Annotated in this window: 53 protein-coding genes, 1 tRNA gene and 1 pseudogene (2 of these 55 only partly in view); 33 read left to right on the plus strand and 22 right to left on the minus strand. The window is 38.4% G+C overall.

Translation table 11 applies throughout. The annotated features are described in order from the left end of the window. The 6 genes from Q2T41_RS06540 to Q2T41_RS06565 form a co-directional block, all read right to left on the minus strand. Nucleotides 1–367, minus strand: the beginning of a protein-coding gene (locus Q2T41_RS06540; protein ID WP_304435415.1) for a TonB-dependent receptor. Its footprint begins 2012 nt before the window's first position; only the first 367 of its 2379 coding nucleotides appear in the window; it begins with the start codon at nt 365–367; its stop codon lies beyond the left edge, outside the window. A gap of 20 nt (nt 368–387) precedes the next feature. Further along, entirely contained in the window at nt 388–2880 is a 2493-nt protein-coding gene (locus tag Q2T41_RS06545; protein ID WP_304435416.1) for a heavy metal translocating P-type ATPase, read from the minus strand. 60 nt (nt 2881–2940) lie between these two features. Beyond that, entirely contained in the window at nt 2941–3690 is a 750-nt protein-coding gene (locus Q2T41_RS06550) for an NHL repeat-containing protein (RefSeq protein ID WP_304435417.1), read from the minus strand. Between the two features lie 83 nt (nt 3691–3773). After that, nucleotides 3774–4364, minus strand: a complete 591-nt coding sequence (locus Q2T41_RS06555) for a heavy-metal-associated domain-containing protein (protein WP_304435418.1) — start codon at nt 4362–4364, stop codon at nt 3774–3776. A 63-nt stretch (nt 4365–4427) separates the two neighbouring features. Beyond that, nucleotides 4428–5198: a hypothetical protein gene (locus tag Q2T41_RS06560; RefSeq protein WP_304435419.1), complete on the minus strand. Its 771-nt coding sequence runs from the start codon at nt 5196–5198 to the stop codon at nt 4428–4430. Between the two features lie 63 nt (nt 5199–5261). Next, on the minus strand, nt 5262–5666 hold the full coding sequence (locus Q2T41_RS06565; protein WP_304435420.1) for an HYC_CC_PP family protein: 405 nt from the start codon (nt 5664–5666) through the stop codon (nt 5262–5264). Between the two features lie 222 nt (nt 5667–5888). Between Q2T41_RS06565 and Q2T41_RS06570 the strand changes: the two genes are divergently transcribed. From Q2T41_RS06570 to rodA, 8 genes are all read left to right on the plus strand, one after another. Continuing rightward, nucleotides 5889–6983 (plus strand): hypothetical protein, encoded by a 1095-nt coding sequence (locus Q2T41_RS06570; protein ID WP_144802423.1) that lies wholly within the window; start codon nt 5889–5891, stop codon nt 6981–6983. Nucleotides 6984–7095: 112 nt separating this feature from the next. Next, on the plus strand, nt 7096–7545 hold the full coding sequence (locus Q2T41_RS06575) for a GAF domain-containing protein (protein ID WP_304435421.1): 450 nt from the start codon (nt 7096–7098) through the stop codon (nt 7543–7545). Nucleotides 7546–7637: 92 nt separating this feature from the next. After that, nucleotides 7638–9170, plus strand: coding sequence for a bifunctional phosphoribosylaminoimidazolecarboxamide formyltransferase/IMP cyclohydrolase (gene purH / locus Q2T41_RS06580; RefSeq protein WP_304435422.1), 1533 nt, complete (start codon nt 7638–7640; stop codon nt 9168–9170). Nucleotides 9171–9226: 56 nt separating this feature from the next. Then, a complete protein-coding gene (locus Q2T41_RS06585; RefSeq protein WP_027066022.1) occupies nt 9227–10255 on the plus strand; it encodes a rod shape-determining protein in 1029 nt (342 codons plus the stop codon). Nucleotides 10256–10399: 144 nt separating this feature from the next. After that, the gene (mreC, locus tag Q2T41_RS06590) at nt 10400–11224 is read left to right on the plus strand and encodes a rod shape-determining protein MreC (protein WP_304435423.1); all 825 of its coding nucleotides are present in this window, start codon (nt 10400–10402) and stop codon (nt 11222–11224) included. Continuing rightward, nucleotides 11214–11723, plus strand: coding sequence for a rod shape-determining protein MreD (gene mreD, locus Q2T41_RS06595; protein ID WP_304435424.1), 510 nt, complete (start codon nt 11214–11216; stop codon nt 11721–11723). Before mreC ends, mreD begins: the two co-directional genes overlap by 11 nt. Further along, nucleotides 11720–13588 carry a penicillin-binding protein 2 gene (gene mrdA / locus Q2T41_RS06600; RefSeq protein WP_304435425.1) on the plus strand — a complete coding sequence of 623 codons (1869 nt, stop codon included), beginning with the start codon at nt 11720–11722 and terminating at the stop codon, nt 13586–13588. The genes mreD and mrdA overlap by 4 nt, the downstream gene beginning before the upstream one ends. Next, nucleotides 13536–14861: a rod shape-determining protein RodA gene (gene rodA, locus Q2T41_RS06605; RefSeq protein ID WP_379921135.1), complete on the plus strand. Its 1326-nt coding sequence runs from the start codon at nt 13536–13538 to the stop codon at nt 14859–14861. Before mrdA ends, rodA begins: the two co-directional genes overlap by 53 nt. On the opposite strand, the gene Q2T41_RS06610 is transcribed toward rodA, so the two are convergent. Next, nucleotides 14858–15670 (minus strand): DNA/RNA non-specific endonuclease, encoded by an 813-nt coding sequence (locus Q2T41_RS06610; RefSeq protein WP_304435426.1) that lies wholly within the window; start codon nt 15668–15670, stop codon nt 14858–14860. The two genes, rodA and Q2T41_RS06610, sit on opposite strands and share 4 nt — an antisense overlap. A 91-nt stretch (nt 15671–15761) precedes the next feature. On the opposite strand from Q2T41_RS06610, the gene msrB reads away from it, so the two are divergent. The 3 genes from msrB to Q2T41_RS06625 all read left to right on the plus strand — a co-directional run bounded on the left by msrB (nt 15762) and on the right by Q2T41_RS06625 (nt 17279). Next, nucleotides 15762–16220 (plus strand): peptide-methionine (R)-S-oxide reductase MsrB, encoded by a 459-nt coding sequence (msrB, locus tag Q2T41_RS06615; protein WP_304437413.1) that lies wholly within the window; start codon nt 15762–15764, stop codon nt 16218–16220. After that, a complete protein-coding gene (msrA, locus tag Q2T41_RS06620) occupies nt 16213–16752 on the plus strand; it encodes a peptide-methionine (S)-S-oxide reductase MsrA (RefSeq protein ID WP_304435427.1) in 540 nt (179 codons plus the stop codon). Before msrB ends, msrA begins: the two co-directional genes overlap by 8 nt. A 131-nt stretch (nt 16753–16883) precedes the next feature. Then, nucleotides 16884–17279, plus strand: a complete 396-nt coding sequence (locus Q2T41_RS06625; protein ID WP_304435428.1) for a DoxX family protein — start codon at nt 16884–16886, stop codon at nt 17277–17279. A 60-nt stretch (nt 17280–17339) separates the two neighbouring features. Here the strand turns inward: Q2T41_RS06625 and Q2T41_RS06630 are convergent, their stop codons facing one another. Beyond that, the gene (locus Q2T41_RS06630) at nt 17340–19529 is read right to left on the minus strand and encodes a carboxy terminal-processing peptidase (protein ID WP_304435429.1); all 2190 of its coding nucleotides are present in this window, start codon (nt 19527–19529) and stop codon (nt 17340–17342) included. Between the two features lie 188 nt (nt 19530–19717). On the opposite strand from Q2T41_RS06630, the gene surE reads away from it, so the two are divergent. The 5 genes from surE to Q2T41_RS06655 all read left to right on the plus strand — a co-directional run bounded on the left by surE (nt 19718) and on the right by Q2T41_RS06655 (nt 24591). Then, entirely contained in the window at nt 19718–20491 is a 774-nt protein-coding gene (gene surE / locus Q2T41_RS06635) for a 5'/3'-nucleotidase SurE (protein ID WP_304435430.1), read from the plus strand. A 51-nt stretch (nt 20492–20542) separates the two neighbouring features. Beyond that, the gene (locus Q2T41_RS06640; protein ID WP_089260683.1) at nt 20543–20827 is read left to right on the plus strand and encodes a hypothetical protein; all 285 of its coding nucleotides are present in this window, start codon (nt 20543–20545) and stop codon (nt 20825–20827) included. A 1-nt stretch (nt 20828) separates the two neighbouring features. Then, nucleotides 20829–21950, plus strand: coding sequence for a lipid-A-disaccharide synthase (gene lpxB, locus Q2T41_RS06645; protein WP_304435431.1), 1122 nt, complete (start codon nt 20829–20831; stop codon nt 21948–21950). 69 nt (nt 21951–22019) lie between these two features. Further along, nucleotides 22020–22583, plus strand: a complete 564-nt coding sequence (locus tag Q2T41_RS06650) for a C40 family peptidase (protein WP_304435432.1) — start codon at nt 22020–22022, stop codon at nt 22581–22583. 1 nt (nt 22584) lies between these two features. Beyond that, on the plus strand, nt 22585–24591 hold the full coding sequence (locus Q2T41_RS06655; RefSeq protein WP_304435433.1) for a ComEC/Rec2 family competence protein: 2007 nt from the start codon (nt 22585–22587) through the stop codon (nt 24589–24591). Between the two features lie 7 nt (nt 24592–24598). On the opposite strand, the gene Q2T41_RS06660 is transcribed toward Q2T41_RS06655, so the two are convergent. Next, a complete protein-coding gene (locus tag Q2T41_RS06660) occupies nt 24599–26131 on the minus strand; it encodes a peptide MFS transporter (protein ID WP_304435434.1) in 1533 nt (510 codons plus the stop codon). Between the two features lie 16 nt (nt 26132–26147). Next, a complete protein-coding gene (locus tag Q2T41_RS06665; protein ID WP_304435435.1) occupies nt 26148–28313 on the minus strand; it encodes a S9 family peptidase in 2166 nt (721 codons plus the stop codon). Between the two features lie 211 nt (nt 28314–28524). On the opposite strand from Q2T41_RS06665, the gene Q2T41_RS06670 reads away from it, so the two are divergent. Beyond that, nucleotides 28525–29841 (plus strand): hydroxymethylglutaryl-CoA reductase, degradative, encoded by a 1317-nt coding sequence (locus Q2T41_RS06670; protein WP_304435436.1) that lies wholly within the window; start codon nt 28525–28527, stop codon nt 29839–29841. 8 nt (nt 29842–29849) lie between these two features. Further along, nucleotides 29850–30761, plus strand: coding sequence for a GYDIA family GHMP kinase (locus Q2T41_RS06675; protein ID WP_304435437.1), 912 nt, complete (start codon nt 29850–29852; stop codon nt 30759–30761). Nucleotides 30762–30817: 56 nt separating this feature from the next. On the opposite strand, the gene Q2T41_RS06680 is transcribed toward Q2T41_RS06675, so the two are convergent. The 7 genes from Q2T41_RS06680 to Q2T41_RS06710 form a co-directional block, all read right to left on the minus strand. After that, nucleotides 30818–32935 carry a peptidylprolyl isomerase gene (locus Q2T41_RS06680; RefSeq protein ID WP_304435438.1) on the minus strand — a complete coding sequence of 706 codons (2118 nt, stop codon included), beginning with the start codon at nt 32933–32935 and terminating at the stop codon, nt 30818–30820. A 110-nt stretch (nt 32936–33045) separates the two neighbouring features. Next, the gene (locus Q2T41_RS06685) at nt 33046–34272 is read right to left on the minus strand and encodes a hemolysin family protein (RefSeq protein ID WP_379921142.1); all 1227 of its coding nucleotides are present in this window, start codon (nt 34270–34272) and stop codon (nt 33046–33048) included. 59 nt (nt 34273–34331) lie between these two features. Next, a complete protein-coding gene (locus tag Q2T41_RS06690) occupies nt 34332–34541 on the minus strand; it encodes a hypothetical protein (protein ID WP_304435440.1) in 210 nt (69 codons plus the stop codon). After that, on the minus strand, nt 34534–35145 hold the full coding sequence (gene lptC, locus Q2T41_RS06695) for an LPS export ABC transporter periplasmic protein LptC (RefSeq protein WP_304435441.1): 612 nt from the start codon (nt 35143–35145) through the stop codon (nt 34534–34536). Before lptC ends, Q2T41_RS06690 begins: the two co-directional genes overlap by 8 nt. A 5-nt stretch (nt 35146–35150) precedes the next feature. Next, nucleotides 35151–36524 (minus strand): hypothetical protein, encoded by a 1374-nt coding sequence (locus tag Q2T41_RS06700; protein ID WP_304435442.1) that lies wholly within the window; start codon nt 36522–36524, stop codon nt 35151–35153. Between the two features lie 40 nt (nt 36525–36564). Next, on the minus strand, nt 36565–37851 hold the full coding sequence (gene bamG / locus Q2T41_RS06705; RefSeq protein WP_304435443.1) for a BamG family beta-barrel-assembly machinery protein: 1287 nt from the start codon (nt 37849–37851) through the stop codon (nt 36565–36567). Continuing rightward, a complete protein-coding gene (locus Q2T41_RS06710) occupies nt 37852–38580 on the minus strand; it encodes a type III pantothenate kinase (RefSeq protein WP_304435444.1) in 729 nt (242 codons plus the stop codon). 100 nt (nt 38581–38680) lie between these two features. Here Q2T41_RS06710 and Q2T41_RS06715 point away from each other — a divergent pair. Further along, nucleotides 38681–38753: transfer RNA gene (locus Q2T41_RS06715), tRNA-Phe, on the plus strand. Nucleotides 38754–38878: 125 nt separating this feature from the next. On the opposite strand, the gene Q2T41_RS06720 is transcribed toward Q2T41_RS06715, so the two are convergent. Beyond that, on the minus strand, nt 38879–40462 hold the full coding sequence (locus tag Q2T41_RS06720; RefSeq protein ID WP_304435445.1) for a glycoside hydrolase family 32 protein: 1584 nt from the start codon (nt 40460–40462) through the stop codon (nt 38879–38881). A gap of 55 nt (nt 40463–40517) precedes the next feature. On the opposite strand from Q2T41_RS06720, the gene Q2T41_RS06725 reads away from it, so the two are divergent. From Q2T41_RS06725 to Q2T41_RS06740, 4 genes are read left to right on the plus strand one after another with little or no spacing between them, the layout of a single operon-like run. After that, entirely contained in the window at nt 40518–41024 is a 507-nt protein-coding gene (locus Q2T41_RS06725) for a rhodanese-like domain-containing protein (RefSeq protein WP_304435446.1), read from the plus strand. A 30-nt stretch (nt 41025–41054) separates the two neighbouring features. Next, nucleotides 41055–41732, plus strand: a complete 678-nt coding sequence (locus Q2T41_RS06730; protein ID WP_379921145.1) for a TIGR04282 family arsenosugar biosynthesis glycosyltransferase — start codon at nt 41055–41057, stop codon at nt 41730–41732. Next, nucleotides 41729–42544, plus strand: coding sequence for a purine-nucleoside phosphorylase (locus tag Q2T41_RS06735; protein WP_089260698.1), 816 nt, complete (start codon nt 41729–41731; stop codon nt 42542–42544). Before Q2T41_RS06730 ends, Q2T41_RS06735 begins: the two co-directional genes overlap by 4 nt. A gap of 44 nt (nt 42545–42588) precedes the next feature. Next, a complete protein-coding gene (locus tag Q2T41_RS06740; protein ID WP_304435447.1) occupies nt 42589–43293 on the plus strand; it encodes a TIGR04283 family arsenosugar biosynthesis glycosyltransferase in 705 nt (234 codons plus the stop codon). 4 nt (nt 43294–43297) lie between these two features. Here the strand turns inward: Q2T41_RS06740 and Q2T41_RS06745 are convergent, their stop codons facing one another. The 3 genes from Q2T41_RS06745 to Q2T41_RS06755 form a co-directional block, all read right to left on the minus strand. Beyond that, the gene (locus tag Q2T41_RS06745; RefSeq protein ID WP_367186834.1) at nt 43298–44413 is read right to left on the minus strand and encodes an N-acetylmuramoyl-L-alanine amidase family protein; all 1116 of its coding nucleotides are present in this window, start codon (nt 44411–44413) and stop codon (nt 43298–43300) included. Next, nucleotides 44385–45392: a glycoside hydrolase family 113 gene (locus tag Q2T41_RS06750; protein WP_304435448.1), complete on the minus strand. Its 1008-nt coding sequence runs from the start codon at nt 45390–45392 to the stop codon at nt 44385–44387. The genes Q2T41_RS06745 and Q2T41_RS06750 overlap by 29 nt, the downstream gene beginning before the upstream one ends. 123 nt (nt 45393–45515) lie before the next feature. After that, a complete protein-coding gene (locus tag Q2T41_RS06755; protein WP_304435449.1) occupies nt 45516–46223 on the minus strand; it encodes a DUF547 domain-containing protein in 708 nt (235 codons plus the stop codon). A gap of 218 nt (nt 46224–46441) precedes the next feature. Between Q2T41_RS06755 and Q2T41_RS06760 the strand changes: the two are divergent. From Q2T41_RS06760 to Q2T41_RS06780, 5 genes and pseudogenes are all read left to right on the plus strand, one after another. Continuing rightward, nucleotides 46442–47787 (plus strand): annotated as a pseudogene (locus tag Q2T41_RS06760) (NAD(P)/FAD-dependent oxidoreductase). A 10-nt stretch (nt 47788–47797) separates the two neighbouring features. Continuing rightward, nucleotides 47798–49378, plus strand: coding sequence for a 4Fe-4S binding protein (locus Q2T41_RS06765; RefSeq protein ID WP_304435450.1), 1581 nt, complete (start codon nt 47798–47800; stop codon nt 49376–49378). Between the two features lie 247 nt (nt 49379–49625). Beyond that, the gene (locus Q2T41_RS06770; RefSeq protein WP_304435451.1) at nt 49626–50135 is read left to right on the plus strand and encodes a toxin-antitoxin system YwqK family antitoxin; all 510 of its coding nucleotides are present in this window, start codon (nt 49626–49628) and stop codon (nt 50133–50135) included. Further along, complete coding sequence (locus Q2T41_RS06775; protein WP_089260706.1) at nt 50135–50824, plus strand: glycosyltransferase family 2 protein; 690 nt, start codon at nt 50135–50137, stop codon at nt 50822–50824. Before Q2T41_RS06770 ends, Q2T41_RS06775 begins: the two co-directional genes overlap by 1 nt. Nucleotide 50825: 1 nt before the next feature. Next, nucleotides 50826–52310: a cellulose synthase family protein gene (locus tag Q2T41_RS06780; RefSeq protein WP_089260707.1), complete on the plus strand. Its 1485-nt coding sequence runs from the start codon at nt 50826–50828 to the stop codon at nt 52308–52310. Between the two features lie 38 nt (nt 52311–52348). Here Q2T41_RS06780 and Q2T41_RS06785 read toward each other — a convergent pair whose 3' ends face one another. Next, the gene (locus Q2T41_RS06785; RefSeq protein WP_304435452.1) at nt 52349–53416 is read right to left on the minus strand and encodes a tyrosine-type recombinase/integrase; all 1068 of its coding nucleotides are present in this window, start codon (nt 53414–53416) and stop codon (nt 52349–52351) included. A 181-nt stretch (nt 53417–53597) separates the two neighbouring features. Between Q2T41_RS06785 and Q2T41_RS06790 the strand changes: the two genes are divergently transcribed. The 5 genes from Q2T41_RS06790 to Q2T41_RS06810 form a co-directional block, all read left to right on the plus strand. Then, on the plus strand, nt 53598–54179 hold the full coding sequence (locus tag Q2T41_RS06790) for a hypothetical protein (RefSeq protein WP_262733808.1): 582 nt from the start codon (nt 53598–53600) through the stop codon (nt 54177–54179). A gap of 156 nt (nt 54180–54335) precedes the next feature. Continuing rightward, the gene (locus Q2T41_RS06795) at nt 54336–54881 is read left to right on the plus strand and encodes a DUF5063 domain-containing protein (protein WP_304435453.1); all 546 of its coding nucleotides are present in this window, start codon (nt 54336–54338) and stop codon (nt 54879–54881) included. Between the two features lie 1002 nt (nt 54882–55883). Then, nucleotides 55884–56234, plus strand: a complete 351-nt coding sequence (locus Q2T41_RS06800; RefSeq protein WP_304435454.1) for a hypothetical protein — start codon at nt 55884–55886, stop codon at nt 56232–56234. 162 nt (nt 56235–56396) lie between these two features. Next, nucleotides 56397–56588: a hypothetical protein gene (locus Q2T41_RS06805; protein WP_304435455.1), complete on the plus strand. Its 192-nt coding sequence runs from the start codon at nt 56397–56399 to the stop codon at nt 56586–56588. 427 nt (nt 56589–57015) lie between these two features. Beyond that, on the plus strand, nt 57016–57671 hold the 5' portion of the coding sequence (locus tag Q2T41_RS06810) for a phospholipase D family protein (protein WP_304435456.1). Its footprint extends 76 nt past the window's final position; the window shows 656 of its 732 coding nt (coding positions 1–656); the start codon lies at nt 57016–57018; its stop codon lies off the right edge, out of view.

The following is a 57671-nucleotide window of genomic DNA, read 5'->3' on the forward strand; positions in this document are numbered from 1 at the left end:
CATTCTGCGGACTTAAATATGTTTTCTGTATAGCATCTCTTTCCTGCTGAACAACAACCTCATCCAACTCATTAGATGGCTTAAGAGTAACACGTATTGTTTTTGGAGCATTTACAGTCAGTGTATCCGATTCAAAACCAACATAACTAATAATTAATCTATTAAATTCTTTAAAATATGGAATGGAGAATTTACCATCGAAATCTGTTACCACCCCAGTTTGCGAATCTTGCCAATAGACATTAGCTCCAGAAAGACTTAATGCATTAGATGCGTCAGAATCGAAAACAACACCTTCTACTTTTTCCTGAGAAAAACTAAAATAAGGCAACATGCACAAAAGCAATACTACTATATATTTATTCATTTAATAGCAATTCAATTTGATTAATCGATTTTTACCGTTCGCAATCGCAATGCATTGGCAATTACCGAAACAGAGCTTAAACTCATCGCTAAAGCCGCAATCATTGGAGAAAGCAATAATCCGAAAAATGGATATAGCACTCCCGCCGCAATTGGTATACCTACCGTATTATAAATTAAGGCGAAAAATAAATTCTGTTTTATATTCTTCATTACCGCATGACTCAACTTTTTGGCCTTAACAATACCGTGTAAATCCCCTTTTACCAAAGTAATTGCAGCACTTTCAATGGCAACATCCGTTCCCGTACCCATTGCAATACCTACATCGCTTTTTGCCAAAGCAGGCGCATCATTGATACCGTCTCCAGCAACAGCTACCTTTCTTCCTTCAGATTGTAAACGCTCAACCTCAGCCAATTTATCCTGTGGCAACATACCAGCCTTAAAATCTGCCAGACTTAATTGTTCCGCTACCGCTTTTGCAGTATCATGATTATCCCCTGTAAGCATTATCACCCCAATACCGGCTTTCTGCAACTCTTCAATAGCTTTTTTGCTCGTCTCTTTAATTTTATCTCCGATTGCAACAAAACCAACTGCCTTAACGCCAATTGCCAGGTAAGAAACTGTTTTTCCTTGTTTTTGATGAGAAACTACATCTGCCTTTAAACTATCTAAAATGGATACTTGAACCTCATTCATCATTTTCTCATTACCCAAGGCAATAAACTCCCCATTTATTTTCCCAGTGACGCCCATACCTGTAACCGAATTAAAATCTTCAACCTTTAAAACATTTACATTATTCGCCTTTCCATACTTTACAGTTGCATCTGCCAATGGGTGCTCACTTTGCTGATTTAATGAAACAATATATTGCAATACCTTTTCCTGATTAATCTCAGAGATACTACCCACCTTTTCTACGGATGGTTTCCCTTCCGTAATTGTACCGGTCTTATCTACAATTAGCGTATCAATTTTATCCATACGCTCTAAAGCTTCTGCATTCTTTATCAGTACGCCAGATTGCGCTCCTTTACCTACACCTACCATTACGGACATTGGTGTAGCCAAACCTAAGGCGCATGGACATGCGATTATCAATACAGCAATAGCATTGACCAAAGCATATACATAAGCAGGTTCTGGACCAAAAATGACCCAAACAATAAAGGTGATTACAGAAATGAACACCACGGCAGGTACAAAATAACTAGAGATTTTATCCGCTAATTTTTGAATTGGCGCCTGACTACGACTAGCTTTGTTCACCATATCAATAATCTGTGACAGTAAGGTATCTGAACCAACCTTCTCAGCTATCATCACAAAAGAACGCTTACCATTAATTGTCCCAGAACTTACAGTATCACCCTCTACTTTTTGTACCGGAACAGGTTCGCCCGTTATCATAGATTCATCTACCGTACTTTCGCCTTCATGCACGCTACCATCAACAGGTATTTTATCACCAGGTTTCACCCTAAGCAAATCTCCTTTTACTATGTTATCTATTGCAATTGTCTCCTCTTTCCCATCAACAATGCGAATTGCCTTATTTGGAGCTAGCTTAAGAAGTTCTTTAACCGCAGAATTAGTTTTACTATGTGCACGAGCCTCTAATAACTGTCCGAACAAAACTAGAGTCAATATAACCGTAGCTGCCTCAAAATATACATGAACCGTGCCTTGGTCTGTCTTAAACTGTGGAGGAAAAAAATCTGGGACCAAAATAGCAAATACACTAAATAACCACGCTACACCTGCTCCAAAACCTATCAACGTAAACATGTTCAAATTCCATGTTTTTACAGATCGATAGGCTCTCTCAAAAAACATCCAAGTTGCATAAAAAACCACAGGGATTGATAGTGCAAACTGTACCCAATTCCAGCTTCTTAAGCTTAAAATATTATGAAGTGGATTATTAGGAATCATTTCTGACATTGCTATAATGAATATGGGCAAGGTAAAAGCCACCGCTATTTTAAACTTTTTTAAAAGCTTATTATAACTTTTCTCTTCAGCAGAAATATCAGCTTGCTTTGGCACTAAATCCATACCACAAACAGGGCAATCACCCGGTTCATCACGGACCACCTCAGGGTGCATTGGACACGAATATTCCTGACCTTTATGAACTGAAGCACTTGCCTCTTCTACCAAATCCATACCACAAACCGGGCAATCGCCAGGCTCTGTGTAGGTTTTATCTCCTTCGCAATGCATTGGGCAATAAAAAGTACCATTGCCATTTTCTACTTTCTTAGGTTTCACTTTTTTGTGATGATGCCCTCCTAATTCATGAATAGAATAATGACCGCCATCTTCTTTCATGGCATTTTGCAAAGTAGTTAAATTCAATTCTGAATCCATTTCTAAAGTAGCTTCAGCTTTTTCTAAATCTACAGAAGCACTGGTTACACCATCAATATTCGCCAATGTCTTTTCTACATGAGACCTACATCCATTACAGGTCATGCCAACTATGGTATATGTATGTTTCATACTTTTTATTATAATTATTTTATAAATCCGAATACCTAATCAGATATTCAATTAGACCTTTTAATTCTTCACAACAATCGGCTGTTTATCAAAAATATTAAGCTTGCCGTTTCTATAATTAATTACATACAGCATACCGTCTTTAATCATCATATCCGTTGGTTTTTCTATCTGGTCTTTTAACACCTGTAGTAATTCACCGGTCATATTAAACACCAATACACGATTGTTTTCAAAATCAGTTACAAACACTTCATCAACCGAAACAAAAATCCCTGTTGCCGCATTCATCTTTTGATCTTGCCCCATCATTTGAAGAAAACCGCCTTTTTTATCAAACACTTGTACTCGGTTATTATAGGCATCTGCTACCCAAATTTTATCCTTAGTAATCTGTACATCTGTAGGATAATAAAACTCCCCTTCCGCTTTTCCTTCTTTACCAAAGGAAATCCAGCTTGCACCATCAAAATAGAGAATTCGATTATTGTAGAAATCTGCAATTGCCCGTTCATTTTCAAAAACAGAAACTCCCGCTGGTGCATCCAATGAATCTGAAACCTGCATTATAAACCTCCCTTTTTTATCAACCGTTTCAATAACATCTTTCCCATATTGAGGAATAAAAATTGTCTCCTTTATAGCATCAATATGCATTGGTCTATCTAATGAATCTATAGTTTCCGTGATTTTGCCTTCTATATCAATTTTTACCAAACGGTTATGGTCGCCATCTGAAAGCCAAATAGCTCCATTTACCTGAGTTAACCCAATAGGATTCACGCCATCTAATTGAAGGGTTTTAGACAACACCCACTCTTTAGGAACAGGTGCTTTTTCTTTACAAGCAGATGCAAAGACTAAAACGATGAGTATACATATACTTTTTCTCATTATTTATAGCTTAAACGTTCGTACTTACAACATGCTGGTAAATTGCCATAATCATCGGTATGTGCTTGATGGTTTTTGGTATCATGACCTGCAACCGCTACTTCCTTTTCAATTTTTTCAAGAGAAGTTAATCCCGCATCAAATGAAACCTTCATGATTTTGGTATCCTTATCCCAAGAAACGGCGGATACACCTTGCACTGATTCTGCAGCTTTGGTTATTCTAGCCTCACACATAGCACAGTTACCAGCAACCATTACATTTTTACTCACCGTGCCTTCAGACTTTTTAGTCATTTCGCTCGCAGATGATTCTTCAATTTCACCATTGGCACGTTCCACTTTTGCGGTAATTGGCGTGTAACCCGCTTTTTCAACTTGCTTTTCTACATCAGCTAGTGATAATGCTTTTTCCGCTGGATAAGAAAAACTAAAGTCTCCTGTTTCAATATCTATTTTCACATTCTTAATGCCTTTAAATTCTTTGAATTTCTTCTCAAGTCCATATGCACAAAACGGACAGCCTAGACCATCTACCTGCACCATAAACTTATCCTTACCATCTTGTGCAACCGCACTAAAGACAACCATTAGCGTTAACAACGCCGATATAATTATTGATTTTTTCATTATTTTATGTTTTAAAAATTTTTATTAAAATGAATATCTAGTACCTAAAAACAGGCTATAGTTTAATTTACGACCTGCTGCAATATCGTTTACCAACGGTACCTGCACAGCCAAGTCGAACGTAACATTCTTTCTTGCATACTGTAACCCTTGTGCGTACAATAATTGATACCAATCACGCTCTACCAGCCATAAATTGGTATATTCAAAATACAGATTGATTTGTTTATTAGGATACTGTGGCTTTAACAATGGAAGACCGAAACCTATTTTATGGGTCAAAGCATCCAAGCTACCATCGGGTACCCAATTGTAGCCCAACTCGTTAGAAATACCATATTTAAGCGATTCGTAACCTGCAACAATACCATAATATCCCGCATATTTGCCCGTACTTAAATCCATTACGTCCAATTCTTTACCAGTAGGCAGTGTTTGTAAAGTTTTGGCTACCATTCTAAAGGTCTTGCCTGTACCATCTTTTCTAAAGAATTGATATTTACCCATTATTTTAATATCCGCTAAACTGCTACCACTTGGTCCGTTTTCGATATCATAATTTATATACGGTAAATGTATTGCCACCAAAGAATTAGAAGTTGGCAAATAATGTAGCATTAATGGAACATAGGTAAAATCACCTCTTTCCGTATGCCGTATCTCTGTCAAGGTTTTTGCAGTAAAGCTACCGCCACCCAACATAATGGGTTTATCGGCAGTAATAGGAGGACCTTGTGCCTCACAATATTGTATCCCAAATAGGATAATGGTTAAAAGCCAAGTAAAATTTTTCATTGAATGTTAGATTTGATTAAAAAGTGTGTGAACGCAAATGAGCGACGTATAACACGTTTTAAATCAAATCAAAAAAACTTGGTGCAATATGTTCAAATCCTCTGCCAATATAGGCGGCGGATAAGAATCAAAAACAACTTCCTTATCCGTAGACTCTTGAAATAAGTTTAAATAAGAAGTTGTGAAGGAAATTAAGAATACTTGTTGAGAAAAATCTAAATTAAAAATGTCATGGTTTAAATCATCTTGACCTTGCATGGTAAAAGATTCATCATCACAACAATGCTTTTCATATTGCGATGCATCATCCAATAAAGCCAAACCAGCTTCCATACCACAATCTTCGGCGGAATGAAAAAAGGCTATATCCAAAACACGGCCCATGCATAAATGTTTTTCTACCGTCCATGAAATAGTGGACAGCAGCAACAGCAATGCCATTGCAACGGAAAAAAATTTATGTAGCATATTCCTCATCGCGGTAAAATTACAAAATAATCAACATTTAACATCCTTAATACCATTTCTTTAACGAAATATTGTAGAACCTATTTCCATTTTCCCGTTTTACACATTAAAAAAACCCATAAGCGTATACGATTAGCAGTGATTTTAAGTTTAAAGAGTAACACATATATTAAATAACCATCATTAACATTTAAAAACACTAATCATTTTAAATTAAAAATTATGAGAAAACAATTAAAGTATACCTTTTTAATATGCACCATTGCTTTATTTATAGGCAGTTGTAGTTCTGATGACGGCTCTGTTTTTGACACACCTATTCCTGACAATACCGATGGGGCGGACGATGGCGACAATGAAGAGCCGGAAGTGGCCACTTTGGTCTTTAATGAGGCAGACCCATCTAACAATCAAATATCAGCATCTGCCAATGGTGAAGTAGGCACTACGGTACCGGGCAGGGTTATTTTTACATCAGATGCAACTACACAGCGCAGAATGTATATTACACAAAATATTTCCGGACAAGGAGAAATGCCATTTAGCGCGTTTGATCTTGTCAGTGAAGATTTAAGTAAAGTTTTAAAACCTGACGGATCTATAGATTTAGATGGCGCATCCAAAAAAGAAATTGACTTTACATTTTCCCTACCGGTCCCGGACATTGATAACGGAGAGATCGTCTACACTTTTTGGACCACAACCGGAAAAGGAGATTTTAGGGATACCACCAAAAGATTGGCTTTAGGTGCAGGTACCATTACCGTAACGGTCGGAACAGGAACCAACCCTACTGCCGAGGTAAGGGAATTTAACGAAGTAAAATTGTTTGCCCCGGATGTGAACGGAAATACGGAAACTTTCTTTTCCCTTTTAAACGAAACGGTCTATAAGGTCAATGTAGGTCGCGAATTTAGGGCGTTCTGGGATTTTGGATATTATTATGGTGCCTCTGGCGTATCTGCAGATGACAATGCCTCCTTTTCCTCTACAGAACAGTATGATGCTAATTTTGGATTTCCGGTAGAAGGACTTCAACCGGGTGAAGATGAGGAAAATGCGGAAACAGAAACGCTCAACCAAATGTTCTTTGCGTCTTCTGATTTGGATGCAACGGCCTTTGATGCAATAACCCTTTCTGGGGAGCTTGATTTCATTGCTAGTTCAGATACCCAAAAAATTACCAATCTTAGCGTTGGCGATGTGGTAGAGTTTGTAGATAACTATGGTAAAAAAGGGTTGATCAAGGTTACTGCGATCCAACCAGGATTTGGCAATAATGACTTTATTGAATTCAGTGTCAAGATACAGCCATAACCCAACAAAATATAAACAAGTCTTAAAGAGAGGATGCCTTACGCATCCTCTCTTTTATTTTAAAAAAGACGGGGCTTATTGCATACAATATGTATTTTTGCCAAAAAAAAATATGTTCAGCTCACTACGCCCTCAAGTTAGTTCCATTATAGACTCCAACACCACCAAAGAAGCCAAAATGCAGGCCATTTGTGAACTTTTAAAAGAAAAGGTTCCTCATTATGACTGGGTAGGTTTTTATTTTAAAAATGGCGATAAGAGAGAATTAAAACTTGGACCATACGCGGGAGAACCTACGGACCACACCATTATTCCTTTTGGAAAGGGCATTTGTGGGCAAGTAGCCGAAAGCAACGAGAATTTTGTTGTACCCGACGTACAGGCCCAGGACAACTACATTGCTTGCAGTATTACCGTAAAATCCGAAATTGTAATACCCATGTTCGTCAACGGAGAAAACATTGGGCAAATAGATATTGACTCTAACACCCCCGATCCCTTTACCAAGGCAGATGAGGCTTTTTTGGAATTCGTAAATTTTGAAGTGGCCAAAATTCTTTAAAACTTTAGTCCTTTTGTTGATAAACTAGCTCATTTAATACGTGTAAAAAAATTACTTTTGCTTGCTTATTAAAAACATTTAAGCACCATACAATGAGCAGTGTAAAAAAAGCATCTTCAGCCTTAATTTCAGTTTTCCATAAAGACGGTTTAGAGCCAATTGTTAAGAAATTCCAAGAATTGGGAATTACTATTTACTCTACCGGAGGTACTGAAAAATTCATTAAAGATTTAGGAATAGATGTTGTTCCCGTAGAAGATGTCACCAGCTACCCGTCTATACTTGGCGGAAGGGTAAAAACCTTGCACCCAAAGGTTTTTGGCGGTATTTTGAACAGACAGGATAACGAAAGTGACGTTGCACAATTGGCGGAATTTGAAATTCCTCAAATAGATATTGTCATCGTAGATCTTTACCCATTTGAAAAAACGGTTGCAAGTGGTGCTCCAGAACAAGATATTATAGAAAAAATTGATATTGGCGGTATTTCGTTGATCCGTGCGGCGGCCAAAAACTTTAAGGATGTAATCTGTGTCTCCTCCATGGAAGACTATACCGACTTTTTAGATGTTGTTTCTGCCGATAACGGAAATATTAGCTTAGAGGACAGAAAGCTTTTTGCCGCAAAAGCATTCAACGTTTCCTCACATTATGACACTGCTATCTTCAATTACTTTAACCAAAACCATGACCTAGCGGCCTTGAAAATCAGTGAAACTAAAGGTAAAGTATTGCGCTATGGAGAAAATCCGCATCAAAAAGGATTCTTTTTTGGTGATTTTGATGCCATGTTCTCCAAACTACACGGTAAGGAATTATCCTATAACAATTTATTAGATGTTGATGCTGCGGTAAACTTAATGCTTGAGTTTAAAAACGACGAACCAACTTTTGCCATTCTAAAACATAACAATGCTTGTGGACTTGCACAACGCGATTCCTTGCACCAAGCGTACGTAGATGCTTTAGCCGGAGACCCAGTTTCCGCTTTCGGAGGTGTTTTAATCAGCAACAAGGAAATTGACAAAGCTACTGCCGAAGAAATTCACAAATTATTCTGTGAAGTGGTCATAGCACCAAGCTATAACGCGGAGGCTTTGGAGATATTGAAAGGAAAGAAAAACAGGATTATCCTAATACAGAACGATGTTGAAATGCCACAAATGCAGGTAAGAACTTGCTTAAACGGTATGTTGTTACAGGAAAAAGACCATAAAACAGATTCAATCCAAGATTTAGCCAATGCTACGGATACAAAGCCAACAGATCAAGAGTTGGAAGATTTAATTTTTGCATCCAAACTTTGCAAACACACAAAATCCAATACCATTGTCCTGGCCAAGAACAAACAACTTTGCGCAAGCGGTACCGGACAGACCAGTAGAGTTGATGCATTGAACCAAGCCATTCATAAAGCACAGTCGTTTAATTTTGACCTCAACGGTGCTGTTATGGCCAGTGATGCATTTTTTCCTTTCCCAGATTGCGTTGAAATTGCGGATAAGGCCGGTATTACCAGTGTAATACAGCCTGGTGGTTCTATCAAGGACCAATTAAGCATTGATTATTGCAATGAACATAAAATTTCAATGGTGATGACGGGTACGCGTCATTTCAAGCATTAATTTCATTACTTTTGTCGATGAAATACACCCTTTTATCTAAAATTTAAATATCACATATGGGATTTTTTGATTTCTTGACCGAGGAAATAGCTATAGATTTAGGTACGGCGAACACCCTTATCATCCATAATGACAAAGTTGTTGTCGATAGCCCATCCATCGTTGCCAGAGATAGAATTAGCGGAAAAATTATTGCAGTTGGTAAGGAAGCCAACATGATGCAAGGAAAAACCCATGAAAACATAAAGACCATTAGACCGTTGAAAGATGGTGTAATTGCAGATTTTGATGCATCTGAAAAGATGTTGATGATGTTCATTAAAAATATTCCGGCATTAAAGAAAAAATGGTTTCCACCTGCATTGCGTTTGGTAATTTGTATTCCTAGTGGTATTACCGAAGTAGAAATGCGTGCGGTAAAAGAATCTGCTGAACGTGTTAACGGTAAAGAGGTATACTTAATTCATGAACCAATGGCTGCCGCAATAGGTATTGGTTTAGATATTATGCAACCAAAAGGTAATATGATTGTAGATATAGGTGGTGGTACTACTGAAATTGCAGTTATAGCTTTAGGAGGTATCGTTTGTGATAAATCGGTTAAAATTGCAGGTGATGTCTTTACCAATGATATCATTTACTACATGCGTACGCAACACAATTTATATGTAGGCGAAAGTACTGCGGAGGCCATTAAGATTGAAATAGGTTCCGCAACGGAAGATTTACAGTCCCCACCAGATGAAAAATCGGTGCAAGGGCGCGATCTGTTGACCGGTAAACCAAAACAAGTTCAGATTTCCTATAGGGAAATTGCAAAGGCCTTGGATAAATCCATCCTACGTGTAGAGGATGCCGTTATGGAAACTTTATCCCAAACTCCGCCAGAACTGGCTGCGGATATCTATAATACTGGCATATATCTTGCCGGTGGTGGTTCCATGCTAAGAGGACTTGATAGAAGGTTATCCCAGAAAACAGATTTACCCGTATATATTGCTGAAGACCCGTTACGTGCCGTTGTACGTGGAACCGGTATTGCATTAAAAAATCTAGAACGTTATAAAAGTATTCTAATCAAGTAATATTTGGTTATTTTTAAAGGGGCAACTGGTGTTTAGGCCAGCAAAGCTTTTAAATTGCCCAAGACCATATCACAATGATTAACGAACGATTTCTAAAATTTCCCTAAAGGGAAATTCTATAATCGAGTAAAAATATAGGGGTGAATGCAGCAGATCATAAATTTTATAATTAGGTATAAAACCTTTTTGCTATACTTTTTCCTGTTAGTGATATCTTTGATCTTTACGTTCCAATCCCATTCATACCATCAATCCAAATTTTTAAATTCATCCAATTACCTTACCGGCAGTATCTATTCCTTCTCGGATAATATCAGCTCCTATTTTGGACTAAGGGAGGAAAATAATAGGTTGGTAGAGGAAAACAGAAGGCTTCGTAACAAACTGTTCAACTCTACACTTTTGACTACTACTTCCTTGGATTCTACGGTCAATGACTATGAAGTAATCAAAGGTAGGGTCATCAATAACAGTTATTCCGATCAGCGCAACTATATCACTATAGATAAAGGCCTTAACGATAGCATTGCACAGGATATGGGCGTCATAACGGATAAAGGTATTTTAGGAATAGTAGAAAACACATCTAATAATTTTGCCACGGTACAGAGTATATTGAGTGAACGATCTACTATCAATGCAAAAATTAAAAACTCCAATCATTTTGGCTCCTTAGTGTGGGAAAACACTCAAGATTACAATGTTGTACAGTTAATAGATATTCCTAGACTTGTTCCCCTTACCATTGGTGATACTATTGTTACAGGGGCAATGAGCAGTATATTTCCAGAGAACATACCTATTGGAACCATAAAGAATTTTGACCTTGATAATTCTAAAAGTTTTTATTTTATTGATGTGGAACTTTTTAATGATATGACCAATATTGGCAATATTTATATCATCAAAAATCTAAACCGCAAAGAAGTATTGGAATTAGAAGCAGAAACACAGGACAATGATCAATAGCAGCTTCTTCCTTAACGTAACTAGATTTGTATTGCTGATACTGGTACAGGTATTAGTATTTAACAACCTCAACTTTTTTGGCTATATTAATCCAGTGATCTATATCCTTTTTCTTTACTGGTACCCTATAAAACAGAACAGGACCACCTTTATTGTCACCTGTTTTATTTTAGGATTATTGGTAGATATTTTTTCTGACACATTGGCCATAAGTGCAGCTGCTACGGTTACCATTGCTTATTTACGCCCCACAATTATGAGATTTGTATTTGGGGTCAATTATGAATTCCAAAGTTTTAAGTTAAACAACAGTACCAAGGCACAACAATTTACGTTTTTAGCGTTATTAACTATAATACATCACTTGGTATACTTCACCTTGGAAATTTTTAGCTTTTCAAATAGCTTATTAATTTTGCAGAAAACCGTTACGGTGGGTATTGCCACATTGATTTTAAGTATTTTGTTCAGCACACTATTTAGCAGTAAAAAAGAATGAGAAAAATTCTTTTATCCTCTTTGATTATCCTTATAGCCATTGCGTTCCTGGGCAGGCTCTCCTATTTGCAAATATTCAGCTTTTCTACCGATCATATGTTGGACGATCCGGCAATCAAGGCCATTTATGATTATCCTGAAAGGGGTTATATCTATGATAGAAACGGAAAACTATTGGTGGGTAATGATCCAGCCTATGATGTAATGGTCATACCAAGGGAGGTAAAACCATTAGACACTTTGGAATTTTGTGGTCTTTTAGGAATTGATAAGGAGAAATTTATTGAAAAATTAAGAAAGGCCAGGGTATACTCTCCAAGGCTGCCTTCTGTTTTGGTGCCACAACTGTCCAAGCAGGATTATGCCAAACTTCAAGAAAAAATGCGTAAATACACCGGATTTTATATCCAAAAGAGGTCTTTGCGTTATTATGATACCCCAAGTGCAGCCAATGTATTGGGATATATCAGTGAAGTAAATGAAGGAGATTTGGCCGTTAATAAATATTATGTTCAAGGTGAACTTAAAGGTCGTACCGGGGTAGAACGTTACTATGAAGATCTATTACGTGGAAGAAAAGGCGTACAATACATTCAAAAAGACCGATTTAATAGGGACATTGGTCCATATAAAAATGGTGCCTTGGACACCCTACCGGAACAAGGTAAACAAATAAGCATAACCATAGATAAGACCTTACAGGAATATGGTGAAACCCTTATGAACGGTAAAAGGGGCGGTATTGTTGCCATTGAACCTGCAACAGGAGAAATCCTTTCCATGATTTCCGGTCCTACATATGACCCTGCTTTATTGGTGGGTAGGGAACGGTCAAAAAATTATACAAAATTATATAATGACACCATTGCGAACCCAACATGGGATCGGTCTATTCATGCACAACAACCCCCGGGATCACCATTTAAAACCTTAAATGCATTGATTGCCTTACAGGAAGGAGTAATTGATGAAAATACCAAGATCCAATGTTATAACGGTTTTTATGTTGGCCGAAAAAAGAAAGGGTGTCATTGTGGTGGAGGACTACGTGATGTACATAGTGGCATTTATGTGTCCTGTAATGCTTATTTTGCGGGCGCATTTAAAAAAATATATGAAAAATTTGATACCACGGACGAAGGTATGGATGTCTGGGAAAAGCACATGCGTAGCTTTGGCTTAGGAGATTATCTTGGGTACGACTTGCCATTTGGACAGAAAGGTAGAATACCGAGTAAGGAATATTATGATAAATGGTATGGAGACAACAGGTGGAGCGCGTCCTATATCATTTCTAACTCTATTGGTCAAGGGGAAATATTGGCAACTCCTGTTCAATTAGCGAATATGACCGCGGCCATAGCAAATAGGGGACATTATTTTACCCCCCATATCTTGAAAAAAATCGAGGGCAAGGAAATTACAGAACCACGGTTTACTGAGGCAAAACACACCACCATTGACCCTAAGTATTTTGAACCTGTCATTGAAGGCATGGCGGATGTGTATAAAAAAGGAACCGCAAGATGGCTTCAAATTCCTGACATAGAGGTAGCGGGTAAGACAGGTACGGCAGAAAACTTTACAAAAATTAACGGTGTTCGCACACAGTTAACGGATCATTCCGTATTTGTTGCTTTTGCTCCAGTGGACGATCCTAAAATTGCCATTGCCGTATATATTGAAAATGGGTATTTTGGTTCCAGGTATGCCGGACACATTGCTTCCCTAATGATCGAGAAATATCTTAAGGGAGAAATTACCAGAACCGATTTGGAAAAACGAATGCTGGAAAAAACGTTGGAAGCAGAATATGCGAAACCCTTCAGCGGGGAAGAGTTTAAAATTAACGAACGTGTCTGGTAGAAGTATCCTAAAACGTATAGACTGGTTAAGCGTATTCATTTATTTAGCGCTCGTTCTCATAGGATGGGTCAACATCTACTCCAGTACTTTTTCCGAAGAGCACACCTCTATATTTGACTTTGGTACACTCTATGGCAAGCAATTTTTTTTTATAGGCGTTAGTATAATAACCATTGTAATCATATTCGCACTAGAGGTCAACTTCTATGAAAGGTTCTCAAGTGTATTGTACCTAATCTCAATGATATCGCTCCTTGGGTTGTTCGTATTCGGTAAAACCATAGCCGGAGCAACATCATGGTATGACCTTGGCTTCTTTAACCTACAACCGTCAGAACTGGCAAAGGTGGCAACTGCTTTGGCTCTTGCCAAATACTTAAGCGATATACAGACCGATATAAAAAGACGCAAGGACCAACTCTATGCGCTGTTGATAATCTTAATACCGGCATTACTCATTATACCCCAGCCAGACCCCGGTAGTGCCCTGGTATTTTTCGCCCTTATCTTCGTCATTTTTAGGGAAGGACTACCGTTGTTCTATTTGGCCATAATCGTTAGTCTAATCCTAATTTTCGTAGTTACCTTAAAATTTGGGACCGTATGGTTGATTATTGGTCTTGCCATTATGATTATCCTACTATTTGGATTTAAAAGAAAAAGTTTTAAAATACCTGTAATACCTTTATCATTGGTGAATATTGCGATAATCGTTTTTTCCTTATCTGTAAATTTTGTGTTCAATAATGTATTTGAACAGCGACATAGAGATCGTTTTAGTTTATGGCTTCGCCTAGAAAAAGATCCTGAAAAACTGGACCAAATACGAAAAACCATAGGGTATAACACGCATCAATCTGAAAAAGCAATAGAATCTGGCGGTTTTTTTGGCAAAGGGTTTTTAGAAGGCACCAGGACAAAAGGAGATTTTGTACCGGAACAACATACCGATTATATTTTCAGTACAGTTGGTGAGGAATGGGGCTTTGTAGGAACCGCTACCGTTATTTTGCTGTTCACTACGCTCTTCCTTAGATTGATTTCCTTGGCGGAAAGGCAAAAAAATGCTTTTGCCAGAATGTATGGCTATGGCGTTATCTCCATATTGTTGATTCATTACTTCATTAATATAGGCATGGTTATTGGAGTATTGCCCACCATTGGCATTCCCTTGCCCTTTTTCAGTTATGGAGGCTCCGGATTACTGTTCTTTACAGTACTATTGTTCATTTTTTTACGATTGGACACCAATAGACTCAAGGAAAGTTTTTAAAACTTCCACCCCACTGTATTTGTAGTTGTCTCAAAGGCCTTTTGTTCATCAGGGGGCAATTCGGCAAAGAAATCTATACCAGTTTCTTCTTCAATATCATCTACAGCCACCACAAAATTTCTTAATGGTAAAAATTGCGGTTTGTTGGGTATTAAAAATGAAATGGTATGTAACTTGTTATTTTTCTTACGAGCCACAATTTTATAAAAAGCGTTTGGTACATCTACGTCCTCTTCCCCTATTTCCTCCAATCCATTCTCCAAAACTCCTCCTGTAAAGATATATAATGAGCCATATTGTTTTGCCCAACGTCTTATCTGCTGTTCCAAATCGTTCCAAATACCGGCATTGAACTCCCTGTCTTGCGGACTTACATTACTGGTATAGAACGTTTCATCATACGCTTGTTTGGAAAATCTACGATCTCCTGCCGGAACTAAATGCCCACGGTCATAACCAGAACCCTTATAATTACGCCAATCGGCAGATTTTGTGGGAACAAATGGATCTTCCAAAAAATAAGGTCGCTTTCTTTCATCATAGGTTAAATGCTCTTTCTCCAATACATAGGCCACCCATTCAGCTTGCTCAAAAGGTTCGTTATATGATAAGGTAAAATAGGAATGGTGTACTATATCCCCAGTAGTAGAACTAGGGAAGAACGCTTTTGGAAAATTATTTTCCAAACCGAAAGTCTCTTTATTGGAATATGGCGCAGGCGTATAGAAATTTTCGAAAAGCCAAAATCCTATTATACAAATCAGTATAAGTACACTATAAATAGTTCTGTTTCCTTTATAATATGCCATAGGCCAAAATTACCGTAATTTTGTAAGAATAGCAGTAAATCATCGACCAATTAAACTAGCTATAAAGACTATCAAGAAAAAGAAAATTATGATGTTAACTTGGAAAGATATTATCCATTTTACCGTAAAAGGTAATCCTGAACCCGACCAAAGGGTAGAAAAATCAGCATCTGAATGGAAAGAACTATTGACCCCCGAACAGTTTAGGATTACAAGAAATAAAGGCACCGAAGCTCCTCATTCCGGCGCATTATGTAGCGTTCATGAGGCAGGGAAATATGAATGTGTTTGCTGTGGTACACCATTGTTCGATTCCACTATAAAGTTTGAATCAGGAACAGGATGGCCAAGTTTTACGCAACCCATTAAGGAAAATGCCATTAAATACCATAAGGACAGTTCATTTGGTATGGTACGCGTAGAAGTATTGTGCAATACTTGCGATGCGCATTTAGGCCATGTATTTCCTGACGGTCCAGAGCCTAGCGGTTTGCGCTATTGTATAAATTCCGAGTCTATGCAGTTACAAAAAGAAAAAGTTAATGAATAACAAATCTATGGAAACCGCAACGGTTGGTGGTGGATGCTTTTGGTGCACAGAAGCCGTTTTTCAAGAAGTAAAAGGAATAAAGGAGGTCATATCAGGATATACGGGAGGTACAGCCCCAGGTAAACCTACCTATAGGGAAATTTGTTCCGGACTTACCGGCCATGCAGAAGTGGTACAGGTAATTTTTGACCCTAGCGTAATTTCATATGATGATATCCTTCTTATTTTTATGACTACGCACGACCCTACAACATTGAACAGGCAAGGTGCCGATGCAGGAACACAATACCGTTCCGTTATCTATTACCATAATGAGGTACAAGAAAAAAAGGCACATGCAATCATAAACGAACTACAAAATGTCTATGACAAACCTATTGTTACGGAAATTAGCCCATTGGGCACTTTTTACGAAGCCGAGGAGTATCACCAAGATTATTACAAGAACAATTCCGAGCAAGGTTATTGTCAAGTTGTAATCAACCCTAAATTGGCCAAATTACGTAAGCTTCACGCCGATAAACTTTTATAATAATATAGCATAGCGTTCGTCTTTTAATAATTTCAACTGGTCTACAGCATTTTTTGATTCGCCTATAAAATCCTCAAAATTTTAAAGGCGAATTATATTTTGGGAGCTATTAACATATAAACCTACTTATTATGAAGACCCAAAAAACCGTTTACCTTGTTGCTTTAAGTCTTTTTTCAATTGCAATTATAGGCGCTATAATTAATTCTATTATCAATTATGATGAGGTAGTCCATATTTTTATAAAACTTGGTTATCCAATTTACCTAATACATCTTTTAGGGGTATTTCAGACCATAGGACTCCTTTTGATCATATTCAATAAAACACATTGGATATTGGAATGGGTCTATGCCGGTTTTTTCATGAACTTGATTCTTGGTGCGGTAGCACATTTGGCCATTAAGGACGGTAATGGGGCATCTGCAGTCATTTGTACCGTTCTACTTTTTATCACCTATATCCTAGGAAAAAGGGTACGTAATGATGAAATGGCTGTTCACAAATCATTTTATACACCCTATTAAGTTAGTCCATAAAAAAAGCCGCTGTATTTGGTACAGCGGCTTCTTTTTTATGATTTATTCTTAATTCTTTACACTGGCAAGTTTACCGTTCTTAATGTTGTTAATTTTTAAATCCTCCAATACATTTACCGCCTCTTCTACATAGACATCCTTGGCCAGGTTTTTATGCCATCTATCTCTCTTTTCACGTAAAACGGAGTCTTTTGTAAACAACTGCTCTTCATAACCCAAAGATTTAAAAGTAAGCTTGGAGTCATAGTCAGTCAATTTCTTGAAATAATCTGACTGCTCCTTATCCTTGATCTTTTCTTCTTTGTACGTATCATAATTCAAGGAAATTTCGGTTTCATCCTGCTCTGCCTTAAGCCATTTTGCATTTTCCTCTATGAGTCTAATTTGCTCACTGGCCTGCATACGTTTTTTACTATCGGCAATGGCCTTATCATAATCAATATAACCATCCCAAACTTTATAATCCGCTGCGGTAATCTTATCCCACCCTAACGGGTTGGACTGATCTCTTTCCCCTAGGTCAATATAGCTATACCTGTCCGGCACAACAATATCACTCTTAACACCTTCCAATTGGGTAGAACCACCGTTTATTCTATAAAACTTCTGGGTCGTAATTTTAATTGCTCCCAAATCGCCATGTTCGTTACTACGCAACATGTTATTTAAAGGAATAACGTTCTGCACGGTACCCTTACCGAACGTTTGTTTGCTTCCAATTACTATGGCACGCTTATAATCCTGCATAGCGGCCGCCAATATTTCCGAAGCGGAAGCGGATAGCTCATTGACCAATATTACCAAAGGACCGTCCCATTGTATTCTTTCATCCTTATCATCATACACATCTTTGCCCTTATCCTTAGAACGTACTTGAACAATTGGTCCGTCCTTAATGAAAAGACCGGCCATTTCAACTACGGTCTTCAAAGAACCGCCCCCATTGTCACGCAAGTCTAGAATTAGACCTTCCATGCCTTCTTCCTTTAACCGTTCCACTTCCTTTGCTACATCAGTTGCAGCATTTCTTTCACTATAATCATTAAAATCCACATAAAATTTAGGAAGATTAATGATTCCAAATTTTTCATCACCCTTAATAATATTAGCAGATTTGGCATAGGATTCTTCCAGCTCTACCACATCCCTTGTTAGAGAAACCACTTCCAAGGAACCGTCTACTTTTCTAACGGTCAAATCAACGACCGTACCTTGGGCACCTTTGATCAATTTAATGGCATCGTCCAATCTCATACCAACAATATCAATAGGTTCTTCTCCATTTTGTCCAACCTTAATAATTTCATCACCCACCTCTAAACGTTGGTCTCGCCATACCGGTCCACCAGAGATAATTTCAACAATTTTAGCGCCTTCAGATTTTTTCTGAAGCCTTGCCCCAATCCCTTCAAACTTACCGGACATACTGGTATCAAATTTTTCCTTTTCCTCTGGAGCAAAATAAAAAGTATGGGGGTCAAACTCATCTACTATGGTATTGATATATTGAACAAACCAATCCTTACGTTCCAGGTCATCAACAAAATCAAAAAATTCGTCTAACGTAGTCTCGGTAGATTTTCTTGCTTCACGTTCCGCTTCCTCTGGAGTATGGGCGCTATGATCGTGATCATCATCCAATTTAACATTACTCAATTCCGTAACTGTTTGGCCATTTTCATGTGTTTTGTTTACGACCACTTCTTTTTCCATATGCGTAATTTTGGAATCATAGGTACCCAAGGTGGCATATTTCAACTGTTTTCTCCAACGTTCCTTTAATTCTTGACGATTTGCAGCAAAAGGCTCGTCCTCATATTTAATACTGATGCTTTCATTTACATCATAATCAAAAGGTTGTTGAAGGACTTCTTTATATATTCCCTTGGCATCGCCCATACGCTCCATCAATCTTTCATAAACAAGATTAAAAAATGTGATGTCCGTATTTTTTATTTCATCATCTATTTGATATTTATACTTTTCAAACTCCTCAATATCAGAAGCAATGAAGTACCGTTTTGTTGGATCGATCACATCAATGAAGTCCTCAAAAACGTTGACCGAAAAATCATCGTTTAAATCTTTTGGCTCATAATGTCCTTTTTCCAGTACATAGGATATCAGATCTAATAATAATTTATCCTTATCATCGTTTTCAAATGTTTTATTCGTAAAACTACATGAGGCTACCGCCACGAGCATCAACAACAGTACGTAAGCTAAATTTCTTTTCATAAAATTATCTTTTACCTTCCTTTTCAATATCTCTTTTTTTAGGTTACTTATGGCACTAATAGCCACTTAAGTCCCTAAGGTAAAGAAAAAACCATGCCAATTAATATACAAGGAATTAATTTTTTGTTAAACGCCACAAGAGGCTTATCCTATAGAAAAACGTATTTTTACTTTAGAAAGTATATACAATGGCAAAACCCTTAATATTAGTTACCAATGATGACGGAATAACAGCGCCTGGTGTTAGAACGTTAATACATATTATGAAGAAAATTGGTGATGTAATCGTGGTGGCACCAGATAGTCCCCAATCTGGAATGGGCCACGCCATTACATTGGACAGTACGCTTTATGCGGAAAAACTAACGATTGATGAAGAAAGTGAAGGAATTGTAGAATATAGTTGCAGCGGTACACCTGCAGATTGTGTAAAATTGGCCCTGCAAGAACTTATGGAACGTAAACCCGATATTTGTGTGAGCGGCATTAACCATGGCTCTAACTCCTCTATTAACGTAATATATTCCGGCACTATGAGTGCCGCTATCGAGGCCGGTATAGAAGGTATCCCTGCCATTGGTTTTTCCTTGTGCGATTATAAATGGGAGGCAGATTTTTCCCAAGCCAAAGAATACGTGCAAACCATAGTGGAACAAGCCTTGCAGCACGGTATACCCAAAGGAACCGTTTTAAACGTCAATATTCCCAAATTAACAAAAGATGAGTTAAAGGGGATTAAAGTATGCCGACAGGCAAGGGCCAATTGGAAAGAAAAATTCGATAAAAGAAAAAATCCTATGGGAAAGGATTATTACTGGCTAACCGGTGAATTTGAGTTATTGGACCAAGGTGAAGATACCGATGAGTGGGCACTGGCCAATGGTTATATCTCTGTTGTTCCTACACAATTTGACCTTACCGCACATCATGCGGTACAAGAATTAAATTCCTGGAACTTTTAACCCGAACTTCCATATTCAAAAGTTGAATGTTTTTTTGTTTTATACATAATCATGAACACTAAAAAAGAAATTCTTATTGGCCTTGTTGTAGGTTTAATTGCCAATACGATCGGCACATTATTGTATATCCTATTATTTTCCAAATTAAGTATTGCTGAAACTTACGCCGCTGCAGTAGCACAGGATCATGTAGGTAGCCTTTTGGCATTAGGTGCTATTTTAAACCTGATCGCTTTTTTTGGATTTTTAAGAATAAAAAGAGATAATAGGGCAAAAGGTGTATTAATGGCCACCCTGTTTACCGCTATTCTTATTCTATATTACAAAGTCTTTTAAAATGAAGTATTATATCATTGCAGGGGAAGCGTCTGGCGATCTTCATGGGTCTAATCTCATTAAGGCCTTAATAGACCAAGATGAAAACGCCCAAATAAGATGTTGGGGAGGTGATTTAATGCAACAGGCTGGCGGCACCCTGGTAAAACATTACAAAGAACTTGCCTTTATGGGTTTTTTGGAGGTGATATTAAACCTTAATGCCATTTTTAAAAATATAAAATTCTGTAAACAGGATATTGCCGATTATCAACCTGACGCACTTATTTTCATTGATTATTCCGGCTTTAACCTTCGTATTGCCAAATGGGCAAAGGCACATGGTTTTTTAACGAATTATTACATTTCACCACAAATATGGGCGTCTAGGGAAGGTAGAATAGCCAAAATAAAGGCGACTGTGGACCATATGTACGTAATTTTACCTTTTGAAAAAGCTTTTTATGAGGGAAAACATCAATACCCGGTTCATTTTGTAGGCCACCCTCTTCTGGATGCTATTGCTAACAGACCAGAAGTTGACCCACGCAGCTTTAGAAACACTTACGGCCTGGACCCCGCCAAACCTATAATTGCCCTTTTACCGGGCAGCCGTATGCAAGAAGTGCAAAAAATGCTGGCACTGATGCTTTCCTTAACAGAAGATTTTTTGGACCATGAATTTGTCATTGCAGGTGCGCCAAGTTTAGATGAGGGCTTTTATGCCCCATTCCTAAACAATGTCAATGTAAAATTTGTACGAAACAAAACCTACGATCTTTTATCCATTTCAACCGCTGCTTTGGTAACAAGTGGCACGGCAACCTTGGAAACCGCACTATTTAAAGTACCACAGGTGGTTTGTTATAAAGCAAATTGGATTTCATATCAAATTGCAAAACGTATCGTAACATTGGACTATATTTCCTTGGTCAATTTGATAATGCAAAAGGAAGTGGTTACCGAATTAATTCAGGATGACTTTACCAAACAACGATTAAAAAAAGAACTTGCAGCCATTTTAAAAGGGAGCACAAGAACCAAACAATTGCAGGAATATGATGAGCTGATTTTAAAATTAGGAGGTGCCGGGGCGAGCGCTAAAGCTGCTGCATTGATTATAGAACATACCAAAAATAATTAGAAGCCCCACCATTTAATAATAATTCTATAATTTTGAAGTTACATCTATTAAAGGGAACTTCTTGTTTGTATGCGTAAATTAACGTGTTTTCTAATTATTTGCCTTGCCGTCAGCTGTGGGGTAAAAAAATCCAGTAGTTCTGACAAAGAGCGCAAAATTTCCGTAGCTGCCGCCCATAATGAAAGAACGGGCAATACTCCAGAAGTTGCAGAAACGAAAGTTAATAACGACAGACCATCTACGACCCATTCCAAGGCGGATAAAATAATCAATACGGCACTTTCATTTTCCGGGGTACGCTATAAATTTGGCGGTACTACCAAAAAAGGAATGGATTGTTCCGGTCTTTTATATGTTTCCTTTGGGGAACATGATGTCCAATTACCCAGGACTTCCTATCATATGGCGGAAGAGGGCCATAGAGTGCCCGTGAAAAATATAGAAAAAGGTGATCTACTGTTTTTTAAGACTACCCGAGGATCTAAACGGATCAACCACGTAGGCATGGTTGTTGGTACCGATAATGATGAAATTACATTTATACACGCCTCTACCTCCAGAGGGGTTACCGTATCATCTCTACGTGACGGTTTTTGGAACCAAGCCTTTGTAAAAGCCACTAGAATCTTATAGGATGAAACTTTTAGCGTTTATTCCCATAAGATTAACGCTACTGCTGATTCTTGGAATTTTAATTGGCTCTGTTCTCCCAGTGGATACATGGTATCTTTTACTATCCACCCTACTATTTTTTCTTTTCCTTACGCTCATCTTTGTTTTTCAAAAACGAAGCCATTCGGTTCTTTTTGGTGTTATTGCTTCCGTAACTGTAATTAACTTGGGAATGTTCTGTTTTTCGGCAGCACAACCAATAAACCATCAAGATCATTATAGCAACATTATAAATGAGGAAAGGGCAATTTGGACCTTAAAGATCAAGGAAACCTTAAAATCCAACCTGTATTCTACACGCTATTTTGCCCTGGTAACAATGATTGACCAACAACCGGCCAGTGGTACTATTTTATTAACCTTACCACAAGATTCCTCAGCCCTGAATGTAGACGACGAAATCCAAGTATTTTCAAAACCAAACCCAATCTCCCCGTCTTTGAACCCACATCAATTTGACTATAAGAACTATTTAAAAACTCTGGGCGTATATGATCAATTGAGTATTAAGGATAATCAGTTTATACGTATAACGAATCCTAAAAAAACCCTAACCGGTTTTGCCTCAGGAATACGAAGCCATATAATTTCGCAACTACAGAAAGAACATTTTGGCACGGATGAACTTGGGGTAATTCAAGCCTTACTACTAGGACAGCGTGATAATATATCCGAAGAAACATATAGCAATTACCAAAAAGCAGGTGCGGTTCACATTTTAGCGGTATCTGGCCTGCATATTGGCATTTTATTGCTTCTGATACAATTTATATTACGGCCGTTACGCAATTTACCGCACGGCAGAACCGTAATTTTAATATCATCGGTTATTTTCCTTTGGATATTTGCCTTAGTAGCGGGTTTATCGGCCAGTATTGTCCGCGCCACAACAATGTTCAGCTTTGTTGCCTATGCCCTCTTCCTAAATAGACCTAGCAATACCTTTAATATTCTTGCACTTTCCATATTGTTCATTCTTCTGTTCATTGATCCTAACCTTATATTTCAAGTAGGTTTTCAAATGAGCTATGCCGCCGTATTTTCAATTTTGTGGATTTTTCCAATGCTAAGGGACGTATGGTTTCCAAAGAACAGGGCAATAAGGTATTTTTGGCAATTGCTATGCGTAAGTATTGCCGCCCAATTGGGCGTACTTCCCATAAGTTTATTTTACTTCCATCAATTTCCCGGGCTATTTTTTATATCAAATTTAATTATTGTTCCTGCTTTGGGCCTTATATTGGGAACTGGAATCATTGTAATTTTCCTATCCCTTTTGAACGCATTACCATTACAACTTGCATGGTTTTATAACACGGTAATTGCGCAAATGAATGGTTTAATTGGCTGGATCGCCCAACAAGAACAATTTATTTTTAGCGCTATTCCTTTTGACAGTATACAGCTTATCCTATCCTTTTTAATTTTGATTTTAGGGATTGAACTTTATCAAAGTACCAACTTTAAACGAACGGTATTCTTTCTGATTAGTATCATCAGTTTTCAAGGGTACACCTTATATGAAACCAATCTTGCCCACAATAAAAATGAGGTATTGGTATTACACCAAACTAAGAATAGTATTATTTTTAATAGAAACGGTCAACGATTATCCGTTCTCAGCAACCAAACGAACAACCTAAATTATCTTCTATCCAATTATACTACTGCAGAACGTATTAAAACAATCAATAAAGATTCGCTAAAAAATAGTTACTCCATAAATGACACAGCGGTAGTGGTCATTGACAGCTCAGGAGTTTACCAAAAGACCCCATCACCCATAATTTTATTGACCAATTCCCCAAAAATAAATATAGAGCGATTGGCGCTTACCCTACAACCGATAGAAATAATTGCGGATGGCAGCAATTACAAGAGTTATGTTGACCGCTGGAAAACGACCTGCATACAATATAAAATCCCTTTTCACTATACTGGTGAAAAGGGAGCTTATTATTTAAAGTAAGTATCTACTAGTGTACCTTACCCATTAATCGTTTAATTATAGGCGATGCCAATAGTACCAATATACCGGCACCCAACGCATATTTGGCAATCAACATGAAGCCATCCGTATAGACCGATAACGTTTCAAAACCGCCCACATTTTTATCGGTACTTTCTATTGCCAATTGCTTACCGATAAAGCCTACTATTTGAAATGCAAATGCAGACGACAGGAACCACACCCCCATAATAAAAGCAATAAGCCGCAATGGTGCCAAATCTGTCATTTTAGACAGTCCAACAGGTGACATGAACAACTCCCCTACGGACAACAAAAAATACATTAACAATAAATAGGCAAATGGTACCAAACCGTTTTCATTTGCACTACCCCCACTAATGGCCAGCACGTAAAAACTTATACCTGCAAATAGTAGACCCAATCCAAATTTATACGGTGTTCTGGGATTCCAGTTCTTCTTGCTTAGCCAAGTCCACATCAACGAAATGGGAATGGCCAAAATAATAATGAACATTGAATTCAAGGAATTGGTCTGTGCAGCGGACATAATACCTTCCAAATCTATGTTTCTTGCGGCGAAAAGTGTAATTACACTACCTGAGAGTTCGTGAAAACCCCAAAATATAGTCATAAAGAATGTTAGCAATACTGCAACGAACAGTTCCTTTCTTTCCTTTACATTTGCCTTGAACATTTCATAAGCCAAATAAGCCAATACGGCAATACCTATTCCTGTAAAAATAACGTTCACAATATTCTGATCGGCAAACATACCTTCCGTAGCAATGGCTTGATATGATGAAAGCAACAACGCAATTAAAGGTGCTGCAAGTACGGCAAGTATGGGCACCAATACCCCTTGTTTAATTCCTAGTACCTTTTTATCCAACACTTCTTCCGTTGGGGGCAGACCCCTATCGCCAAACACATTTTTCCTGATACCGCTCCAAAAAACAATCAATCCTGTAAGCATACCTATCCCTGCCAGACCAAAACCGTAATGCCATCCATAGGTTGCAGCCAGCCAGCCACATAGTAAGGGAGCTACCCACCCACCAATATTTATACCCATGTAAAAAATGGTGAATCCGGAATCTTTTTTAGGGTCTCCTTTTTCATATAAGGTACCTACGAAGGTGGAAATATTAGGTTTAAAAAAACCGTTACCCACTATAATGAGGGAAAGGGCCAGAAAAAAGGCAATATTATCTTCTATTGCCAAAACAAAATGACCTATGGACATAAGTATACCCCCTAGAAAAATTGAATTTCGCATTCCCAATATCTTATCGGAAACCTTGCCTCCGATTACCGTTGAAGCATATACCAAAGATCCGTATGATGAGTAAACCGCTGCAGTTGCATAATCTCTTTCTGCTAAAGCTTGAAAAATTACATCGATCATGTAAAGCGTGAGCAGGGCACGCATACCATAGAAGCTAAATCGCTCCCATAATTCCGCAAAAAATAGATAAAACAACCCTTGAGGGTGTCCAAAAATCTGCTTTTGCTCTGAAATTTCAGTACTTTCAGTCATAGTTCAATTGGTTTGATTATAAGTTTTCCTTTAAAAAATTAGTCATTTTATTAAACAAATGAATTCTTGTATTACCTCCATATATTCCATGGTTCTTATCCGGATAGATACCCCAATCAAATTGCTTGTTCGCTTGGATCAGTGCCTCTATCATACGCATGGAATTTTGCACATGGACATTATCATCTCCTGATCCGTGTATCAGCAAATAATTCCCTTCCAATAATTCTGGATAATTAAACGGCGAGTTATCATCGTAACCACTAGGATTCTCTGCAGGCGTACGCATAAAACGTTCCGTATATATTGTATCGTAAAAACGCCATGAAGTTACCGGTGCCACCGCTATGGCGGTTTCGAAAACATCATTACCGCGTAACAGACAATTGGTAGACATATGACCTCCAAAACTCCACCCCCAAATACCTGTCCTCTCTTCATCGATATAGGTCAGCTCACTTAATTTCCTTGCCGCCGCAATCTGATCTTCAGTTTCATATTTAACCAAATTCATATAAGTGACCTTTTTAAAGTCCCGTCCCTTAAAACCAGTACCACGACCATCTACGCAAGCCACAATATACCCTTCTGATACGAGCATTTGGTGCCAATAATCATTTGCCCCCATCCAGCTATTGGAAACATTCTGAGATCCGGGACCACTATACTGGTACATTAACAACGGATACTTCTTTGTAGCATCAAAATCCTTTGGCTTGATCATGTACATATTAAGTTCATTACCATTAATTGAAATCGTGGAAAATTCCTTTGGACTTACCGCATAGGCCTCCAATTTTTGTAACAACTTATCATTATCCTTGATATCCTTTATCTTCTTACCGTTTATGGCCTTATGCAAGGTATAAACCGGTGGAGTTTGCGCACTGGAGAACGTATTGATAAAATAGGTGAAATCTGCACTGAAGGAAGCCTTATTGGTCCCAGGGGTCACCGCTAGTTCTGTCTTATCGTCCCCACCACTACCTATATTGTACACTCCCCTATTTATGGAACCGTTTTCAGTAGATTGATAATAAATTTTATCCTCGTTCTGGTCATACCCATAATAATTGGTTACCTCCCATTGGCCTTTGGTAATTTGGTTCATCAACGAGCCGTCTTCCCCATAGAGGTAAATATGGTTCCATCCATCCTTTTCACTAGACCAAATAAAACTATCGTCCTCCAAAAATGTTAGATTATCCGTAATATCCACATAGGCATCATCTTTTTCCTCCAACAATACGGAAACCTTTCCACTTTGGGCATCAACAGTATACATTGTCAAATGATTCTGATGCCTATTCAAAGTTTGTACACTCAACATATCTTTATGGTTTTTCCATTTGATCCGCGGAATATAATAGGCATTATCTAGATTAATCTGGGAAGATTTGCCACTGGCCACATCCAAAATATGTAATGTTACCACAGAATTGTTCTCCCCAGCCTTAGGATATTTAAATACGTAAGGTTGTTGGTATAGACCGGTACCATAAACATCCATCGAAAATTCCGGAACATTCGTTTCATCAAAACGAAGGAAGGCTATCTTACTTCCATCGGCGTTCCATTCAAATGCACGAACAAAGGCAAATTCCTCTTCATACACCCAATCCGTTACCCCATTAATGATTTTATTTTTTACACCATCCGTGGTTACTTGGGTGGTTTTACCACTGGCAAGGTTAAAAATATACAGGTTATTGTCTTTTACATACGCTACCTGATTACCTTTTGGGGACAATAAAGGTTCTTGAATCTTATCTTCACTTACCTGAACCAAATTCTTGGACTTAATATCATACACATAATAAATGCCTAACGTAGACCGTCTAAAAATGGCTTCTACCTGAGTGGAAAGCAATATTCTATTTTCATCATCACTGAAAGCATAGGAAGAAAACGAGGAAACCCCAGGCAATTCTGCCGATGAGACCAAAGTGGCCACCTTTTGCAATGTTTTATAATCATATTTATCTACCGTTACCTTCTGGTTTGACCGATCCACATTCAGCACCGTATATTGTGTACCATTTTTCATTGACCTTAAAGCATCCAAACCTTCTGTCCTAAATGCACCTTGATAAATTTCGGAAACTTGAATTTGGCTTTCTTGAGCCCCCAAAATGACACAGAAAGACATTAAAATCAATGTAAGTAAGTGTGTTTTTCGCATAAATTTTTAAATTTTGTTAAATCTCTCAAGTTTACCACTATTTCCTCAAAAAAACACGCTTTAACCTGAAAAAGACATCGGTTTTAACGCTTTGTTCACCTAAATGAGATTCTTTACAATATCCTTATCTTTACTGTTGTAATTTTGTGTTCAATTTAGCTTAATACGCACCATTACCTAACATCAATATACAGAAGAAAGTTATACCTAAATGACCAAGCCAATAAGTGGTTTTTCCAAGCTTACAAAAGAAGAAAAGATAGATTGGATCACTACCAACTACACCCATAATAAAGAGCAATCCAAGAAAATTTTACAAACGTATTGGAACCAAAACGGCCGTATACAGCAGTTGCATGACGAGTTTATAGAGAATACCATAACCAACTTGTATGTTCCTCAAGGTATTGCCCCTAATTTTTTGATAAATGATAGGTTATATGCCATACCTATGGCCATTGAAGAAAGTTCCGTAATAGCCGCAGCGAGCAAAGCGGCTAAATTTTGGTTAAAAAGGGGCGGATTCAAAACAGAGATTTTGGGCACGGAAAAAGTGGGGCAGGTACATTTTTTATTTAAGGGCGATTCCGCAAAACTCAACTCCTTCTTTACCTATCTTAAACCCATATTACTTGCGGAAAGCGCTTCATTGACCACCAGTATGCAAAAAAGGGGCGGTGGTATTACCGATATCGTCCTAAGGGACAAAACCCATGATATTGCACATTACTATCAACTACATGCCACCTTCCAAACCAAGGATGCCATGGGTGCCAATTTCATTAATAGCTGTCTTGAGCAGTTTGCGGCCACATTGAAAAAAGAAGCAGCCAATTATACGGCCTTTTCCGCACAAGGGAAAAATGTGGAAATAGTGATGAGCATCTTATCCAATTATGTGCCAAATTGTACGGTACGTGCCATGGTAAGCTGCCCTGTGGAACAGATACAACTTACCGATCAATTAACACCACAGCAAACGGCAGAAAAAATTATTCAGGCCATAGAAATTGCAAGAGTGGAACCCTACCGTGCCGTAACGCACAACAAGGGCATTATGAACGGTATTGATGCCGTGGTATTGGCCACAGGAAATGACTTTAGGGCCGTTGAAGCGGGCGTACATGCGTATGCATGTAAAGATGGGCAATACCGCAGCCTAACTCACGCGACTATTGATGATGGTATTTTTAAATTCTGGATAGAGGTGCCTTTGGCACTAGGTACCGTAGGCGGACTAACCAACTTGCACCCGCTCGTAAAATTGAACCTTGAAATACTTCAACACCCATCTTCAGAAGAATTAATGCAGATAATTGCGGTTGCCGGCCTTGCTCAAAATTTTGCGGCAGTTAGTTCCTTGGTTACTACAGGAATTCAAAAAGGACATATGAAAATGCACCTATTGAACATTCTGAACCAATTAGGGGCGGACGAGAACGAAAAAACTATTTTGGTCCAGTATTTTAAAACCAACCCGGTTACGCACCATGGTGTTGAGCTTCAATTAAAGGAGATCAGAAAATAAACGACCCTATGTCCAAAGAATTTTACGGAAACGGCAAATTACTGCTAACGGGAGAATATGCAATTCTTGACGGAGCAAAAGGACTGGCATTACCAACCTCATTTGGGCAATATTTGAAAGTGCGGCAGGGAACCCAAAACCATATGTGTTGGAAAAGTATAGATGAACATGGAAAGGTTTGGTTTGATGCTGAAATTGACAGTACAAACCTACAATTGATCAGTACCTCTGATACTGAAATAGCGGAACCATTGTTGAACATCCTGAAAGAGGCTCAAAAATTGAATTCTGGTTTTCTCGCCCAAAATGAACGGAATCTTAATATAGAAGCGAGAATAACATTCCCAAGAGATTGGGGATTGGGCACCTCTTCTACCTTAATCGCAAATATTGCAGCTTGGGCCAATATTAACCCCTACAGATTACTTGAAGCTAGTTTTGGAGGCAGTGGCTACGATATTGCCTGTGCCACTCATAATACGGCCATCACCTATATTAGAAATGGGCATAAGCCCTATATAAAGGAAGTAGATTTTAATCCTGATTTTGCCGACCAACTTTTTTTTGTGTATTTGAACCAAAAGCAAAATAGTAGAGATGCCATTAAGCGATACCGAACGCTAACTATAGACAAAGAGCAATTAATTATTAAAATCAATGCCCTTACGGATGCAATTTTAAATTGTGAAAATTTAGGAGAGTTTGAAATGCTCTTAAATAAACACGAAGCCTTATTGGCAGATACATTGGGCCTGCCTACCATTAAAAGTTCACTATTTCCCGATTATACAAATACCATTAAAAGCCTTGGGGCTTGGGGCGGGGATTTTATTCTAGCAACTGGTAAAAAGACAGCTATGGACTACTTTAGAAACAAAGGCTACTACACCATTCTACCCTACACCAAAATGATTTTATAAAAAAAGGGCATCCTATTGTAATAGGACACCCTTATAAATTCTATACCAATCTACGATTAGTAGAACGTTGCTCTCTTATCCTCAACATTGGCCGCTTCTCTCAACGCATTATATACCGCAGTATTCACACGACCCGTAGCACCAGTTTTTAAGGAATTGGCATAAACACTGTAATTATCCAATTTTGGAGCGTCGGTTTTCTTTACAATTTCAATTTTAAAGACACCTGTATTACCTTGTATCAAACCAGAAACAGCACCTTCTTCCATACCATATGCCGTACCTACAACTACAGGCTCACTACCGGCACCCGGAATTGTTGGGGATTTAACGGTCAAAGCAGAAGCATTGGAAATAGCAGTACCGTTATCCGAAGCTATGGTAGCCATATCCTTGCCCTTATTGGCAGCAATGATTTGGGCCGCCTTACGTTCTTTTCTAATTATTGGTAAAACAAGGACAGATGCATCTTCCGTACTCATAACCCCTTCTTCATACGTACCTGTCAATTGAACCACTGCATAACCATTATTGATACTGAACCTCTTGACATCACCTACTTTGGTGTCATCGCTAAAAGCCCATTGAACAATATTTCTTTGATTTGACAAGCCCGGTAAATTTTCATCCAAAGCCTTGATCTTGTTTACAGGACGTACAACATATTCATTTTTATTGGCAACCTCAGAAAAGGCACTTTCATCTTCCACTGTTTCCATTTCAAAAGTCGTAGCGTTAGTAAACAATGTGTTGATCGTTTCCTCAGAAGCTTCAATTTCCCTAGATGCCGTAGCTATCTGTACAATATCTTGCTTATCGTCTATTTTGATAACGTGAAACCCAAAGTCCGTTTCTACCAAACCAATAGCTCCAACTTTATTGCTAAAGGCAAAATCATTAAACTTTGGTACCATAACGCCTTCTTGGAAATAACCCAAATCTCCACCATTTGGTGCAGAAGGTCCATCAGAATTATCTCTTGCCAGTTCAGAAAAAACAACTCCAGATTTTTTAGCCTCACGCAATAATTCCTTTGCCTTTTCCTCTGCCTCTTCTTTTGTTCTGGTTACATCCGGATTTGCCCTTGTAGCCCCGGTATAAGCTAATAAGATATGGCTTGCCTTTACGGAACCATTTGGCTTTCTGGCCATCATCTTGGAAATCTTGTAAGAACCCCCATCTTTATATGGACCATAAATTTCCCCTACGCCAAGACTGAACAACGTATCTGCAACCGTAGAAGGTAAATCTTTCTTAGCCTTAAAAATCGTATCGAATTTAGTGTCTGAATTCCTATCCAGGAACGCAACCATATCCTTAGTATTTCTAAAGCCCAATATGGTGTCATTACGATCGGTCTGTGAATTATATTCAACGGTATCGTCAAGAAGTTTGGTTATGGCCTCCTTTACGGCAAGATCATCTGCCTCAGAAGGTTTTTCACTAAAAAATACATATTGAAGATCTCTTGCAGGCTCTTGCTTGTATTCTTCTTTATGATCGTTTACATAATCCGCTATTTCACTTTTGGTTACCGTAATAGTGCTATCTGGAATTGAAGAATAAGGAACCCTTACATACTTAATGTCCATTTTATCATTGGCCAGCCTATAATCCAGCTCACCTTCCTTTAATGTAGCACCAACACCTGCTTTTACCAAATTAAAATAGGTCTGTTCCTTGGCCAGTTGCACAATTTCATTTTCGGTTTGCAACCAGGCCTCATATTGTGCCGGACTATTAACTTTCCAATCCGCTACAGTCTGCCTAAAAATGTTGGGATCAAACTGACCGTTCTCATTTTGGAACTCCGGATTTTGGGCATACCCAGTAGTACGAAGGAAATCAACAATTTGATCTTGCTCAATACCTATTCCCAAATCCTCGAACTGCTCCCCTAAAATGGCCTTTCTAATCTTGCTTTCCCAAACTTGGTTTACTACCTGCATTGAAGATGCATTAGGACCTACTCTTCTTGCTGCGGTTTCGACCTCTTGTCTAAACTCATCTATTGAAATTTCCTCCCCATTAATCTCGGCCACTGACGAACCTACTTTTTCACCTCCAAAATTGCTACTGGTAAACACACCAGAAATCACAAATGCAAACAATGCCAAACCTATGATCAAGATCAACACCGTGGTCCGTTTTCTAATATTCTCTAATACTGCCATTCTAATTAATGTTTAAAATAATCCTTTGTGGTTATCGGGAGGCAAAACTACCATTTTTAATTGAAATAATAAAAACTAAAAAGCCACCTAATTTATTGATAGATGCACTGTTATTCTTCTTCTAGAAGTTCTATGGAAACCAAATCTATTTTTGTATTGGAGACCTCTAATACCGTAAACATATAGGGTGCAATTTTAAGCTCTACCTCCTTATCCGGTATTTCTCCCAAAGTATGTACCAAAAGTCCGCCCAATGTCTCATATTCATCCGAAACGGGAAGCTCCAACTTATAATTCTCATTGATATAATCCACCTCTAAACGTGCTGAGAACAGAAAGTGACGCTCGTCTACCCTTTCTTCCCTTAAGTCCGTAGTATCATGCTCGTCCTCAATTTCCCCAAATAGTTCTTCTACGATATCCTCTACGGTTACCAGACCAGAAGTACCCCCGTATTCATCTAGGACCACGGCGATACTCTTTCGTTTCTTGATCAAAACATTTAAAATATCCTGTATCAACATAGTCTCCGGAACAAATTCCACCGGTAACAATATACTTTTAATGGTCTTGGGCTTTTTGAACAGTTCATAAGAATGCACGTAGCCAATAACATTATCTACCGTATCATTGAACACCAATATTTTGGAATAGCCTGTTTCCGTAAACAATTTTGCAAGGTTTTTGGGCGTTTCGTGCATTTCTACCGCTACGATCTCTGTTCTTGGAACCATGACCTCCCTAGCCTTTACCGCTGCAAATTCCAAGGCGTTCTGAAAAATCTGTATTTCCGTATCCACTTCGTCCTCTTCCTCAACGGTTTCCATTTGTTCGGTTATATAATCACCCAGTTCCAATTTACTAAATGCCAATTGTACCTCATCTCCAGAAGTACGGAAAATATACTTTAATATGAGGTCAGAAATCCAAATGATAAAATCTGAAATAAACGAAAACAGTACATAGAACAAAAATGCCGGAATGGCCAATAATTTCAAGAGGCTGTTAGCATATATCTGGAACAACACCTTTGGCAAAAATTCTGCCGTAATTAAAATAATGAATGTAGAGATCAAGGTTTGTGTAAGCAAGCTGAACTCTGTAATAAGGATTTTTAAGAATGCGTTCTCAGGTGCCATTCCCGTAAACCAGTTCATGAGGACCTCTCCCATGAAAAGACCATAGATTACCAAGGCTATATTGTTGCCAATAAGCATGGTAGCAATAAATTTTGATGGTTTTTTAGTTAACCTGGTAAGTACCATGGCCAAAAAACCCTCTTGCTTTTTTTCAATCTCTATATGAATTTTATTCGCCGAAATAAACGCGATTTCCATTCCTGAAAAAAAAGCGGAAAAAACCAAGGAAAGTAGAATGATGATACCGGCCGTACCCACTATGCGTTATTATTATTGTCTCGCTTACGCTGTTCAAATTTTTTCCTGTAGTTTCTTCTGAACAAGAACATACCTATGGAAACTATAGCGAAAAATATAAAAAAATAGGCCATGTTCCTATCTGTATTCCAATCGGTAAAAATTCTATACATAGAAAATCCAGCTACTATGATATATAAGTATTCCGTATATCTTAAAATATTAATCATTTTCTTGTTCTTTTTCTTCCTTTATCAACATAAGTCCATAGGTCTTATGTGCATTTAAATATTTAAGGTCTTTTTGAATATCCATACCTTCCCCATCCATTACGGTACCATCATCTGGGTTGGTAAACTTAAACTTTTCTTGGGTAAAGGCCCACTCATTTCCACGATCGTAATATAATTGGGAAGTTTCCAATTTTTTACCATCGTCTCCCTTTATCAACACATTGCCCCTTAAATCTACAATAGACGTTGCCGAATAGAGAATACCATAATCTGCCTCTATAGTGGTCCTTTCATTTTTTTCATTAAAGATTTCCACCAAAAGTCCTTCAGGAAACGTTTGGTAAGGAAATGAAAGTTGATCATAATTTTCCCTTATTGGTCCGGACAATATGGCCAGTACCTTAGAGGTCCCGGTATCTTCTGACCCCAATTTAACCGGTGCCTCTGTATATGTCAATACAAAATCTTCAACTACGCCTCTTGGAAATACTTTTTTTACCGCTTCATCACCAACCCGTTTATAATTATCCCCACAGGACAAAAAAAGCATTGCCATGGTATACACCACGGCAATGCTTCTATAATTGAATATTTGTGTCATTTGTACTATAACGATGGAACCTTAACACTACCACCTACCCAGCAAGAGAAGGTAACAGTCTTACCTGCCATACCTGAACTAAAGATCATTTCTTTAGTTGGAGCCTTAGCTTGGTAACTTGTAGCAGCCTGACTTGCAGAACCACTTAAAGAAGGATCTACCCTACCGGCCTGTCTGGCCATGTCTGCCGCTTTCCAGTAAATTGCCCTTTTCTCAAAAGTAGTACTACCACAATCATTGGCACTTGTAGCATATAAACTGGCGATCAATAAATATGCACGACCATTGGAAGGGTTGGCATCTATTGCTTTTTGTGCATAGCTACGTGCAGTAGACTTGCTTCCCTTTCTTTTGTTGATTACTGCAACTTTGTAGGCAATCTTAGACTTTTTATCATTATTGGTCTCTAAAGACAATGCTTTGTCAAAATCCGCAAGAGCACCTTTAGTATCGCCATTCTTCATTTTTAAAGTTCCTCCATATACATAAGCATCAGCAGAAGGATCTAAAGCCAATTGTGCCTCAAAAAGTTTTTGGAACATAGGATCATCCGTACATTCTTTGTTGAACATAAGACCAACCGCTCTTTTTACCCAAACAACATCTCCCTTTTTCTCCTCAAAACTCTTTTCGTACAATGGAATCAAGTTACTACAATCTGCCAAAGGACCTAACTTAGAATCGATACTACCTGCAATTTTACCATATACCTCAGAATATGAGTTATAGGATTTTAAACGAGATTTCTCTTTAGAAGTCAACGTACCCGCTTCTTCCTTTGGTAAAAGCTTGGCTATTTTTCCTGTAATCTTTTCGTTTTCTACTTCAATCTTTTCAGTAACCGCATCATAAACGTCAAATACTTCTTGCAAGTCTTTTCTACCAGCTTTATGCTCGTCAACTAAACTTGAGAAATAAATATATAACGCCTTTGGATTTGTAAAGTTTTCCTGATCCTTTGTAAAAGCTTCGCTTAACATACTATACATCTTAGCATCATCGGCCATTTTGTTATCATACATTACCATCGCCTTGTCAACGTCAGTTTCACCTTGCGTGGTCTTTGATGCAAAATGCTTTAACTTATTGTCATAAAGACCCATTAGTTCATTGGCAAATTTTTCCTTATCTGCATCAGAAGCTTTTTCCAATTTATACTTTAGGATACGCTCACCATATACATATATAGCATTGTTCAATTGCGGACAGGTTTCATATACCATTTTCCATGGCTCGTAAGCCGCATCATAATTTTTAACTTTTGCATGCTCGGAAAATATAGACAGATTAGTCATACATTCAGGATTTTGAGCCTGAGCATTACTTACCCCCATCATCCCAAGGAACATAATTGCCGTGAAGTAAAGTTTCGTTTTCATCTTTTCTCTTTTTTAAGGTGGTTAATGTACTAAATTTTTATTAATTGATCTTTCTTTTCTGGAACCAACGATCGTTCAATGACAGCCCTACATTAAGTTTAAAATAGCTTTCTTCTACTAAATTCGCCCTTGTAGTTCCCCTTCTTCCCAATTCAAATCCTAAATTAAGATTAGAGAAACTTCTTCCAAGTGGTAGACCTAATCCAAAAGTTATGCCAAAGTTATTTACATCAACATCATTTACGACCATACCGGTTTTATCTAAACGCAAACCTGCACGGTAAGTCACTCTTTTTAAATAACTTGTAAAGGAATCATGGTCAGGAGTAAGAAACAGTCCTAAGGCATAAGAACTTGCATCTACGTAAGAAACACTATTGGCACCAAGGAAATCATTTTCGAAAGAACCCATTCCCTGAAAGCTATATTCACCCCCAACAAACCATTTTAAATCTTGTCCAAAGCCCAAACCAATTGTAGTCGTTGTAGGAACCTTTAGCTCTGTATTCCTTAAGTTCTGTGCGGCCAGATTTACGTCTATCTCTTCAATATTACCACCTGTGGCCACGGAAAAAGAACCAATTTGCCTTGTATTCTCAGACACCAGATTACCTTGGGTATTTACCCGTACAGAAGAATGAAACCTATATTTATCATTAATCAACGGCGTATAGTTCAAGGCATAATTGAAATCAAAACCATTTACCTTAGAACTTCTACGATCAAAAGTTCCAAATTGGATACTCTCTATCTGCTGCAGGCGCTGACTATCTAACGTACCAAAATTAAAATTAACGGTAGCGCCAATACTTACATTTTTTAATACTTCATACCCTACGGAGTAAAACACACGGTTTAAACCGCCCTCACCAGTATAGACATTTACCAGGGAACCATTTACATTGTCCTGTTCATCTATCAAATTATAGCCTACGGAAGTGTACGGCATTATACCAAAGCTCATACCCAAACCTTTGCCCAGACTGAAACCCAATGCCAAATAATCCAAGCTGGTAATAGAGGTACTTTCCTCTCCCAGATTGGTCTTTAATCGATATTGTTTATTGGATACACCGGCGGTATAGGTTACAAGACCCGTCTTGTTCATTACCTTAAGCCCTAATTCTCCCAAAGCCGCTGGATTCTTTAAATTAAGATGGATACTGTCCGCATACACACCAATACCCCCCATCATTTGATTTTCTACCGTGCCCGCATTCGTTAAATCACCAATTCCAAAAAAAGAATAGGGAGATACAGTACCATCTTGAGCGTACATACCAACGGTGGTCATGTATACTATTGCAATTACAATTTTTCTGATCATTTAGTGCTTGTTGTATTCCAGCAAATAATTAAGCCCTTTCAGGAGAAATTTAGAATCCGCAAATATGGTATTTTTTACTCGTTTAGACAAAAATAGTGTATCACCCCCTGTTAAAATAACTGTTAAATCTTTAAAACGGCTATTATATAGTTCAATTATTCCGTTCAATTCAAGCTCTACACCATACAATACACCACTATGCATACAGTTTTCGGTTGAGTTTCCTATATAATCCAATAGTTCTGTTTTTTCCAATAACGGCAGTTTGGCCGTTTGCTCATGCATTGCCTTATAGCGCATTTGTATACCTGGGGAAATGGCCCCTCCCAAATATTCATCAAAATCATTCAGCATATCATAGGTAATACATGTACCCGCATCAATAATTAGGGTATTGCTATGTGGTTTACGATAGTATGCCGCAGTGACCAACGCCAAACGGTCCACACCTAGACTTTGAGGTGTTGCATACGAGTTCTTAAATGGCACTTTTGAAGCATGAGAAAGTTCATGAAGGTCACAAAAAACGGCTACAACCTTTATTTTATCCTCAGAAAGGGAACCAACGTTAGAAATTATTGCCGCGTTCACTTTTGGAAATTGCTGAAACAATTTTTTGACCGCCGATACAAAATCCTCTTGCGCAACGGTCTCTATATGAACAATTTCCGACTTATTAAATATGGCTAATTTTACACTTGTATTGCCAGCATCTATTATCAAATTCATACTACAAAGATTAAAAAATAAAAAAACAATCTTCTTTTTTTATGATTTAGTTTGTTTATCATAAAATTGAAATTATATTTGCAGCCGCTTACAGCGACATGGTGCCTTAGCTCAGTTGGTAGAGCAATGGACTGAAAATCCATGTGTCCCTGGTTCGATTCCTGGAGGCACCACATAGAAAAACCGCATTATCAGTAGATAGTGCGGTTTTCTTAGTTTTTGGGGTATTGTTGTTTAAAACTAATTGAACAAACCACAATACCCATAATTGGTACTTTTGAAAAGTGGCCCAAAGTCATCAATTCCAAATACGTTCTACCTTACACTCTTTAAAATTAACGATTTGAACTGCTTCATTAGCCGTATTTTCTATGGTTAGACTAGTATAGAACTCATTGGGAAAAATTTGATTTGTCATTACGTATTGTCCTTTGTTCAAAAACAACTCCATAGATGAATGATCCAACAAAATTCTAACTTCCACATTTTCCTTGGGCAATTTGGAAATATCCATACGTTGTGCCCCGCCTTTAAATTTTTCACTAAAATCCGTTTTACCGGACTTGTCCCTGTCAATCGTAACCAATTCATTGTTGGCATCCATATCAATAGCTAGGCTATCACCGGCATCATTGCTCAAATACATTTTAAGCACTGGATTTTTCACAGAAAATTTAATCTCAGACTGATTACCATATTTAAGTGCAATTATTTTCTTCTGCTCCTGTTTTAGCTCCATTTCACCTTCCGTGTAGGCCTTATCCGTAATTTCACTAAACTTTTCTATGGGATAATTTATAAGAAACACCTCATCTTCAATCTTACGTAAACTTAACTTTCTAGGTACGGTCATGGCACTACGCCATTTTTCTGTAGGGGTATCCCTAGCATAGTCCCAATTACTCATCCATCCAATAAAAATACGATCGTTATTGGGGGTATGGTTAAAGGTGACACCGGCGTAATTGTCCCTTCCAAGATCAATCCATTTATTTTCGGTCTGATCGGTGGTAAAGGTGATACCGTCAAAATCCCCTATAAAATACTGCGTTCCACTACCTCCGTTAGGTGCACCGGGATTAATACTGATCAACAAGACCCATTTTTCCTCATCTGTACCTTCTATGGTCAACGGAAAAAGATCAGGACATTCCCATACACCGCCATGGGCTCCTTTATCCTTTCCGAACTCACTGACTTTATCCCACTCCTTTAAATTGGGCGAACTCCAGATTTGCAAATGGTCTCCGGCTACGAAAAGCATGGTCCAATTTTGTTCTTTTTCGTTCCAAAATACTTTGGGGTCCCTAAAATCCTTAATACCATTATTTCCTATTACCGGGTTGCCCTCATATTTTGTCCAAGTATTTCCATCGTCCAAACTGTAGGCAATTCCTTGGGTCTGAAAATCCATTTTACCTGCTTGCTCCCCTTCCATATCATGGTAGGTGAAAATTGCCACCATAGCCGGGTTCTCCACGGTACCGAAACCGGAAGTATTTTTAGTATCCATTACGGCACTTCCCGAAAATATCAACCCATGTTTGTCTGGATAAAGGGCTATAGGTTTATGCTCCCATTTTACTAAATCCTTACTGATAGCATGGCCCCAGTGCATAGGCCCCCAAATGGTACTATCCGGGTAATATTGATAGAATAAATGATAATTTCCATTATTATAGACCAACCCATTGGGGTCGTTCATCCATTTTTCTTCTGGCGTAAAATGAAATTGCGGCCTGTAGGATTCCGTGTAGTACTCGGGAGCATCTATTTTCATTTGGTCTTCTATGGTCTTGACCTCTTGTTTACAACCAAATACGGTTGCCACAATGTACATCAATACAATTTTTGAACCTACTTTTTGCAAAACTTTAACCATTATACTGTCTTTTGAACTATAAATCTTGGACGCTAAAAATAGTACCTTTACTGCAATGAAGTTAATCAAATATGTACGATTATTTAGTCTAGTTTCCCTCTTTACCGTTTCAAACGTTATAGTAGGGCAAGCAAATATGGAACGTGTTCTAAAAAATTGGAACAAAGAAAGTATACCTTATATCTACCCTGAAAATTTACCCATGAAAGATTCTATAGTGTATGTAGATACCAGGGAGAAAGATGAGTTTAACGTAAGCCATCTTAGAAATGCCCTATGGGTAGGGTATTCCAATTTTGACGAAGCCAAGGTTCTAAACCTTATACCCAACAAGTCTCAACCCATTATTGTTTATTGCTCCATTGGCGTACGGTCCGAGAATATTGGAGAACGCTTAAAGCGACTTGGATATACCAGAGTACTGAACCTATATGGCGGAATTTTTGAATGGAAAAATCAAGATCGTATCGTATATAACAATAACGACACCCCAACCGATAGCATACATGCCTTTAGCAAACATTGGGGCAAATTATTAAAGAAGGGAATAAAGGTATATTAGTTAGTGGTTAGTATAATTTAAAATAATACGTTGGGAATATTACAGAACAATAATGTGGAGCGCGATGAAAAAATCATTGATTTTACCTTGGCAAACTCCAAGAACCTATTACTTATTTTTACCAGAAACCCAGAATTAGGCAAGGGTAAAAGACGATTGGCCGCTACCGTAGGTGATCAGACCGCTTTGGACATTTACACATTTCTTTTGCAACATACGGTAAGCATCACACAAAACCTCTATGCAGAAAAACGGGTATATTACTCAGAAGAAATATGGGAGAATGATATTTGGGATGCAGACAAGTATGGCAAAAGATTACAGCAGGGCAATGATTTGGGGGACCGCATGGCTAATGCTTTTAGGGAAGGATTTGAAAGTGATTTCCAGAAAATAATTGTAATTGGAAGCGATATGTACGACCTTTCCCAAGAGGACTTGGAAAGCGCGTTTAAAGCTTTGGAGAAGAAAGATTTTGTGATAGGTCCCGCCCAGGATGGAGGGTATTACCTGCTGGGTATGAAAACTTATAAAACTGAACTGTTCCAGGATAAGGCTTGGGGAACGGAAACGGTATTGAAACAAACCCTTGATGATTTAAAGGCCGATAGCGTATGCTTATTGGAGGAAAGAAACGATGTAGATTATTTTGAGGATATAAAGGATATTGAAGCCTTTCAACCTTTTTTAAAACATATAAAATTATGACAAAGGAACAATTATTGGAATCTGTAGCCTATTTAAAGAACAAAGGTTTTGACAAGCCAGAAATAGGAATTGTACTTGGCACCGGCCTTGGCAAATTGGTGGACCATATAGAGGACCCCATAGATGCCCATTACAACCATATTCCATTTTTTCCGTTGGCTACCGTAGAGTTCCATACGGGCAAGTTGGTATATGGTACCATATCCGGAAAAAAAGTGGTGGTCATGCAGGGGCGTTTTCATTTATATGAGGGATATGACTTTTTGGATATAACCTACCCCATACGCGTCATGCACATGCTGGGCATTACCAAATTGTTTATTTCCAATGCAGCAGGTGCGGTAAACCTGAATTTCAAAAAAGGGGACATGATGTTAATAGAAGACCATATAAATTTACAGGGCGGTTCTCCTTTGGCATTTAAAAATGTTGGGGAGTTTGGGGAACGTTTTGTAGATATGTCAGAACCTTACGATGTATCCATGCGCAACAAACTGATGGCAATTGCCAAGGAAAACGATATTTCTTTAAAGACCGGGGTCTATGCTTCTGTGGTTGGACCACAATTGGAAACCAAGGCAGAATATAGAATGATCAAATTAATTGGTGCAGATGCCGTGGGTATGAGTACCGTGCCAGAGGTTATTGTAGCCAACCACCTTTCCCTACCCATTGTTGCCGTTTCGGTATTGACCGATGAATGCGACCCGGATAATCTTAAACCTGTGGATATTGGAGAAATTATCGCCATCGCGGAACGTACTGAACCCAAAATGGTAAAACTTTTTCAAGAACTTATAAAACAGCTGTAAGGCCATACCCTGTTTTTCTACCAAGTTTAGTGAAATTAATGCACATGAGTGCTTTTGAACCCAACATCAGTATTATTATCCCCGTTTTGAACGAAGCGGACTATATAGCCAAAGTACTCCTGTGCATAAAACAGAATGCCTGCACTAACCACATCAAGGAGATTTTGGTCGTTGATGGTGGTAGTACAGATGCTACCCCTTCAATAGCCAAGGCCCATGGTGCCAAATTGCTCTATGGCAAAAAAGGACGGGCGGCACAAATGAACCTTGGTGCAAAAGAAGCAAGCGGCGCAATATTATACTTTCTACATGTAGACTCGTTGCCCCCTAAAGATTTTGACCGCTCCATTGCAAATGCGGTTAAAGAAGGTAAAATGGCAGGCTGTTTTCAAATGCGTTTTAACAGCAACAGCAGGTTTTTAAAATTTTTTGCTTGGTGTACCCAAATCAACCATCAAATTTGTCGCGGAGGCGACCAATCATTGTTCGTGGACAAAAATCTTTTTTTTGACTGCAAGGGATTTAATGAACAGTACACAATCTATGAGGACAATGAATTTATACAACGTTTGTACAAGCGCGTACCTTTTACCATTCTACCTTCTACGGTAACGACCTCTGCCCGCAGATATGCAGAAAAAGGAATGATAAGCCTACAATGGCATTTTGGTGTCATACACCTTAAATACTATTTAGGAGCACGACCCAATGAACTGTATGCATATTATCAAAAATATATTGCGGTATAAACGATTATTTATCCTCGTAGTCCAATAATATGCCTTCACTGATCCATTTTGCCAAAGCTTGGCGATTATCCGGATCTAAAATGCGCACCTGATCCTTGGTATTTCTAATATTTCCAATTTCAATAAAGGTCATGGCGGGGTGTGTTTTTTTTACCAAGTACAACGAAGTCCTGTCCTCAAAAGTACCTGCGTAGGTTCTATTGGGCTGAAATTTCTTATACTTGGCCTCAAAAGTTTTATGGATACTTTCCGCCAATTTTTTGCCATTTTTACTTTTTTCGTGGTGATAAAAGAATACATCTATATTCTGACCTTCACTTCTACTATCTACATGGGTAACGATTAAACGCTGGTATTTACCCTTGTTATCCTTATATAAGTCGTTCACGATCTGTACCCGTTGCTTTAACCGCGCCACTTGGTTTAAAGGTATTTCCTTATCCGGATAGGCTACCTCATCATGATCAATCTCCAATATGCGATCATCACGTATACCATCATTCCCATCCTGTATAATAATGTAGACCGTTGCCCCGTGCGCCATTAATTCCCTTGCCAAGCGTAGGGTAATATCATAGGCATATTCATCCTCGGCAATAGCTTTCCCTGCATAAGTACCCATTGCCCCGGGATCGGGGCCCCCATGACCGGATACCAAATAGTAGATAGTCCCTTTTAACCGTTTGCTTTTTGCTATTACATTTTTATGTTTCTCCCCAAACAGCTCATATTTAGAACTTTCCAGTTTTTTTATATCCGTGGACTGTTTCTGTATAGAGTCTACAATGGCTACGGTATCCAAAACCGTTCTGGGCATGACATACGTTCGCCCTGCTACCAAATGTACGCTGTCCTTTAAGCGCTCACTATTTATATAGATAAATTCATCCATAACCTCGTACGGGTCAACTCCCTGTTTGCGCAACAGCGAAAGAATGCCGTCACCAGGTTCTGCCGTTACGGTATTCAATGAATCCTGCGCCACAACAAATTGCACCGCACATATGTATACAACCATATATTTTACCATAACATATGGAAAACAAAGGTTATGCCATACATGTTCTACCCGTTCATATCCAACCTTACTATTACTCACTATACTTTTTATAAATTTCACTTACTACTTTTAACGAAGGTTTGTTTTGTGGGGTAAACCTGTTATCATTCTCACCACCTGCATTTCTATGGTCGGTGAACCATTTCCATACATAACCTCCCGCAAACCATTTTTCGTTCCAAAATTCGCCATATATGGCCTTCTTACAGTTTACTTGTGATATCATATTCGGTTTTTCTTCCGTACGGTCTACCAACCACGGCTTTTTTGCGGTATAGTCCATACTTCTATACCCATATTCCGTAAACAGTATAGGCTTTTGCTTTTCAGTACTTAGCGCGGCCATTTTACTTTTCCAAGGCTGCCAACCAGCTATGAGCTCATTAACGCTAGGTGTTTTTGCTTCCGATAACGGAAAATAGGCATCTACCCCAATATAATCTAACTGTTCCCAAAAAGGTACACGCTCAAATTCATCCCAATTTGCCGCATAGGTAAGCTTACCTTTATAAATATTCCTAATTTCAGCAATAAGCATGTTCCAAAATTTTGGCCGCGCCTGTACAAACTGTTCCAATTCCGTACCAATACACAAGATATCCACCTTACGCTCTGCCGCTAAACGGGCATAGGTCATCATAAAATGACGATATGATTCCTCTAACTGTTGCCAGTATTGCTCATTGTCCATCTTCAGCTTTCCCGTGAATATTCCCTTGGATATCCATATTTGCGGCTTCATCATAACAGACACCCCATTTTCATGCAACATATGAATATATTGCGCTGCACCCTTCTTAGTTTCACCAAACCACTGCCGATCTGTATTAAATGTGATCTGTGGATTATTTACCTCCCTTATAAAACCAAAAGGCATTACGGCGGCGCTGTTGGCATAGATATTTAAGATTTCATCTACTTGACCCTGCACCACGGGTTGCCTGGAGGCCACAAAACTTACCCCATTTATTTTTCCGTTGCCCTGTCCAATACATGCTAGTTGCATACTGCACAGAAATAGAAGTGCCAATTTTTTCATTTCCCCAATCTTAGGTTCAAAATTATACTATTTACGGCATGTTCCCAATAGCAGAGATACCCAACAATTTGTTAAGAAATGAACTAAAGGTAAACGGTAACGAGTAATATATTGCGTATGTGGCTATTTCACATTTAAACGCCAATCATACGGATAGTAATCCACCAGGATATCTTTGGAAAACTTAGTAGTTCTATACCTATTGATGAATGCCAATATACCACCGGCCCTATCAAAATCCACCCTATACCAATCAAACAATTGCGAAACAAAGACCTTATCACCCTTATTCCTAATGAACATAGGGTCGTTCAATGCTTTGGCTGTTTGTTGATTAAGCTGTTGGTTCAACCTGTTTGGCATGTAGGCCTCCCCAATAATTGGCGGACACCCTAGGCCCGCACAGACCAATACAAAATGAAAACGGGGTTCATTTGGAAACCTTGCTCTAAGTAACTCATTTTCTATGGCGTTCAACGTTATATACCCCCCCCCCACATTATATCTCAGCTTATCAAAAAAACCGTCCACGTCCAAAGGGGACCGTAGGGGATAATTATCCACAACACCCTTAATTACCAACAGATTATAGGTATTTATCCAAAAGGCCTGATAAACATTAGGATCTTGAAGATCAATGGCCGCTTTTTCCGCCAATTTCAGCACGTTATTCAATGCCAAAGGTTGTTTGACAATGGAGGCATAATCTACCTTACCGTTCTCTACATGGGTTTTCAAAAATGTATCCGCAGCACTAAAAAACCCTGTATTCTGGGCCTTCCCACTAGTTATTTCAAAGAAAAAAACCAAAACTATCCAAGAGTATTTCATACCAATTAAATTAACGCTGTAATCCTTTTGTCGCAACTTAACTTAGAAACCAACACATAACTATTCTTGCAAGGGTGCGTTTACCTATCTACGCAATTAATGTTACCTTGGTTTTAATTGCACCGGTAGCCTTAGATTAATTCTAAATAACCCGGTTTCAATATACGCCTGTAAAGCATCTGACTTTTCTTGCGACTAACTTTTAAATTTACTGCTGTATGGAGCATATCATCATTATTGGAAATGGAATATCTGGTGTTACCTTGGCCAGGCATGTACGTAAGCTTTCCGATAAAAAAATTACGATCATTTCTGCAGAGTCCGACTATTTTTTTTCCCGTACAGCATTAATGTACGTATATATGGGCCATATGAAATTTAAGCATACCCAACCTTATGAAGATTGGTTTTGGAAGAAAAACCGTATTGAACTGGTGAAGGGCTATGTGGAAAAAGTAGATCCGCCATCCAAAATAATTCACTTGGCCAATGGCACTACCCTATCCTATGACAAACTGGTGATCGCCACGGGTTCAAAACCAAACAAATTTGGATGGCCGGGACAAGATTTACCGGGGTACAAGGCCTCTATTCCAAACAAGATTTGGAAACACTTGAAAAAAACGCCCCCAATAATATGGTATGCCAACGGGCCGTAATTGTCGGCGGCGGGCTTATAGGAATAGAAATGGCAGAAATGTTACGTTCCCGAAAAATTCCCGTTACCTTTTTGGTCCGCGAAAAAAGCTTCTGGAACGGGGTATTGCCAAAAGGGGAATCTGCCATGATCAACCAACATATTATAGCACACCATATTGATTTACGGCTAGACACTAATTTAAAGGAGATTATCCCAGATGAACAAGGTAGGGTCAAGGCAGTGACTACGGACAAAGGAGAAACCATACCATGTAACGTTGTTGGACTCACCGCCGGGGTCACCCCTAATATAGATTTCCTGAAAGGTAGCGGTATAACATTAGGCAAAGGCGTTAAAGTCAATCGTTTTTTGGAGACCAGTGTGCCAGATGTTTATGCCATTGGCGATTGTGCAGAACAGCATGAGGCCATTGACCAAAGAAGACCTGTAGAGGCTGTGTGGTACACCGGTAGAATGATGGGGGAAACCCTTGCCCAAACCCTTTGCGGAAAGCGTCGTGCGTACAACCCCGGACATTGGTTCAATTCCGCAAAATTCCTGGATATTGAATATCAAACCTATGGATGGGTGTTCAGTGAGCGGAACAAAGAGGACCATGAGCAGCATTTTCATTGGAGACATCCCAAGGAAAATATTTGCATTACCATTGCCTACCATAAGGAAACCAATAGGTTTTTAGGGATTAATACGTTTGGTATTCGTATGCGGCATGAAATTTTTGACAGATGGCTAAACCAAAACAAGGAGGTTGACCATGTCTTGACCTATTTGAAAGATGCCAATTTTGACCCAGAGTTCTATACCCAATATGAAGATGCCATTGTTGCGAAATACAATGCGGAACACCATAAAAACATTGACCCCAAGAAAAAGAGTTGGAAACGTATTTTTAGCAAGGCTTAATCAATAAAGAATGAAAACACTACAACATATAGGAATCACTTTATTTTTAATAGGCCTAGGTATTTTTACCGTACTACCGTTCATAGGTACGTTCAAGGCTGACCAAACCATTTTGGACCAAGTAATTGCCGATAGTTCCATAAAAAGCGATTTGCATATCAATGATCTACAGACGCAAGTGGCCGGCAATGAGTTTAATGGGGTACACCACCTATCCGGCATTGTGGTTACCTCCTTGGAAAACGCAAATGCCATACATAGAAAAAATAAGGAGTATAAGAAAATTGTTTACGTAAAGGGCAGGGACCTGGCGGCTACCATCGCCAAAAAATCAGGTTCGGGATTTATTGCCGGGAATAAAGGTCTAATGTGGTTTTTAACCTTTGGCCTGGGTATTATAGGCGCATTGCTTTTTATTGTTCCCCAAGTGGTCCTGTTAGGTCCCAAAGGCATTAAGAACGATGGTATCTATCATCAAAGTTCTACCAATAGGGGCTGGATTGCATGGCTGGTATTCCTGTTTTTGGTCTCTTTCTATCTTGTCCTTTATTTTAGACCTGAGTATGCCACCAATTGGACGTATTTGGTAGACCCCATCAGTGAATCTTTAAGTGGAAATCCTGCCGGACATTGGTTTGTATATGGGTTTATGTATTGCGTTGTCATGACCGTTATGGCCGTGCGCATGTATATTAAATACCGGCATAACTTATACCAAACAGTGCGCACCACCTCTGTGCTGTTCTTCCAAATTGTCTTTGCCTTTTTGATTCCTGAAATTATGGTGCGCCTGCAAATGCCCTACTATGATTTTAAAAATGCTTTTCCGTTGGATTATGATTTCTTTTTCCAGTGGAATCTGAAATCATTATTGAACAGTGGCGGCATTGGTATTTTCATCCTTTTCTGGGGAATTATCCTCACTTTGGTCATTGTGCCCGTAATGGTCTATTTTTTTGGAAAAAGATGGTATTGTTCGTGGGTGTGCGGATGTGGAGGTTTGGCCGAGACCCTTGGAGACCCTTATAGGCAACACTCCGATAAGTCTTTGTTTGCCTGGAAGGTAGAACGATGGTTGATCCATGGGGTTTTACTTTTTGCATTGGTAATGACCGGTATGACGCTGTACAGTTTTTTTAGCGAAACGGGCACAGTACTGGGTATCAAAACCCAAAGCGTACAAAATGTTTACAGTTTGGCCATAGGTTCTATTTTTGCCGGCGTCATAGGTACGGGGTTCTACCCCATTTTTGGAAATAGGGTGTGGTGCCGTTTTGGTTGCCCTCTGGCCGCCTATCTTGGTTTTGTACAACGTTTTAAATCTCGCTTTAGAATTACTACCAATGGCGGACAGTGCATTTCATGTGGCAACTGTTCCACTTACTGTGAGCAAGGTATTGATGTGCGGGCCTATGCCCAAAAAGGTGAGAACATAGTACGGTCCAGTTGTGTGGGCTGTGGTATTTGCTCCGCGGTCTGCCCACGTGGCGTACTAAAATTGGAAAACGGGCCAGAAGAAGGGCGCATTAACCCCACCGAAGTTTTATTGGGCAATGATGTTGACCTGATGGAATTGGTAAACAAAAAATAATAATCCTATACTATAACATGTCGCAAAAAATTATGTCACAGCTCCCTCTATTTCATTTATCTGTGCCTAAATATGGTTTTAAATGGATGTGTTTTTTGTTCTGTTCCTTCTACTCCACATATTTATGAACTATCGGCAGAAAAAATAAGCAGTGTTATCCAAAACCTCCATTGAATATGATTGTATTAAATTCTTTGTCAATATTTTTTAACCGATCTTTGGCATTTTGGCCAAAAGGAAAAAGCACATGGTAACGCACTTGAAAACATATATGCCCATTGTTATACTTCTTGCGGTTTGCAGCTTGTTAACCATTGCCTTTACCAAAGGAGAGGACAAGCGTTATGAACGCACCTATTATGAGGATGGCACTTTGGCCAGTGAAGGCTGGAAACGATATAATGTAAAGACCGATTATTGGATATTTTATCACCCCAACGGAAAAATCTCCATGAAAGGATTTTATGCGTACGGTAAAAAGGAACAGTATTGGTACTATTATGACGAGCACCGTGTTAGAAGCAAGGAAGGCCGTTACCACAACGACCAACAGGAAGGATGGTGGCTGTACTATAATAAAAAAGGGAGGGTAGCCCATAAGTGCCAACTTTCGCAAGGGATGAAAAATGGCTACTGCCTTAAGTATGAAGATGCCCAAATGATATCCGCGGAAAAATACAATAAGGGAAACAAAATTAGGGAATGGCAAAGTTTTGATGCCTTTACCGACACCAACAGTTTATCCGATCTAAAGTAATGCCAGACATAAAAGTTATCATACCGGCTTTTAACGAAGCAGATTCCATAGCCCATGTTATAAGGGAGCTCCCCAAGACCGTATCCGAGGTTATTGTGGTGAACAACAATTCATCTGACCATACGGTTAAAAATGCCAAGGCCGCCGGGGCCACCGTGTTGACAGAACCCAGAAAAGGCTATGGCTATGCCTGTTTAAAGGGTCTGGACTATGTGGCCGCACTTGACCGTTCGCCTGAAATCATTGTATTCATAGACGGAGACTATTCCGATTATCCGGAGGAACTGGACAAGCTAGTGGCCCCAATTTTACAAAAGGACATAGATTTTGTTGTGGGCGCGCGAAAAAAAAGCCTGCGCGAAGAAGGTTCCATGACCCCGCAACAGGTTTTTGGCAACTGGTTGGCCACATTTTTAATGCGCTTGTTTTTTGGCGCAAAGTTTACGGATTTAGGTCCTTTTAGGGCCATTAAATACGAAAAACTCAAAGAATTGCACATGGAGGACAAAACCTATGGATGGACCGTGGAAATGCAATTGAAAATTTTGAAGAAAAAAATGACATATACCGAAGTACCAGTACGTTACAAACGAAGAATTGGTATCTCAAAAGTTTCAGGAACCGTAAAAGGTAGTATATTTGCTGGCATAAAAATATTGGGGTGGATCTTCAAATACAGTATTAAATAATATGGCATTAGCACTAGCGTACCTTATCATAATCGTTTATAGTATTTCATTGCTATTGATATTTTTCTATAGCCTGGCGCAGCTTAACCTTCTATTTAATTACCTATCCCAAAAGAGACAGCATCAAACAGCTCCAAAGTTCAATTTACTGGACCCAAAGGAAATTCCGTTCGTAACCATACAACTACCCGTTTTCAACGAGGAATATGTCATGGACCGTCTTTTGGAAAATATCGCGAAGATAGAATACCCAAAGAGCAAGCTGGAAATACAGGTGTTGGACGATTCTACCGATGATACCGTCATCAGTACTGCAGCAAGTATTGCCAAACTACAGGAAACCGGACTGGATATTCAACATATACGCAGAACGGACAGATCTGGTTTTAAGGCAGGTGCCCTCAAGGAAGGCCTTAAAATAGCCAAGGGAGAGTTCATTGCCATTTTTGATGCGGACTTTTTACCTGCGCCGGATTGGTTGAAGAAAACCGTCATCTATTTTAAAGATGAGGAAATTGGTGTGGTACAGACCCGTTGGGGACATTTGAACCGTGATTACTCTACCCTTACCAAAATACAGGCCTTTGCCCTAGATGCCCATTTTACGTTGGAACAGGTTGGTCGTAACAGCAAAGGACATTTTATCAACTTTAACGGTACCGCCGGTATATGGCGCAAGGAATGTATTATAGATGCCGGTAACTGGGAGGGCGACACCTTGACAGAAGACCTGGACCTAAGCTATCGTGCCCAATTAAAGAACTGGAAGTTTAAATATCTGGAAGATGTGGAAACACCTGCAGAACTTCCGGTGGTCATAAGTGCCGCACGTTCGCAACAGTTTAGATGGAACAAGGGCGGCGCCGAAAATTTCAGAAAAACCGTTTGGAGCGTTATCAGCGCCAAAAACATTCCTTTTAAGACCAAGTTTCACGGAGTTATGCATTTACTGAACAGTTCTATGTTCCTATGTGTGTTCCTGGTTGCCCTATTGAGCATTCCGTCCTTATACATTAAGAACACTTATGGCCATTTAGACTGGGTATTTTCCCTATTGAGCCTGTTTACCGTAAGTACCATTATCCTATTCGTGTGCTATTGGTTTACCTACAAAAGCATACAGGGCAGCGGTTTTGACAATTTTGTGGACTATATACGAATTTTCTTTACGTTCTTCTCCGTTGCATTAGGTTTTTCACTGCACAATACCATTGCGGTACTGGAAGGCCATATGGGAAAAAGGAGCGAATTTGTTCGTACCCCAAAATTCAACATCAGCACGTTGAAACAAAGTTGGAAGGGCAATAAATACCTTGCCAAAAAATTATCTCCCAATATGATTTTGGAATTTGCCCTTATGGTCTATTTTATGTTCGGCATGTACAGCGCCATACCTTTAAACGATTTTGGATTGTTCCCTTTTCATTTTATGTTGTTCCTTGGGTTTGGCTTTGTTTTCTTCAAATCATTGACCTCAAGGGCATAATATCTGAACGCCCAGTACGGCATTTGCACCACATGGTTCTACATACTATCCAACGGGCTTTTTACCATGGACAACCGTTGTGGCGTAACCTTGGTATACACCTGGGTTGTCGTAATGGAGTTATGGCCCAATAGTTCCTGAATGAAACGCATATCCGCACCGGATTCCAATAAATGGGTGGCATAGCTACGGCGCAGCCCGTGAATTCCTATTTTTTTCCTAATACCTGCAATTTTCATTGCTTTTTTGAACACTTGCTGAACAGAACTTTTGGAGTAAGCGCCACCATATTTTCCTTCAAACAAATATTCCTTTGGCCTATATTTCTTAAAATATTCCCTTAGTAAAGGCAATAATTTTTCCGGTAAGGGTACATACCGGTCTTTTTTACCCTTGGCACCTACTACATGAATTACCATTCTAGCGCTATCCACATCATTAAGTTTAATATTGACCACTTCTGACACCCTTAAACCTGCGCCATAACACAATTTAAGTGCTACTAGATGCTTTAAATTATCCGTAGCATTAAACACCTTGGCCACTTGTTCTTTGCCGAGCAACTTAGGCAAGACCAATGGTTTTTTTGGCCTGGGAATGTCAAAGAACATCTTTGGCCTATGCAATACCTGCTCAAAGTAAAATTTTACCGCATTGATTTTACCGTTAAGCTTTCTCTCACCCATACCCTCTTTCTTTACACAATGCAAAAAATAGTCCTTAAGCCTAGCGGAATCCAAACGATCTACAGGGTATGACTTCAAAAGCTTTAAAAGATGATAGAATTCTGCCATGTAAATTCTCTTGGTATTGTCACTATAGCCTTTTAGTTGCAACTGGTCATACATTTGGGCATATGCTTTTTGATTGGTACCGGAAAGCGACATCATTTTCCCTTGAATCATGGATTTAGGCTCCATGCCCAATTGTTGGCGTACTACCGGAAGGTCCGGTAAATACCATGATTTTTTAGTCTGGCTCCACCTAACGGATGGAAACCTTTTGCGTAATGCCTCTTTATTTTTTTGACTGTATTTAAATGAAATCAAGATTACATTTTTACCCCTGTGGGTATCTGTCGAGAACGTGTAAATTTCATTATTCATAGAAAACGGTATAAGATTATAGTTGCGCAAAAAATATATCAAATCTAAAAATACAACAATGATATATTTTTTGCGCAATGGACTTAACCAATTTACGCTACCATGGTTATTACATTTATTAGAAAATTGTATCTTTCTTATCGTTAACCATGATCACACATATTTATGTGTTGCCAACAATATGAGAAAACACAGAAATAAAAACAAAAGAAGTCGATTTTCGATTTTATTTCCAATCCTGACAATACTCGGAATTGGAATTATTGCTGTGTTAACTTCTGGTTACGAAAAAAGCTGGACGTTTAATTGGAACGGAATTGAAAAAAATATCCAAGATTCAATTAGTGTTTATAAATATCAATCTATTTCGAGCGGAATTGGTGGAAATGGAAGAGCAATGCCTGAAGAAATTGAAAGCCGAAAATGGATTATGCAAAACGCAACTGAATCTGAACTTCTAAAACTAACGGAATTTCCAAACGGAAATATAAAAGCAATTGCTTACGAGGGATTATTAAGAAAAAAGAATTTCAAAAACAAAACTGAACTGATTTCAAATGCGATTAAAGACACGGTTTATTCTGTTTACTATCAATCTGGTTGTTTAGGAGATAAATTAGAAATTGGAGAATATTTAGTTCAAAATGTTTTAATGATTGACGACCGTATTCCACCTTTTAGACCTGAATTAATTGTTGATTTTGGACTCTCTAAAATGGAAAAGCAAAAAATCCTAAATGAATTTCATAATCGGAAAAAATAAAATACTGTTGGCAACAATGTATAACCGCAATTACGGCGGATTCGACTACGTCCGAATCCACTCGAAATTGCTAACGCCAGTTCTTAACCGAAAATTATTAACTTTAATCCCGTAACTGACGGTTATACGAGACCGTTAGCCACAATATGACCACGAATGCAAAATCTGAATAAAGAAATAAAATCATTACTTGAAACGAAAGAAACTCAAGATTTCTTAAAAGTCGCTCGTGGATTTATTAAACTGATTGAAAACAAAGAAATAAAAGAACAGGAATTTTATCCTGAAATTCATAAAAAACTGACCGAATTATATAATGCTGGACTTTCTCTAAAATCGGTTGAATTAATTCATTCAAGTGAAAAAACGGAATTTGAAACTGCTACGAGAGAGAAATTAAAAGAACAGAACGTCAATTTGATTTCCTCACTTGGAAAGGACTGTTTTTATTGGGAAGTTTTTGACCCAACTTATGAAAAGGAAAACGAACCGACACAAGGCTGGTTAGTTGATGATGTTGCGGACATATACGCTGACTTAAAAGAAGAACTGTATAAAATTGACCAAATCGGAACTGATGAAGCTATCGAAGACGGACTTTGGCAATTGAAATTTGGATTTACCTCGCATTGGGGAAACCATTGCGTGAATGCAATTCGAGCTTTACACTATATTTATTATGACGGAAAGAAAACGATGTGAAAAAATACTGTGTCTAACAATGTATAACCGCAATTACGGCGGATTCGACTACGTCCGAATCCACTCGGAATTGCTAACGACAGTGCTAAACCGAAAATAATCGCTAATTTAACCCGTAACTGACGGTTATACGAGACCGTTGTAATCAATAGCTCAAATAAAATATTATGCAAGAATCAAGAATACATTCTGAGGGGCAAAATGACCACTTAATATCGATTAAAGAGAAATATAATAAACTTAAAAACTCTCTGAAACGGAATATTAAACTCACCGAGGACGAAAAACAAATTGAACTGAAAAAAGTCGAAGAACAGTTCAATAAAGAAAAAAAGGATTCTAAGCAAAATCTGTACTAAGAAAAAAATAGCGGACCAATTACTCGTATTTAAAAATAGTTATGTGCGGATGGACCTAACTCAAACGTAACCGTTTCGCTGGACTTCTAACTCCAACGGACTTTACTCAGACGCAACTGTTGTGCAGATGGACTTCACTCGGATGAGAAAATAAGAAAACGCAAAGATTCGTGCTTACTCAAACGTGTCGCTACTGATTACAACAAAGCCTATAATTAATGCGGACTTGTGTCTAATTCGCAAGGTCTGTGTATATTTATAATGTCGCTAAATCTGTTGGATTTAGCTTTGGACAAAACAAAAAACAAATCAAAACCAAAAGCTTTAGCTTAGCGCGTAGCTGGAAATCCGTCGGATTTCTGCCCCGCACTAATCATAGCCCAGGCGTTGTGTGCTATATTGACAACACCGAAATTGCTGAATGGACATTTTCTTCTTTTACATCCTCATATTGATTGTCTTGTTACTAATAATGGCTGGAATTGTTTGGATAGGTTATTGGATTCCAAAAAAACGTGGTAAAAAAAAACTAGGAAAAGTCATCGCTGGAATTTTAGCCACCGGATTTGTGCTTTTAATACTAGCATATATTTTCGATGACCATTTATTCTTTAAATCGGATGCGAGAAAAAATTTGGCGGAAATGAACATTGAATTGATTGACGACTTTAAAATTTTATCTAATGAAGACGGTGGGCTTATGGATTTTTATCACACGTTCAGGCTAAAAATTAGCGGAAAGGACAAGGATAGGATGATTGACGAGATAAAAGCTTCAATCGGTTACACCGATTCAATTCAGGAATATAGATATCTACCTAGTGAAGCAGAATACAGATATCATGGAGATACATTGAAAGCAAATTATCAAACGGAAAGGGAATACCGAAGGGAAATATTTTATCCGAATGGACAGGGGTATACTCCAACGTACAAGATTATCAGTATTTCGAAATCAAAAAATGAGCTGAAATTTGAACATATTTTGGACTAAAAATACAGCACACAACACGGTGTATAATTAATTGCGGTCGGAATTTCCAAGTGGAAATTCCTGCAATCAATTATCTTTATAGTCGGGCGGACATTTTCCGTTGGAAAAGTCCGCAACTAATCATACACGAACCGTTGTAATCAATAGCTCAAATAAAATATTATGCAAGAATCAAGTATACATTCTGAGGGGCAAAATGACCACTTAATATCGATTAAAGAGAAGTATAATAAACTTAAAAACTCTCTGAAACGGAATGTTAAACTGACCGAGGACGAAAAACAAATTGAACTGAAAAAAGTCGAAGAACAGTTCAATAAAGAAAAAAAGGATTCTGAGCAAAATCTGTACTAAGATAAAAATAGCGGACTAATTACTCGGATTTAAAAATAGTTATGCGCGGATGGACCCAACTCAAACGTAACTGTTTCGATGGACTTCTAACACAAACGGACTTTACTCAGATGCAACTGTTGTGCAGATGGACTTCACTCGTATGAAAAAATAAGAAAACGCAAAGATTCGTGCTTACTCGAACGTGTCGCTACTGATTACAACAAAGCCTATAATTAATGCAGACTTGTGCCTAATTCGCAAGGTCTGTGTATATTTATAATGTCGCTAAATCTGTTGGATTTAGCTTTGGACAAAACAAAAAACAAATCAAAACCAAAAGCTTTAGCTTAGCGCGTAGCTGGAAATCCGTCGGATTTTTGCCCCGCACTAATCATAGCCCAGGCGTTGTAAACAATTTAAGAAAACCGAAAAACTGAAATAAAAAATGGCGAAATTTTTAAACACGACAGGTGTTTCATATCATTTAGAAGAATTAATTAAAACAACAAAAGACCGACTAATTTTAATAAGTCCATATCTGCAATTTCATAAAAGAGTAAAAGACCATTTGGAAAATCTGAACATTCAAAAAAGAGACATTCGAATTATTTACCGAGAAAATAAACTGCAAGTTGAGGAAAGTAATTGGTTGGAAAGTCAAATCGGAATTCGGACAAGTCTTTGCAATTCTCTTCACGCAAAATGCTATCTGAACGAAAACGAAGCGATAGTAACTTCAATGAATTTATATTCCTTTTCGCAACAAAATAATGACGAAATGGGTATTCACGTTACGAAAGAAAATGATGCGGATTTATATAATGATATCTATGACGAAGTTCAAAGACTTTTGACCATCAGCGAAGAAATACGAGTTTCTGTTAAAAAAGTAGATAAGGAAATTGAAAAGAAATCCGAAAAGACTGTTGAGAAAGTTCAAGAAAATATGGACTTATCAAATTCAAAACTCTTGACAACAAAAGAATTGTCTCAATTGACTGGATTGAGTAGCCGAAAAGTTAATAGTTGGTTTACCGACAATAAACTGATGTATAAAAAAGAGGAAGACTGGATAACTACAAAAAAAGGAAAAGAACTTGG

The sequence above is a fragment of the Maribacter confluentis genome, from assembly GCF_030505015.1.
GTDB classification, from domain to species: Bacteria; Bacteroidota; Bacteroidia; order Flavobacteriales; family Flavobacteriaceae; genus Maribacter; species Maribacter sedimenticola.

Coding starts and splice junctions, on each gene's coding strand:
- Q2T41_RS06545 (WP_304435416.1), bottom strand. CDS start 2,880: ATGAAACATACATATACCATAGTTGGCATGACCTGTAATGGATGTAGG.
- Q2T41_RS06555 (WP_304435418.1), bottom strand. CDS start 4,364: ATGGTTGTCTTTAGTGCGGTTGCACAAGATGGTAAGGATAAGTTTATG.
- Q2T41_RS06560 (WP_304435419.1), bottom strand. CDS start 5,198: ATGAAAAATTTTACTTGGCTTTTAACCATTATCCTATTTGGGATACAA.
- Q2T41_RS06565 (WP_304435420.1), bottom strand. CDS start 5,666: ATGCTACATAAATTTTTTTCCGTTGCAATGGCATTGCTGTTGCTGCTG.
- Q2T41_RS06570 (WP_144802423.1), top strand. CDS start 5,889: ATGAGAAAACAATTAAAGTATACCTTTTTAATATGCACCATTGCTTTA.
- Q2T41_RS06575 (WP_304435421.1), top strand. CDS start 7,096: ATGTTCAGCTCACTACGCCCTCAAGTTAGTTCCATTATAGACTCCAAC.
- purH (WP_304435422.1), top strand. CDS start 7,638: ATGAGCAGTGTAAAAAAAGCATCTTCAGCCTTAATTTCAGTTTTCCAT.
- Q2T41_RS06585 (WP_027066022.1), top strand. CDS start 9,227: ATGGGATTTTTTGATTTCTTGACCGAGGAAATAGCTATAGATTTAGGT.
- mreC (WP_304435423.1), top strand. CDS start 10,400: ATGCAGCAGATCATAAATTTTATAATTAGGTATAAAACCTTTTTGCTA.
- mreD (WP_304435424.1), top strand. CDS start 11,214: ATGATCAATAGCAGCTTCTTCCTTAACGTAACTAGATTTGTATTGCTG.
- mrdA (WP_304435425.1), top strand. CDS start 11,720: ATGAGAAAAATTCTTTTATCCTCTTTGATTATCCTTATAGCCATTGCG.
- rodA (WP_379921135.1), top strand. CDS start 13,536: ATGCGAAACCCTTCAGCGGGGAAGAGTTTAAAATTAACGAACGTGTCT.
- Q2T41_RS06610 (WP_304435426.1), bottom strand. CDS start 15,670: ATGGCATATTATAAAGGAAACAGAACTATTTATAGTGTACTTATACTG.
- msrB (WP_304437413.1), top strand. CDS start 15,762: ATGTTAACTTGGAAAGATATTATCCATTTTACCGTAAAAGGTAATCCT.
- msrA (WP_304435427.1), top strand. CDS start 16,213: ATGAATAACAAATCTATGGAAACCGCAACGGTTGGTGGTGGATGCTTT.
- Q2T41_RS06625 (WP_304435428.1), top strand. CDS start 16,884: ATGAAGACCCAAAAAACCGTTTACCTTGTTGCTTTAAGTCTTTTTTCA.
- Q2T41_RS06630 (WP_304435429.1), bottom strand. CDS start 19,529: ATGAAAAGAAATTTAGCTTACGTACTGTTGTTGATGCTCGTGGCGGTA.
- surE (WP_304435430.1), top strand. CDS start 19,718: ATGGCAAAACCCTTAATATTAGTTACCAATGATGACGGAATAACAGCG.
- Q2T41_RS06640 (WP_089260683.1), top strand. CDS start 20,543: ATGAACACTAAAAAAGAAATTCTTATTGGCCTTGTTGTAGGTTTAATT.
- lpxB (WP_304435431.1), top strand. CDS start 20,829: ATGAAGTATTATATCATTGCAGGGGAAGCGTCTGGCGATCTTCATGGG.
- Q2T41_RS06650 (WP_304435432.1), top strand. CDS start 22,020: ATGCGTAAATTAACGTGTTTTCTAATTATTTGCCTTGCCGTCAGCTGT.
- Q2T41_RS06655 (WP_304435433.1), top strand. CDS start 22,585: ATGAAACTTTTAGCGTTTATTCCCATAAGATTAACGCTACTGCTGATT.
- Q2T41_RS06660 (WP_304435434.1), bottom strand. CDS start 26,131: ATGACTGAAAGTACTGAAATTTCAGAGCAAAAGCAGATTTTTGGACAC.
- Q2T41_RS06665 (WP_304435435.1), bottom strand. CDS start 28,313: ATGCGAAAAACACACTTACTTACATTGATTTTAATGTCTTTCTGTGTC.
- Q2T41_RS06670 (WP_304435436.1), top strand. CDS start 28,525: ATGACCAAGCCAATAAGTGGTTTTTCCAAGCTTACAAAAGAAGAAAAG.
- Q2T41_RS06675 (WP_304435437.1), top strand. CDS start 29,850: ATGTCCAAAGAATTTTACGGAAACGGCAAATTACTGCTAACGGGAGAA.
- Q2T41_RS06680 (WP_304435438.1), bottom strand. CDS start 32,935: ATGGCAGTATTAGAGAATATTAGAAAACGGACCACGGTGTTGATCTTG.
- Q2T41_RS06685 (WP_379921142.1), bottom strand. CDS start 34,272: ATGGAAATCGCGTTTATTTCGGCGAATAAAATTCATATAGAGATTGAA.
- Q2T41_RS06690 (WP_304435440.1), bottom strand. CDS start 34,541: ATGATTAATATTTTAAGATATACGGAATACTTATATATCATAGTAGCT.
- lptC (WP_304435441.1), bottom strand. CDS start 35,145: ATGACACAAATATTCAATTATAGAAGCATTGCCGTGGTGTATACCATG.
- Q2T41_RS06700 (WP_304435442.1), bottom strand. CDS start 36,524: ATGAAAACGAAACTTTACTTCACGGCAATTATGTTCCTTGGGATGATG.
- bamG (WP_304435443.1), bottom strand. CDS start 37,851: ATGATCAGAAAAATTGTAATTGCAATAGTATACATGACCACCGTTGGT.
- Q2T41_RS06710 (WP_304435444.1), bottom strand. CDS start 38,580: ATGAATTTGATAATAGATGCTGGCAATACAAGTGTAAAATTAGCCATA.
- Q2T41_RS06720 (WP_304435445.1), bottom strand. CDS start 40,462: ATGGTTAAAGTTTTGCAAAAAGTAGGTTCAAAAATTGTATTGATGTAC.
- Q2T41_RS06725 (WP_304435446.1), top strand. CDS start 40,518: ATGAAGTTAATCAAATATGTACGATTATTTAGTCTAGTTTCCCTCTTT.
- Q2T41_RS06735 (WP_089260698.1), top strand. CDS start 41,729: ATGACAAAGGAACAATTATTGGAATCTGTAGCCTATTTAAAGAACAAA.
- Q2T41_RS06740 (WP_304435447.1), top strand. CDS start 42,589: ATGAGTGCTTTTGAACCCAACATCAGTATTATTATCCCCGTTTTGAAC.
- Q2T41_RS06750 (WP_304435448.1), bottom strand. CDS start 45,392: ATGAAAAAATTGGCACTTCTATTTCTGTGCAGTATGCAACTAGCATGT.
- Q2T41_RS06755 (WP_304435449.1), bottom strand. CDS start 46,223: ATGAAATACTCTTGGATAGTTTTGGTTTTTTTCTTTGAAATAACTAGT.
- Q2T41_RS06765 (WP_304435450.1), top strand. CDS start 47,798: ATGAAAACACTACAACATATAGGAATCACTTTATTTTTAATAGGCCTA.
- Q2T41_RS06770 (WP_304435451.1), top strand. CDS start 49,626: ATGGTAACGCACTTGAAAACATATATGCCCATTGTTATACTTCTTGCG.
- Q2T41_RS06775 (WP_089260706.1), top strand. CDS start 50,135: ATGCCAGACATAAAAGTTATCATACCGGCTTTTAACGAAGCAGATTCC.
- Q2T41_RS06780 (WP_089260707.1), top strand. CDS start 50,826: ATGGCATTAGCACTAGCGTACCTTATCATAATCGTTTATAGTATTTCA.
- Q2T41_RS06785 (WP_304435452.1), bottom strand. CDS start 53,416: ATGAATAATGAAATTTACACGTTCTCGACAGATACCCACAGGGGTAAA.
- Q2T41_RS06790 (WP_262733808.1), top strand. CDS start 53,598: ATGAGAAAACACAGAAATAAAAACAAAAGAAGTCGATTTTCGATTTTA.
- Q2T41_RS06795 (WP_304435453.1), top strand. CDS start 54,336: ATGCAAAATCTGAATAAAGAAATAAAATCATTACTTGAAACGAAAGAA.
- Q2T41_RS06800 (WP_304435454.1), top strand. CDS start 55,884: ATGAACATTGAATTGATTGACGACTTTAAAATTTTATCTAATGAAGAC.
- Q2T41_RS06805 (WP_304435455.1), top strand. CDS start 56,397: ATGCAAGAATCAAGTATACATTCTGAGGGGCAAAATGACCACTTAATA.